Genomic DNA, 57671 nt, shown 5'->3' on the forward strand with positions numbered 1-57671 from the left:
GATGAAACACATGCCTATATCAACTTCTTGCAATTATCGCACGGATCAATCGTAAGGTCACATACCTTGGAAATAAGGAAAAAATTGGATGAAACCGACGAGGAGTTGTTGGCCTTGGCCATAACAGAGATACGACAGCGGTTTAAGTCCCAATCCAAAGAAATATACTTGCAATTTCCCGTGATGGTGGAAGATACCCTAAAGGTTACACTTCCCAAGTTAGGAGATAAGCGAAGGCTTTTGGAGCTCTCTGAGCGCAACGCCCGTTTTTATAGACAGGATCGTTTGAAGCAAATAAGAATTACTGATCCGGATCGGCATACTAAAAGGCTCATGGCCCAGATGAAGGCGGATTTGCGACTTTCTGAAGAACCCACGCATATTGAGTGCTTTGACAATTCCAACATTCAAGGAACCAACCCCGTGGCGGCCTGTGTGGTTTTTAAGAGCGGAAAACCCTCCAAAAAGGATTATAGACATTTCAATATTAAAACGGTGGAAGGTCCAGATGACTTTGCCAGTATGGAAGAAGTAGTTTACAGGAGATACAATCGGCTGTTGAAAGAGGGGGAGCCTTTGCCACAACTTGTTGTAATCGATGGGGGCAAGGGACAATTGTCTTCTGCCTTGAAAAGCCTAAATGCCCTGGACCTAAGAGGAAAGATTGCCATTATAGGCATCGCCAAACGGTTAGAGGAGATTTATTTCCCCGGAGATTCGATACCATTGTATCTGGACAAACGGTCTGAGACCTTAAAGGTTATACAACAGTTACGGAATGAAGCGCATCGATTTGGAATCAATCACCACAGGAAAAAAAGAAGCAAGGGGGCCATTAACTCGGAACTAGAAAATATTGAAGGCATTGGCGAGAAAACGGTGGAACAGCTACTAAAAAATTTTAAGTCCGTAAAACGTGTAAAAGAAGCAACCATTGAGCATCTTGCCGAATCTATTGGAATGGCAAAGGCCAAAAAAATTTATGAAAGATTTCATTGACACTATTGAAATGAGAAAAATACTGGCCTTGATAATAGTTTTGTGCTCCTATGCTTTTGGATGGGCACAAGCCAATGCTGAAGAAAAACCGAAGGTAGGCGTGGTTTTAAGCGGGGGTGGAGCCAAGGGCCTGGCTCATATTGGCGCACTTAAAGTAATCGAAGAGTCGGGAGTAAAAGTTGATTTTATTGGTGGAACCAGCATGGGAGCCATAGTAGGTGCTCTATATGCATCAGGCTATTCCGCCCAAGAATTGGATTCAATTTTTAAAGTGACGGATTTTGCCGGCATGATTCAGGACAATGTTCCAAGGGGCGCTAAAACGTTTTATGAAAAGGAAGATTCCGAGAGGTATGCACTTTCGTTGCCCTTCACTAATTTCAATGTATCGTTTCCACAAGCTATTTCAGGAGGACAGAACATTTACAATGAGTTGGTCCGATTGCTTTTTCATGTGAAGGACGTCCAAGACTTCAAGAAACTGCCAATTCCCTTTTTGTGTATTGCAACCAATGTTGAAACGGGCGAGGAGGTATTGTTGGATGGCGGATATTTACCGGAGGCCATTATGGCCAGTGGTACATTTCCGTCCTTGTTCGAGCCTTCTGAAATAGATGGCAAAATCTTAATCGATGGTGGTGTCGTCAATAATTATCCCATAGACGAAATACGAAACATGGGAGCTGATATTATGATCGGAGTAGACGTTCAGCACGACCTGTCCACTAGGGAATCCTTGTCTTCAGCCACTGAGATTCTGCTGCAGATCAATAATTATAGGACGGTCAACGACATGAAGAAAAAGGCTGAAGAAACGACTATTTACATACGGCCGGACATTGATGAATTTTCGGTAATTGATTTTGATCGTGGCCCGGAAATCATATCCAAAGGAGAGGAAGCAGCCCGTCTTATGAAAGAAAAATTGGAAACGGTGGCCCAAAGTCAAAATATCCAAACGCATCAGAAAACCAGGATTGTACCACAGGACAGTTTGACAATAAACAGATTGGTTGTAAGAGGTAATGATCAGTACACCAGGGGCTATATCAAGGGTAAATTGCGATTTAATCTAGCTGAAAAAATATCCTTTGAGAAATTGAAACAGGGTATGAACAATTTGGCCGCAACCGGGAACTTTAAAGCAATTAGATATGAATTGGTCTCCAATGGATTGGGAACAGACCTGATTCTTAAATTAAAAGAGAATCCGACCAAGATGTTCTTAAAGGTAGCCGCCCATTACGATGATCTCTATAAGAGTTCCGCACTCATCAACCTTACAAAAAAGAATTTTTTGCTAAAGGATGATGTGGCATCCTTTGATTTTATTTTGGGAGACCATATCAGGTATAATATGCAGTACTATTTGGATAAAGGATACTATTGGAGTTTTGGCGTTAATTCCAGTCTAACCAACTTTGATGAAGAAATAGACTATGGGCTTATACGCTCTAACTTTACAGTACCGGATGACCCCAATATAAGGGAAATCAATCTGGACGTAACTGATCTGACCAACCAGATTTACCTCCAAACCGTGCTACGTGAGGAATTTGCATTTACCTTGGGAGCGGAACATAAACTGCTGCGTTACAGTACACGGACCCTGAACCAGACCGGCGAGGATATTTTGGAAACTTCCCTGGCATCTGATGAAGGAAGAACCTTCTTTGAAAATTCCAATTACTTCAGCACCTTTGGAAAGATCACTTTGGATACCTATGACGACAAGTATTTTCCCACAAAAGGGGTTTTGTTTGATAGCGATCTGCATCTGTATCTGTTCTCTTCCGATTTCAACGACAACTTCAAGGAGTTCTCTGTGGGTAAGGCCCGCATGGGAACAGCGTTTCCCTTATTTAATAAAATTATACTGAACTTAGAGACTGAGGGAGGGGTTAAATTTGGCACTTCTGATGTAACTTCCTTTGATTTTATATTAGGAGGTTTTGGAAACGACTTTGTCAACAATTTTATGCCTTTTTTCGGGTATGATTTTTTGAGCCTTACTGGGAATAGCTACGTAAAGGCCTACGGGAGGTTGGACTATAACTTCGCACCCAAAAACCATGCGCTGTTCACCGCCAATTTTGCCAATGTGGATGATGATTTGTTCAGGACAGGGGAATGGTTCAGCGAACCAAATTTTTCGGGTTATGGCATTGGATATGGATTTGAGTCGTTTTTGGGACCTATACAGATATACTATTCTTGGTCACCCGAAACTGACAACAGCAATTTCTTCTTTAGTGTAGGGTATTGGTTCTAAATCTAAACCCCAACTATGTTAATTATTGTCTAAAAATTAAGAATACCATGAAAGTATAGTTAAAGTCCGTTAAAAACTTATTTTCCTACAAAACCATGGTTTATCTTTACATCACATAAGGGGTGGTTCCCTTATAACTTTAAGTATTGGTTTTTCATAATTTAAAGTTTGGTTGGTTATTTAGGAAAAGCCCAGTTTTTAGACTGGGCTTTTTTTGTGTATAATATTTTGGAACAAGTTTTGTTTAAGTAAGTGTAAACTATCAGCCTCAGTTTTTTGATTTAGTAACTTTATACCAATTTTACCACTTATGAAAAAGGCTATTGTCATTTTCAGTTTACTGTTGACCACTTCCATGAGCGCCCAAAAATTTCATCCGGCATTCAAATCGGGAGAGTGGCTGAAGTTTAGGATACACTACGGGTTTCTCAATGCCAGTTATGCAACCCTGCACCTTAGCTCAAAAACCTTGGACGACATACCAGTATACCATGTTGTTGGCAAAGGAAAAACCACCGGGTTTGCCAGCATTTTTTTCAAGGTAGACGACACGTACGAAAGCTATTTTGGAAAGCATGACGGAAAACCATACCGTTTTATCAGAAAAATAGACGAAGGTGGTTATACCAAGGACATTGAAATAGACTTTGATTACAACAACGGCAAGGCCATTTTAAAAGACAAGAAGAACAACAAGAAAATGGACTTTGAGGTACATGATCAGGTGCAAGACCTTTTATCGGCCTCTTATTATATGAGAAGCAACTACAATTTGGATAATTTTGAAAAGGGCCAATCCATAAATATTGATATGTTGTTTGATGATGATGGGGTTTTTCAGTTCAAATTGAAATTTTTGGGCAAAGAAATCATCAGGACCAAGTTTGGAAAAGTAGAATGTCTTAAATTTAGGCCCCTGGTTCAATCGGGTCGTGTATTCAAGGAACAAGAAAGTCTAACCCTCTGGGTTTCCAATGATCTCAACAAAATACCGGTACGCATTAAGGCAGATTTGGCTGTGGGCTCAATAAAAGCTGACTTGGACGCCTTTAATGGTCTTAGGAACCAATTTAAAATAATAATGAGATAAAACTCAATGAAGAACGATGAGCGCATTGCGTCCCAAATCAACAAGCTTGAGGAAAAATACAAAAACTCGGGTCAGGACCTCAGCTCTTATCTCGATGGGCTCCTTTATCAACGTTACCTTACCTACTGGCATTACATACATTTAGATACTCTGTTGAGCATTCAAGTGCCACGTACCTACTTTCCGGATGAAGAAATCTTCATTATGTACCACCAGATTACCGAGCTCTATTTCAAATTGATCCTGCACGAGCAGAAGCAAATTGTGGAGGACCGTTCCCAAGATGTAGAATTTTTTATTGAAAAGGCAAGTAGAATCAACAATTACTTTAAAGCGCTTATTTCCTCTTTCAGCATTATGATCAAGGGCATGCAGCGGGAGCAGTTTCTCCGTTATCGTATGGCGTTGTTGCCAGCTAGTGGATTTCAATCTGTCCAATATAGAATGATAGAGCTTTATGCCACGCCGTTGGAGAATTTGGCACACCATACAGAAAGGGATAGCTTGAGTGCAGAAAACGATATTGAAGAGCTCTACGAATACATATATTGGAAAAAAGGGGCCACTGATTTAAAAACCGGTGAAAAAACCCTGACGCTAAAACAATTTGAAATACGCTATACACCAAGGCTTTTGAGAATAGCCAATCAGGTAAAGAACAGTACAATCTATCACAAGTTCCTTCAATTGCCCGAAAAATCAAGAGAAAATAAAGAACTGATTCAAGCGTTAAAAGATTTGGATATCAATGCCAACGTAAACTGGCCCTTAATGCATTTGGGTTCTGCCTACCGCTATTTGGCCAGTGATAAAAAGGATGTAGAGGCAACTGGGGGCACAAATTGGAAAGAGTATTTGCCACCAAGTTTTCAGAAAATAATATTTTTCCCAACTTTGTACTCTGAAAACGAGCTTGATAGTTGGGGAAAACAATGGGTAGAGCATATTTTTAATCCCACAAAAAAGGAATAACTAGGAATGCGAAAATTTATTGGGGCAATTGTGGTACTGGCAACTCTGGTATCGTGCAAACAAGATAAAGAAGTGGAGGTACAAGAATTGGTTCAGGTTGAACCGATTGAAAGAGTGCCGGTTACGCGCTTCGGATTCAATGTGGAAGAATTCAAAGTGGTTCAAGATACTGTTCGCTGGGGAGACAGTTTCGGAGAATTGATGCTCAAGAACAACGTAGAGTATCCTAAGATTGCCACAATTTCTGAACAGTACAAGGATACTTTTGATGTACGGAAAATAAGAGTGGGTAAACCCTACACCATTTTAAAATCCAAGGACACTTCAGAGGTTGCGGAAATATTCATCTACGAAAACGACAAGGTCAATTTTACCGTGGTCGACCTTCGAGACAGCGTGGTGGCCTACAAGAGCAAACGTAAGGTAAAGTACGTGGAACGCGAGGTAGGAGGCATTATCAATAATAACCTTTCCGAAACCTTGGACAACTTGGGAGTGGACTTTAACATCACCATAGACCTTTCCGAAATTTATGCCTGGACCATTGACTTCTTCCGATTGGAAAAAGGTGATCGTTTCAAGATAATTTATGATGAGAGATTCATTAACGACACTATTTATGCGGGTCACGGGCCAATAAAAGCTGCAATTTTTGAGCATAAAGGAAGACCAATTTATGCGTTTCCTTACGTGACGGATTCCCTTAAAAACATTTTGGATTACTTTGATCAGGACGCCAACAACCTGCGGAGTACATTTCTAAGAGCCCCAATTAAATTTGGGTATAGACTATCATCCAGGTACAATCTTAAACGAAAGATAGCCTATTACGGATACAGAGTAAGGCCCCATAAGGGAACGGATTACGCAGCACCGGTCGGCACTCCGATTATTGCCACTGCTGATGGTACCGTAACCGAATCCACAAGAAGGGGTGGAAACGGAAGATATGTCAAGATCAGGCACAACGGCACCTATAGTACCCAATACCTACACATGAAAAAACAGAAGGTAAAGCGAGGTGAATTTGTACGCCAAGGCGATGTGATAGGATGGGTTGGTATGACGGGCAATACTGGAGGCCCCCATGTTTGCTATAGATTTTGGAAAAACGGAAGGCAAGTTGATCCGCTTCGTGAAAAATTACCTGCCGCCGAACCCATTGTAGATTCCTTACGGGCACAATATATGGACTACATTTCCCCATTAAAGGAACAATTGGATTGCATAGAGTATACTGAACCCGTTTTTGAACCCGAAGAGAACCTAGTAACCCTTAATCCCTAAAATGGCATTTCCCAAGATCAACCCAACATCGACGCCCGCCTGGAAAGAACTAACACAACACTACCAAGAAACCAAAGAAAATCATTTAAGAGAACAATTCAATGCAGATCTTGATAGGGGAACTTCATTTTCATTGTTATGGAATGATTTTTTGTTGGACTATTCAAAGAATAGAATCACAAAAAAAACATTGTCCTTGCTGGGAGAGCTGGCGGAGCAAGTAGGACTGGAAGAAGCAAGAGTAGGCTACTTTAAAGGTGAGTTGATCAACAAAACCGAGGGGAGAGCCGTACTCCATACAGCGCTCAGGGCTAAAAAAGACGATGAAATCTTTCTCGAAGGAAAAAATATTGTTGAAGAAGTATATGCGGTCCGGAAAAAAATAAAACATTTTTCAGAAGCTATAATTTCTGGAGATAGAAAAGGATATACGGGAAAAGCTTTCACCGATGTGGTCAATATTGGTATTGGAGGTTCAGATTTGGGCCCGGTCATGGTCACTGAAGCACTAAAGTTTTATAAGAACCATTTGCGAACACACTTCGTAAGCAATGTGGATGGCGACCATGTGAACGAGGTGCTGAAAGAACTTGACCCAGAAACTACGCTGTTTGTTATCGTCTCCAAATCTTTCACCACGCAAGAAACCCTTAGCAATGCAATGACCATTAAAAAATGGTTTTTGAAAAAAGCTTTGAAAAAAGATGTTGCCGACCATTTTGTGGCAGTTTCCACGAATGAAGAAAAAATTGAAAAATTCGGTATTGCCCAAGAAAATGTTTTCCCAATGTGGGATTGGGTAGGAGGTCGTTTTTCCCTTTGGAGCGCTGTTGGTCTTTCGATTGCGCTATCCGTGGGATATGAAAATTTTGAGGATTTATTGTTGGGGGCGAACGAAATGGATTCACATTTCAAAGAAACACCTTTTTTGGAGAACATGCCGGTTATCATGGCTTTGCTCAGTGTCTGGTACAATAATTTTTATGGTGCGGAGACAGAAGCCCTCATACCATATACCCAATATTTACACCGTTTTCCAGCATATCTACAACAGGGAATGATGGAGAGCAATGGAAAAAGTATGGATCGCGGTGGGAATCGAGTACAGCATCAAACGGGAACTATTGTTTGGGGAGAACCTGGGACGAATTCACAACATGCCTTCTTTCAATTGATTCATCAGGGAACCAAGCTCATCCCGACCGATTTTATTGGTTTTAAAAAGTCATTGTACGGTAATATGGATCACCATAATAAACTTATGGCCAACTTTTTTGCCCAAACCGAGGCTTTAATGAATGGAAAAACCGCGGAAGAAGTAAAAAAGGAACTTGAAAACCAACAACTTTCAGAGGAAGAACTACGATCCCTCTTGCCCTTTAAGATTTTTGAGGGCAACAAACCGACCAATACGCTTTTGATAGAAAAACTTACCCCTAAAAGCCTGGGAGCATTAATAGCGTTATATGAACACAAAATCTTTGTTCAGGGGGTAATTTGGAATATCTTCAGTTACGATCAATGGGGTGTAGAACTAGGCAAGCAGCTTGCCAAAAATATACTTTTGGATATAGAAGATTCCAATATTGGCGATCATGACAGTTCTACTCTAAGCCTTTTACAATTTTTTAAGAAACAGGCTAAGTTTTAGTAAAATTAGACTATTTCTAAATAACTGCTTATCAGCTATTTGAAAGTAAACAGTTGTTAAATTTTTCTTATTTTTTAACTTTAATTTAACATTTGAAAAGGTAAAAAGCAAGATTTTTGCCGAGCAATTCAAAACAATTAAACACTGTTAAAATGAGAAGAATCTACTTGGCTTTTGTAGCGATTTTTGTCTCTGCAATGGCATTTTCACAAGGAACTGTTTCTGGTACCGTAGTGGATGGCGAATTAGGAAGCCCGCTACCCGGGGCCAGCGTGGTGCTTCAGGGCACACAAATAGGTGCTTCCACAGATTTTGATGGGAATTTCTCCCTAGATGTCTCTGGAAGTTCGGGCACATTGGTCGTTTCATACATTGGATACGTGACCAAGACGGTTTCCTTCACTTCATTGGGAAGTGTGGGCAACATTTCACTTGACCCTGATGCCCAACAACTTGAGGGAGTTGTGGTAATTGGCTCAGGTCTTATTGACTTGGCTGAAAAAAGAAGGACACCTGTAGCGGTCTCCACAATTTCGAAGTCCATTATTCAGGAACAAGCTGTCGGAAACGTTGAAGTTCCAGAAATAATAAAAACAACCCCTTCAGCATTCGTTTCTGGTCAAACAGGATTTGGTGATTCACAACTGTTTTTGAGAGGTTTTGACCAAACGAACGTAGCTGTGTTGTTGAACGGTCAGCCCGTAAATGGTATGGAAGATGGAAGAATATTCTGGTCCAACTGGCAAGGTATAGCCGATGTTGCTAATGGAGTTCAGGTTCAGCGGGGATTGGGTTCGTCCCGTCTTGCCATCTCTTCCGTGGGGGGAACCATTAACTTGGTAATGAAATCTGCTGAGAGAGAACAAGGCGGTTTTGCCCGTTTCATGGGAGCCAACGACAGTTATTTCAAAGGAACTGTTTCCTACGATTCTGGAATCAATGAAAAAGGATGGTCTTACTCCGTATTATTGGATCACTGGCAAGCGCATAGAAAATGGGCTTCTGGAACTTTTGGTAGCGGCCAAACATATTTCTTTGCTGTAGGATACAAGCCAAATGATACTCACGCGTTCAACGTGTTGTTGACAGGAGCTCCCCAGCAACACGGTCAGCGTTGGTCACAAAGCAGAGAAACCATCGCGGCTGACCCAAGATTCAACCAACATTGGGGATTCAACGATGGAGAACTGGAGTCTGAAAGAACAAATTACTACCATAAGCCAGTTTTCAACTTCAACTGGGACTGGACCTTGTCAGACAAAACAGAGTTGGCCACCGTAGCATACGCTTCTTGGGGCCGTGGAGGAGGAACTGGTCCAAGAGGCCGTGGAAGAATCAGAACAGCAGACCCTGATGGTGATGGCCCTTTAATCGGACAAATAGATTACGCTGCGATTACAGCTCAAAATACAGCTGCGGGAACTGGTGGCTCTGGCGACGACGTATATATTCGGAGATCATCTGTAAACAATCACCAGTGGTATGGATTGGTTTCCAACTTGAATACAGAACTCAGTGAAACCTTGAACTTTAGTGTAGGTACCGATATTCGTCTTTACACTGGAGATCACTGGCGTCAAGTATCCGATTTGTACGGACTAACTGCTTGGACCGGTGATCGTCCTGATGGTGCCGACGTAACCGAAACTTTCGACCCGAATCCGTGGGCGGCCTTGTTCAACTTTGCCGATGAAGATCAACGTATCGATTACGATTACTCCGAGGATATAAACTATCAGGGGCTTTTCTCCCAAATTGAGTATGCAGATGACAGATTCAGCGCATTCTTCCAAGGAGCTATCTCCAATCAATCGTACCAAAGAAATGGAAGATTTGAAGGTAATAATGGGTTAGGAAAATCAGATAAGCTTTCCAAGTTTGGCTACAATGTAAAATCAGGTGTTGCGTTTGACATGGCACCAGAGCATAAAATATTTGCCAATGTAGGTTACTACTCCAGACAACCATTCTTGGACAATATTTTTGTGGATATCAGAAACTCCAATGAAATTTTTGACAATCCAGAAGTGGATAACGAGGATATCACAGGAATCGAATTTGGATATCAATATCGTAAGAATAATTTCAGGGCCAATTTCAACTTTTACTACACCAACTGGGACAACAGGGTGTTGACGGCAACTGACATTGATGATAACGGTACACCTGATGATGATTCTGATGACATCGAGTTGAACATTTTTGATCGGGGTGTGAATCAAATCCACAGAGGTGCCGAGTTCGATATGGAATATAATGTACCAGGGAAATTTAGAATTTACGGATACCTTTCAGCAGGTAGCTGGGAGTTCAATGGCAGTTCCAATGTAGCTGTATTTAATGATGAAACAGGAGAATTGGTTTCAAGCTCAGAAGGAACAGTCAGAGATGGCGTAAAAGTTCCATTTGCTCCCCAATTTACTGCAGGTTTGAGTGCCAAGTATTTTGTATTGGATGACCTTTCATTTGATGGAAACTTAAACTTCTTTGACAGACTGTGGTTTAGTGACGGTAATTCCGTTCAAACTGAAAACGTAGGATATATTGATTCATATTCTTTGACCGATTTGGGTATGACCTATGACTTTACCTTCGGTGATAGCCGATTGACCTTGAGAGGAAATGTATTCAACGTTTTTGATGAAATTAGAGTACAACAATCCGATCGTTTTGGTTTCTTCAATACAAACGGCATCACCTACAACGTTTCTTTGAAATATAATTTCTAAGCAAACAATACAATTATACAATTCTAAAAACCCGCCAATCGGCGGGTTTTTTTGTCTCTAAAATCACTACTTTTAGGCTTTAAACACGTTACCTATGGAAGTTATCAAAAATCTGCACTCCTATATGGCCTATGTAGTGCTCGCCGTATTGATTTTTGCCGTTTTTAATGCAATTTCAGGTTGGTTGGGTAAAAGGGACTTTACCATGCACAAAGACCTCCGCATCAGCCTATTTGCATTAATATTAAGCCACATTCAACTGCTGATAGGGATACTTTTGTTTTTTATTTCCTCCAATGGCCTTAAGGCTATACAAACCCTTGGCATGGGTGGGCTTAACGCTCCAGCCCGACTTTTGGCCGTGGAGCACCCCTTTACCAATATTGTTGCACTGGCATTGATAACCATCGGATGGTCTCGACACAAGAGATTCATGGAAAGCGATAAAAAATTCAAGACCATTTCCATTTTTTATGGTTTGGGCCTACTCCTGATTTTGAGCCGCATTCCCTGGGGACAGTGGCTTAATTAAAAAAGGGCTTATTTTATTACTTGAACTTGAAAGCGATTCTCATCCAAGTTCTGCACGGGTAAGATTTCGTTGTTGTATTCAATTTCATTGATTTGGTAGAACGTGCCACTACACCCTTGGCTGAGTATACTGAGGTCCATTCGAAGTGTATCAGTTTCGTCATCGCTCAGATCAACGGTCCAAATGTTATTGCTACTGGCGTCTCCAACAACCCCAATTTCAATTTTGTACTGCAAGCTGGGGTCGATAAATGAAGCTTCTCCGGTATAAATAACCGCTGGAAATCGATTACCATTGCGTTCGGTAAAAACTTCATCCAACGAATACGTTCCGTTTTGAATCAAGTTGTTACCATTGACATCCAGAATTTCTACGTAAAGGAATTGAGTTAGTACATCTACCGTAACACCGTCGCAGGGATTATCATCGTCACAAGAGACAAGAACCAAAAGAAAGACCATATAGCAGCTAAATTTATTCATAATCTTTTGTTGTAAGATATCAGAAGTAGTTTTTGGTTGCGCAGTGGGTCGGCTCCAGCATTAGCAGCATTCCTTGAGTTTAATTGTTATTTTTTGTATTTTTTGAAGGACAATCAGCTAAAATAATCACTTTTATGAAAACACTTATTTCACTTTTGTGCATTGGCCTGGCATTTAGCTTCCAATGCGAAGCCCAGCGTATATCCAAGAATGCATTGGGAGTTCGGATTGGGGATGATGATGGTTTCGATTCCCTTGGAGCGGAAATCAGCTACCAAAGGGCCATTTTGGACAATAACCGATTGGAGTTTGATTTAGGATTTCGAGGGGAAAAGGATGTATACGACGCCTTTAAGCTTGTCGGCCTATTTCAGTGGGTCATGCCCTTGGATCGCTCGTTCCATTGGTATGTGGGTGCCGGTGCTGGTATTGGCAGTGTGGATTTTGATAATGGAGGCTCCAATTCGTTTGCACTTCTTGCAGGAAACCTTGGTATCGAATACAACTTCAAGATACCCTTGCTGTTATCGTTGGATGTGCGGCCCGAATTTGGACTGGGCGATGACGGTTATGGCGATGGGTTCGATTTTGACCTTGGGCTCGGGATACGCTATCAGTTCTAGGACAACCGCTTCTGTAGAAATGAAAGAAGCCAGGACCGAATTCAGTCCTTGGCTTCTTTTATTAAATGCATATACACAGGAAAGTGATCGCTATACCCACCAGCATAGCTGCCCCCGGCGTACGTTCTAAGAGGATATCCTTTAAACCTTCCTTTTGGTGTGCGCAGAAAATCTGGGGCATAAATGCCTGCCTTCCAAAAAGAGAGTTGGGACTTCTCTTGGGTAATTAAGTTAGCGGACATGAAAATTTGGTCGAACAGGTTCCATTTATCCCTATAGGCTAACGAACCCATACCCTTTTTATACATTTTTTCCATGGGATTGAATAGGCTGATGCTATCCAAGCCACTTATTTTGCCTTTGGTCTTCAATATTTTTTTTAAACTATCATCCCTGGGGTCATCATTAAGGTCCCCCATGGCTATGATTTTGGCGTTCCAGTTCAGTTTTTGTATCGAATCAATAATACGTTTGTTCAACAAAGCAGCCCGAATTCTATTGGGTTGGCTTTTTGAAGCTCCTCCTCTTCGGGAAGGCCAATGATTCACTATAAAATAAACTTCCTCATGATCCATGGTACCTCCGACGACCAATTGATCTCGGGTGTACTCCCTATTACCCAATTCATCGAACAACAGCAAACGATGACTTTTGAATGATGTAGGGATGTAAGAAGCCCTTTTGTAGAGTAGGGCAACATCAATGCCCCGTTCATCGGGAGAATCAAAATGGATAAAACCGTAATCCTTGTTGATCAAGTTGGGATGTTGAATCAGGTCTTGCACTACAATCCTGTTTTCAACTTCACATAATCCGATAATATCAGGAGAAGTTCCCAAGATTTGTTTTCCAATTTGGGAAAGAACATGTGAGATGTTCTCCACCTTTTGTCGATATCGGTCTTGGTTCCAATGATAACTACCATCAGGAGTTCGATCATCATCAAAAGTCAAGGAATCGTTCTCAGTATCGAAGAGATTTTCAACATTGTAAAAAGCGATGGTTCTTAATGTGTAGGTTTTGGACTTTTGTCCGCTTAGTGAGGTCGATATTAATACGAGTAGGCATATTAATAATCGCATATTATTTTGATTTTGTGCCTAAAATAAGTAATATTGTTTGCTTTTCGCACGTTTCTGAAAAGATATAACCCCGGATTTAGTTTAATTAACCTACTGATTAGCTATGAGAACAGTTATGTTCGTGGCTGTTTTTTGTTGCACTGTGAGCTATGGTCAACAAACAACGGTCATTTCTGGGCAAGTACAGGAGAATGGGACCAACTTGCCCCTTCAAAACGCCATCATTTCCATTGAAGGCTTTCAGCAAGATTTTTTAACCGATGCCAAAGGAATTTTTCAGGTGTATACAACTGAAACGGGCGAACACATATTAAAATTTGAAGCTCTTGAATTTCTTCCGAAACGTTTCACCCTTCATTTAAATGGGGAATCCATAGATCTGGGGCAAGTCTTTCTAGAAAGGGATATCACTAGGGAAAAGACAGACAATTTAATTACGTTGACAGATGGTGACCTGTTGGAAAATGAAGATGCGCTGGCCGGGGCCATGGGTCTGTTGCAATCCACTCGCGATGTATTCCTGAATCGGGCGGCTTTTGATTTCGGACAAGCTTTTTTTAAGGTACGGGGGTACGATTCCCGAAATGGGATGGTACTAATGAATGGAATTCCAATGAACAAGTTCTTTGATGGCAGGCCCCAATGGAACAACTGGGGAGGCCTGAATGATGTAGTTCGTAATCAAGAGTATACCCATGGTTTATCCCCAAACCCATATACTTTTGGGGGTATTCTCGGCAATACAAACATCAACACAAGACCATCAAGCATGCGACCGGGAACAAGACTTTCCGGTTCCATTTCCAATCGAACATATCGGGGAAGATTAATGGGGACATATAGTTCTGGACTTTCAAAAAATGGTTTGGCCTACACGATTTCCGCCTCTAGGCGATGGGCCGAAGAAGGCTATGTGGAAGGGACTTTGTACGATGCCTATTCCGCTTTTGGCTCACTGGAATTTAGACCTAATCCAAGAAACAGTATAGCCTTTACGGCAATTATGGCACGCAACCGGAGAGGACGTTCCGCAGCTATGACCCAAGAAGTTTTTGAACTTAAAGGGAATCGTTATAATCCATATTGGGGAGAGCAAGATGGGAAGATTAGAAACACAAGGGAACGCGTTATTTTTGAGCCCTTGTTTCTGTTGAACTATACCTTTGAAAACGAAAAGTTGAATTGGTCCACGGGATTGGCCTACCAATTTGGAACAAACCAAAGAAGTCGCCTGGAATATTATAAAGCCCCAAACCCAGACCCCACCTATTACCGGTATTTACCGAGTTATTCCATTAATAGCTCTATTGGGGCCAGTTTCATCAATGCGGCTTTTGCCCGAGAAGCCTTTTTGGAAAATCCGCAAATCAAGTGGAATCAATTGTATCTAGCGAATGACAATAAGGCTGGACCAGCTGCATACGTTCTTTATGATGACGTTGTTGATAACAATACGGTTATGGCAGCGACCAATTTGGAGTATAGCTTTACGGATGGGTTGAATGTGGGCTTGGGAGGAAACTTCAGGAAACTGTCCTCAGCAAACTATGCAATAATTTACGACTTATTGGGGGCAAGTTTTCATCAAGATATAGATGCTTTTTCCAACACACGGAACGATGTTGATGGAAGTTTGGAGAAAATAGAAGGGGAAAAGTTCAACTACAATTACGATTTAGGTGCCCAACAAATAGAATTCTTTGGAAAGATAAGTTATGACAACAAAAAATGGAGTGGCTTTCTTTCTGCAGCGCTTTCTAATTTTAGATCGCAGCGAAAGGGATTGTTCTTAAACGAAAGGTTTTTAAAAAATTCATCAGGTAAAAGCGAGGAAGTCTCATTTTCCAATTTGGCATTTAAAGGAGGAGCAACCTATTTTCTTAATGGACGGCATTGGCTTACCGTAAACACCGCCAAAATTGACCGTTCTCCGACGCTTCAAAACACATTTATCAATCCAAGAGAAAACAATGAAATTGTTCCAGACATTCAAAGTGAGACTATTTCTACCATAGATTTGAGCTATCATTTTAGGTGGCCCGATGTCACAGGCCGCATAAGTGCTTTTTATACAAGGTTCCAAAATACCACAGACATCAACTTCTTTTTTGTGGACTCGGGTTTTGGTTCAGACTTTGTTCAAGAAGTAATTACCGGATTGGACCGACTGCATAAAGGTGTTGAGCTTGGTTTGGTATATGAAATTTCCTCCAATGTGAAATTATCTACTGTAGGGAACCTTGGACATTACGTCTTCGCCAGTGACCCATCCGTACAGATAAATTTTGATACCGCAGGTGCCGAAGAAGAGCTTATTGACCCAGGCGGCAGTATTGATTTGGGCATTGCCAAAATAAAAGACCTAAAATTGGCACAAGGACCGCAAACCGCCTTCGCTCTTGGTGTGGAATATCGAGATCCCAAGTATTGGTGGATCGGGGCAACCGCCAACCACCTTACCAACAATTATCTAAGCATTTCAACAATCAGTAGAACCTCAAGTTTTCTTCTTAATCCTGATACTGGAGAACGTTTTCCCGATGCAACAGATGAAAATATAGCGAAGCTATTACAGCAAAGAAAGCTGGACGACATCTACTTGTTGAATGTAATAGGAGGCAAGTCTTGGTTAATGGGTAAAAAGTATATCAGTGTTTTTGCCAGCATCAATAACCTGTTTGATTCAGTTTTTAGGACAGGAGGATACGAACAAAGTCGAAACGGGAATTTTGGACAACTTAAGGAGGATAATTTAAGCGGATCACCATCCTTTGGACCAAAATATTGGTATGGCTATGGAAGAACCTATTTTCTCAATTTGGCAATAAGCTTCTAAAAGTAAAAAATGAAAAAAACAGTCACTAAATTAACAACTCTTTTACTGTGGATAGGGATACTATCCTGTGTTGAAACTCGGGATTTTGACAAACCCGAACTGGAGTGTACAAATTTGGAATCCAATATCACCTTTGCTGAGCTGGACTCCTTGGTAGGCGATGATGTGATCCAAATATATGAGGATTTGGTTTTGGAGGGTTATGTAATTTCTTCGGATAAGGCCGGTAATTTTTTTAATGTGCTCTACCTTCAGAATGCTTCCGTGAATCCAACAGGAGGAATTCAGGTTGATATGGATTATAGGGAATCGCATCTCATGTACCCTACAGGGAATAAAGTTTTTGTAAAACTGAAAAACCTCTATGCGAGTAAAAGTGGGGAGATTTTAAAATTGGGAGGTTCCTTGAATTCCTTTGGTAATATCTCAGTTGGGCGATTGCCCACTTTAAAGGTTCCGGAACATATCATCTTAGCCTGTGATGAGGCCATTACACTTCAACCTACCCGAGTTAACATTGTTGAGATAGATAGTATTCCTACCCTTACATTGGTCCAGATTGACAGTCTTGAATTTGTGGAGGTAGAACTTGGAAATACATTTGCCGTAGCTGAAGAGGAAACGCTACGCCGCTTAAAAGACTGTGCCGAAAACGAAGTTGCTATGCTCAATAGTGGCTATTCCGATTTTCAGCCAGAGGTGTTACCTGGAAAAAACGGCTCAGTCACCGGGATTGTTTTGAAAGAAGGAAAGGAAAGGGTCTTGGCTATTCGAGATTTGGGCGATATGGATTTTATCAATGAACGTTGCCCAGAAATTATCACCGAGTTTACAACAACAAAAATCTTTATATCTGAACTGGCAGACCCAGATAATAACTCAGGGGCACGATTTGTGGAATTGTACAATTCGTCACAAGAACCCTTGGATTTGAACCTATGGACTTTGCGGCGCTATACCAATGACAATACTGAGGTTAGCTCTACCATTGACCTATCTGGTTTTATTATCGCATCTGAAAGCACCTTGGTCATATCACCCAACGCCCAAGAATTTGAACTGATCTATGGTTTTCCCCCTAATTTTGGAGTGTCCACGAATAGCCCGGCCGATTCCAATGGCGATGACAATTTGGAGCTGGTAGATCCTTTTGGGACCATAATCGATGTATTTGGGATTATTGGACAGGATGGCTCGGGAACCAATCATGAGTTTGAGGATGGCAGAGCCGTCCGAAAATCAGAAATTATGGAGGGGAACCCCAATTACACTTTTGAAGAATGGTCGATTTTTAATGATACCGGAGATGCAGGTACCATCAAGATGCCCCAAAATGCCCCTGAGGATTTCACTCCGGGACAACGTGAGTAACAACTATTTTTTTGATCATTCCAAGCAAGTGATGGGTTTTTAAATCACGATATATTGAAAAAAATGAAAAAAGCAATTTACATTACTTGTGCGGTCCTGGCCTTTTCTAGTATTTCGGCTCAAGACTTTACTCTCAAACAAATGGGAACAATGGAAAAACTTGGGCTTAATTACAGTCAATTAATGAAAAACGGCCAATCCAATGAGATACGGTTGAGAGAAATCTTGGAGATAGAGAGGAGACGCAAAAGCAATCTCGTAATGGGCGTAGGATTTGGAGGAATTGGACTTTTAATGATTACTGGAGGAGTGGAATTGGCCAGCCAAAAGTACTACGACGAGCGGTATCGAAAGTACGTGACAAACCCGTTTGGTCAAATAATGGGTGGACTGATTGCAGCTTTAGGGGCCATTGATATGGGCATATCAGCACCTCTTTTTGTTTCTTCGATTAAAAATAAAAGGAAGAGAGACAACAAGATTCTTGAACTATCAGATCCTCAGTTGTAAAATCAATGAAGCCTACATCATAAAAGGCCGATAGCTGAATTTTTGACCACCTACCGAGGCATCGGCCATAAGACCTGCTTTGGGGAGTGCGAAAACTGCAACACCGTCTTTATATTTGGCCTCAAAGGCAATTCCCGATTTAAGGGCCACAGCAGAAGTTTCAGCCGCAAACTCGAACTTTCCTTCTTTAAAACGGGCCAAATCCACATCGGTTTCAAAAAAGATAACCTCGATTATGGCCTGTCCACCAGCTTGTAGACCTACATTCAATTTTTTTAGACCGGCCATGCCAACTGCCTCGCCATTTTCGTAGACTACCCCATTCCCGGAGGCACCACCCACTATAAATCCTCCTTTGCCCACATTGGGAAAAATAACATATCCGGCGGATTGGGCAAAGAATGTTTTTAATCCACTTTGGGCCTCCAACAGGGCTTCTTTAGCCTTGACCGCATCAGCCATTATTTTTTGATCTTTCTCATTTTGTGCTGAAACGTGGACGGCAAACAGCAAGGTTATGGCAAATATTATTGATTTCATGGTATTCATTTGTTGAGATTTTAGATACCCAAAGTTAAAAAACAAACCCTTTCCGTGTTGGAAAGGGTTTGCCAATAAATGTTAATAGAAGAAATGTTTTAGTCTTCTTCCTCGCTGTTGGGAAATTCCTCATGGGCCATCACCTCCTCCATTTGTAGTATATGCCGCTCTGAGTGGCCTGCCACAAAAATGATTACTTGAAAACCATCAACAGTGCCAAAAGGAAGATCTTGGTTAAACCTATTCCTCAAATCATCCTCTGTGGTTTTTACATACTCTATATGCTCGTTTCGTTTTTTCAAAAAGGCTTGCACCGTTTCTTCGTGCGAACCAAATTTGCCACGAGGCTCAAAAGGCTCTGTGGTTTTAAACCTCTGGCTACGATCGGTCAAAACACCCATCAATTGCTCATCTTTAAAAACTAAAGAATCCTTTAGGGCTGGATTTGCCCCTTCTGCCACAGTCTTTTTTAAGAATCCTTCAAAGACATTTTCACTAATGGCAATATGTTCCACGCATTCTGCGATGGACCATTCATTTTCGGAGGGTTTAAAATGCAGCTGTTCCTCAGTGAGTCCATCCAGCACCTGAAGCATATGATTACGGGTTTCGGATAGATACTTTATGGCCATGGCACGCTCCGCTTCCGTAAGTTGCGTGGGCTTTGCGCTAAAACCAAAGACCAATAGGGCAACAAGGGGTAAAATCAATTTTCTCATTTTTGATAGGATTTAAAATTGGATTGCATGTATGATATTTATTATCTGTTGACGTAAAACTCAAGGACTATTGGACTCTAGTACAACTCATATGATAAAATTATATGATTTTTTTACCCTTGACAGGGTCGAATCTGCCAAAAAGCATACTTCTTTTGGACAGAAAACAATGGTACTGGCATTCTGGTTCGGCAAATAGATAATGTTTATGTTTTTATAGCATATTAATATGAGTTGCCTATCGTTTCATCTGTGGTTTTCTTAACTTTAGAGTGGAAAAAAATAACTTAAAAACAACATACTGATGAGTAAAGATTTAGCGAACGGGGCGGATGCCGGCATGTGTCCTTTTCTGAGTGGAGAATTAAATCAGGCCGCAGGGGGTGGAACAACCAATAGAGACTGGTGGCCCAATCAACTGAATTTAAACATCCTAAGGCAGCACTCTTCTTTGGTTGATCCTATGGATGATGATTTCAATTATGCTGAAGAATTTAAGAAACTGGATTTAGATGCCATAAAAAAGGACCTTACAGACCTAATGACAGATAGCCAAGACTGGTGGCCCGCCGATTATGGACATTATGGGCCTTTTTTCATACGTATGGCATGGCATGCAGCAGGGACCTATCGCATTGCGGACGGTCGCGGTGGTGGTGGAACCGGTAACCAACGTTTTGCACCGTTGAACAGCTGGCCTGATAATGCCAATCTAGACAAGGCGCGACTGTTGCTCTGGCCCATAAAGCAGAAGTATGGAAAGAAAATTTCTTGGGCCGACCTTTTGATCTTGGCTGGAAATGTGGCCCATGAATCCATGGGATTGAAAATGTTTGGTTTCGCAGGCGGACGCGAAGATATTTGGCAACCTGAGGAGGATATTTATTGGGGCTCTGAAACGGAATGGCTGGGGAACAAGTCCCGATACAGCGAAGAAGGGGAACTTGAAAAACAGATGGGAGCTGCCCATATGGGATTGATTTACGTAAATCCTGAGGGTCCAAATGGTAATCCCGATCCGTTGGCTGCGGCGAAAGATATTCGCGAGACTTTTGGGCGCATGGCCATGAACGATTATGAGACCGTAGCACTTATTGCTGGAGGACATACCTTCGGAAAAACACACGGAGCAGCCTCCGATGCTGAGTATTTGGAAGTGGAGCCTGCTGGGGCCTCCATTGAAATGCAAAGTATGGGTTGGAAAAGCAACTTTGGAACAGGAATGGGCTCGGATACCATAACCAGCGGTTTAGAGGGGGCTTGGACAGATACGCCTACCCAATGGAGCCACAAATACTTTGAAAATCTATTCAAATATGATTGGGAATTGACAAAAAGTCCAGCTGGAGCATGGCAGTATCAGCCCAAAGATGGTGCTGGGGCAGGAACTGTACCTGATGCACACGATCCAACAAAGAAACATGCACCTTTCATGTTGGTGACTGACCTCTCGTTGCGTATGGACCCTGCTTACGAGAAAATATCAAGACACTTTTTGGAAAACCCAGAGGAGTTTGCAGACGCCTACAGAAGAGCATGGTTTAAATTGACACACCGTGATATGGGTCCAGTATCAAGATATTTGGGACCTGAAGTACCCCAAGAAGAATTAATTTGGCAAGACCCAATCCCGGCAATAGATCATGAATTGATTGATGATAAGGACATAGCCAATTTGAAGGCCAATATTCTCGCTTCTGGATTGACCGTTTCAGAATTGGTTTCTGCAGCATGGGCTTCTGCGTCTACGTATAGAGGCTCTGATAAGCGGGGTGGTGCCAATGGAGCCCGCGTCCGTTTAGCCCCACAGAACAAATGGGAGGTGAACAATCCACCGCAACTGAGTAAGGTGTTGGATACATTGGAACGAATCAAGAAAGAATTCAACAATGCCCAATCCGGAAATAAAAAAGTTTCCTTGGCCGATTTGATTGTCTTGGGCGGATGTGCGGGAGTGGAAAAAGCAGCAAAGAATGCAGGAAAAGATATCAGCGTGCCTTTCTCTCCAGGTAGAATGGATGCCTCTGAAGAACAAACAGATGCTGAGGCATTTGAAGTTTTGGAACCAGTTGCAGATGGTTTCAGAAACTACACCAAGATGAAGTTTAGCGTTCCTACCGAACAACTGTTGGTAGATAAAGCGCAATTGATGACCTTGACCGCTCCTGAGATGACAGTGCTTATAGGGGGGATGCGTATGCTAAATGCTAACTACGATGGTTCTAACCACGGAGTATTTACCGACAAACCTGAAACCTTAACAAATGATTTCTTTGTGAATCTTTTGGATATGGGCACCGAATGGAAGGCTGTTACAGAAGATGAGGAAGTTTTTGAAGGACGTGACCGTAAAACAGGCGAACTAAAATGGACGGGTACTCGAGTGGACCTTATTTTTGGTTCCAACACCGAGTTGCGTGCCTTGGCCGAAGTTTATGGATGCAGTGATTCCCAAGATAAGTTCTTGAAAGACTTTGTCGCTACCTGGAACAAGGTGATGAACTTGGACCGCTTCGATTTGGACTGAACCATTTGTTTCAGTGAAACAAGCGGCAAAAGAAAATGAATAACTAAAACTGCCACAACCTACTAGGCTGCGGCAGTTTTTTTATATCGTAATTTAGTAGTATGGATTACAAAGCAGATTTTTTCGTCCATATCCGAACTGGAAATCTGAAAGGGGTTGAAGACCATTTGAAAGTGCACCTTGAACTTTTGGAGTCCAAGGACCAAAGGGGGTCAACCCCCTTATTACTGGCATCATATTATGGGCATAGGGAAATTGTAGAGCATTTGTTGGATAAAGGAGCACAGGTTGACACTAAGGATGGTTCAGGGAACACGGCGCTCATGGGGGTATGTTTCAAGGGATATTCCGAAATTGCCAAAAAGTTGATTGCGGCGGGGGCCAATGTCGACCAAAAAAATACCATGGGCAGTACATGTCTTATTTATGCGGTAACCTTCAATCATCCAGATCTTGTAAAACTCCTGTTGAACAACGGCGCCGATACATCACTGAGGGATGCCAAGGGCAATACCGCCTTGGACCATGCCAAAATGCAAGGCGTACAAACTTTAGTGGAACTGTTGGAGGAAAATTGAATGGAACGTAAACTGAATATTGCGCTTATTCAAACCAAACTGCATTGGGAAGACCCAGATGCGAACAAAGCCATGTTTGAGGAAAAGATGGTCGACATATCATCGGATGTTGATCTTATTGTTCTTCCTGAAATGTTCTCCACAGGGTTTACCATGTTTCCAAATGGCCTTGGGCCATCAGAAGGTAAAAGAACGTTGGAATGGATGCAACAAATGGCTCTAAAAAAAGATACTGCAATACTGGGCAGCACAGTTTTCATGGAAGGCAACAAGAACTACAATCGCCTGTTTTTTGTTTATCCAAATGGAGAGTTCAAAAGCTATGATAAACGACACACCTTTACCTTGGCTGGAGAAAATAAGGTGTATGAGTCAGGCAGCGAAAAAGTGATTGTTGATTACGAAGGGTTTAAAATTTGTCCTTTAATATGTTACGATCTTCGTTTCCCAGTATGGGCAAGAAATGTGGAGGACTACGATGTGCTTATCTATGTAGCAAATTGGCCAAAACCCAGAATTGCTGCATGGGATGTGCTCTTAAAGGCAAGGGCGATTGAAAACATGTGCTATTGTGTTGGTGTGAACCGAACAGGATTGGATGAATCTGGATATCAATATCCTGGCCATTCAGCAGTTTACGATGCACTTGGAGGTCAATTGGTGTATTCGGAAAAAGAAGAAGTTCTGTATGCGCTGTTGGATAAGGAGAGCTTAGAAAAAACCCGAAATAAGCTCAGATTTCTTGACGACAGGGACGTATTTATTCTGAAATAATAAAATTCTGCTCCAATTCCCAATTGGCCCGAACATCAATAACATCTGGATAATAACTCACCTTCTCAGGTTGCATCTTTTTAAGATAGTTACCCGTATCCCATTTACCATTGCCATTGCCGTCAAAAATAACCCGAACTATATACTTGCCTGGATCTAGGTTATTAAACTCAAAAATTTGTGGTTCGGAGGTCACCTGTTCTCTTTTTACCTCACCCCGTTCATTGGTCAGTTGTATGATAAGGGGATATTTAACTGCTCCACCCAGGGTCAATCTCAAGTTTCCATAATCGGCATAACTGCCAATGGAAAGATTGTAATTCAACGAATCGTTTTGAATACCAAAGAAGTCAGTAATGGCCCCGGGCAACAAATACATCGAATAACTTAGGTTGGGCTGCACATCAAACTCAAAATCTATCTTGTTGCCCAAGCTATCTAAGCTATACATATAGGGTGCCACCAATGAATCAAGGAAAAATCCAATTTTTGTGGTATCCACATCGGCAATGGGAGTATTGGCCAACAAGCTAAACTCATCTTCAAAATTGAATTTCCCATTTTTGGAAGGGCTTATTTGCAGCGAATCCAAGGGAAGTTTTCGCGTCTTAACGGTAAATGTATCCACTACATCTAAAACCGTGTTGGTCACTGTAAATATAATACTGTCCAAATCCGTCGGAGTTAACCAATAATTCAAAGTGTCTGTTTCCCTATCTTTCAGGATTACGGTCTTTACCGAATCTGGCAATTCTGTCAAAGTTTTAATTTGAATATCCTTGTCATTGCCCTGATACCCAAAAATGATATGGTTTTTGGCCACGTAACTGGGAACAGAAACACTATAATCTGGAAGTTCTTGAAAAAGGGTCAACAGATAAACCGAATCTGTGGGCAAGGATATGGTATCCTTCAAAAACCCGATTTTATCCTGCCTTTGGTCAAATAAGTTGTTTTTATTTACGTCTTTTATAGCGACAAGCGCATAGTTACCCGCTTTTAGATTCTTCAGGTTGAAAAAAGGTACACTGTCCAGGGTATTGGCAATATACAAAGGAGGAGTTTTATATATCGTGGAATCCGCATAAGCAGTATCCATTTCGTACAACATTACACTGATAAACTGATCAGCGGTTCGGTTAAAGGCATCTTTCACTGCTCCTGAAAGGGAGAGAGAATCAATATAGGACCCAGTAGAAAAAACGTAGGTTAAAAAACTAGTTGGGTTTCCTTCATTATTATCGGTAATGCTCTGTCCAAAATTTAGGGTGTAGGTCGTATTTTCCTTTAAAGTATCCTTAATAATGATTTCCACATACTTGCTTGCACCGCCCTGTGGCTTAACTTCTGGAGGATATTTAAGTGGAGGAGATACAATAAGCTGGTTCTGAACATCTTGAAGTTTTATGAGCTCATCAAAGTACAAGCGAATCTTTTCAGCCTTAAAGTCTGTGGTAAAATTTTCGGGCTCAGCACGAACCAATTCGGGTGGGGTAACATCTTTCGGCCCCCCTGTCGGATTGCCTCTTTTGGCACACTGCCAAAGTGCCAATCCCAAAAAGGCAACAAAAACCAAACTGAACAATTTCTTTAGGTAGGCCATGTATTACCAATGTGCAACAAAGAAACAATTAATTTGAAAAATTGAGCTCCCGATTCACAAATTTTAACCTTGCGGAACCATGGCAATGCTGAGCACCGATAAGGTAACGTTGTTCATCTCGAAAAGTGTTGATGAACAGGATTCTATGGTCGCCCCCGTTGTGATTACGTCATCTACCAAAAGCACATGCTTGAACGATTTATCTGCATCAGGGTTTAACTGAAAGGCATTCGCCGTGTTTTCCCAGCGAAGATGTCGGTCCTTCTTCGTCTGTGTCTTGGTGTTGACAACCCTTAAAAGCACGTCATCCCTAAACTCAGCACCTATGGATTCAGCAACTTTTTGGGCAAACAGGGCCACTTGGTTATAGCCGCGCTTCTGTTCCTTTTTTCGATGTAAAGGAACAGGGATGACGACATCCACTGTTTTTAGGTTTTCATCTTGTTCAAGGACTGCGCCACACCATTCACCAAAAAAAGCACCAATTTGCTCCTGATTTTTGTACTTTAACCAATGCAAAAGGTTTTTCACCGTCCCATTTTTTGAAAAAAAAACGAAGGAAGCAGCCTTTTTTATTGGAATTCTACCATAAAATATGCGGTCAACCGCATTTTCATCGGAATAATTATGATCGGTGAGTGGCATTTCATGTCGACAAACGGTACAAAGTATGCGTTCTCCTCTGAATAATTGGGTATTACATCCAAAACACACCCTTGGCAATAGGATGTTGTTAATCACGTTTAGTATCTTAGCCAACCTTTTTGGTTTCAAATCAAAAACGCGTAAGTAGTCTATCAACCCCATGAACCCCCAAGATAACAATTTCAACTATAAGATTATTTTTGCGGCCCTTGTTGCCGTGATAGTTGGGATATTGATAGCCTTCTACTATAGCTATGCCCAATCCAATAACCAGATGCTCTTTTTAGAACAGGAAAAATCGTTGTTGGTCAAGGATCTTACTTTGATGAAAGCTGAGGTAGATCGCCTTTCGGGCTTAAACGAAGTCAATGAAATAGAGCTGCAGACCTCTAGATTTCGTGTGGAACAATTGTTGGATTCTGTGGGGAGATTGAATTTTAGTATCACCAAACTCAAAGAAACGCGAAAGGAATTGCGCAAATTGGAGCTCAGGTTTGACAGTCTTAAGCTTAAAAACAACTTTTTGCGCTACAACAACAGCTTGCTGGCAAGCCGATATGAAGAAACTCAAAAGCAGTTGGACGAACTTCGGGGCAAGGCCAGTAGTTTGGAGAAAACCGAATCCCTTTTGAGGGAAACCAACAAGGAACTTGCGAGAGAACTTCGTATCAAGAGTTATCTCAAACTTCAGGATGCCGAAGGCAGTGGATTCCGCCTACGAGCGGGCAGGCCCATAAAAACGAATAAAGCGTCAACCATTGAAAAATTGAGGGGCTGTGTCACCATTTTAAGTGACCCAAATGAAGATGGTGAAGTAAAGGTGTTGTATTTACAGTTCTTGGACCCCAATATGACGGTAATTGAGGACAATGCTTCAACCATTTCTGTAAGTGGGAACACCTACAGCAAAAAAATGGAGATCATTTACACCGGAAAGGAAATCAGTGTATGCGATGCCATTACCGTACCCGAAGGCTCTTTGGGCGAGGGAATCTATACCCTCAATGTTTTTGAGGATGAAAGATTACTGGCCTCCACTGAATTTCAGTTGAAATAGCGTATTTCTTTTAGGGTAAAATTCTATTTTTGCCCAATGGCAAATCAGGAAGACATTTTCAAGAAGGTTATCTCCCATGCAAAGGAATACGGGTATGTGTTCCAATCCAGCGAGATTTATGACGGACTCAGCGCAGTTTACGATTACGGGCAAAATGGAGCCGAGTTAAAGAAAAATATTCGCGAATATTGGTGGAAGGCCATGGTGCAACTCAATGAGAACATCGTGGGCATTGATGCGGCCATTTTTATGCATCCCACCACATGGAAGGCTTCCGGCCACGTTGATGCGTTTAATGACCCTCTGATTGACAATAAAGACTCCAAGAAAAGATACCGTGCCGATGTTTTGGTCGAAGACCATGTGGCCAAGATTGAAGCTAAGATTGAAAAAGAAATTAAAAAGGCTGCAAAACGTTTTGGTGACAGCTTTGATAAAGAACAGTTTTTATCTACGAACCAACGTGTGTTGGATTACCAGGCCAAAGCTGATGCAATTCTAAAACGTATGGGAAAATCCTTGGAAAATGAGGACTTGACCGATGTAAAGGCCCTGATTGAGGAATTGGAAATCGCTTGCCCCTTATCGGGGTCCAAAAATTGGACGGATGTCAAGCAGTTCAACTTAATGTTTGGGACCAAATTAGGAGCTTCGGCGGATACGGCCACGGACCTTTATCTTCGACCTGAAACCGCGCAAGGTATTTTTGTCAACTTCTTGAATGTGCAAAAAACCGGTAGGATGAAGATTCCCTTCGGAATCGCCCAAACGGGAAAAGCCTTTCGGAATGAAATCGTGGCAAGGCAGTTCATCTTTCGTATGCGCGAATTTGAACAGATGGAAATGCAATATTTCATCAAACCGGGCACCCAAAAAGAGTGGTACGAAACATGGAAAGAGAAGCGGATGCAGTGGCATCTTTCCTTGGGTATGGGAGCTGACAACTATCGCTTCCACGACCATGAAAAATTAGCCCACTATGCCGATGCCGCTGCCGATATCGAGTTTAGATTTCCTTTTGGATTCAAGGAATTGGAAGGCATCCATTCCCGCACGGATTTCGATTTGGCCAATCATGAAAAATACTCGGGCAAGAAGTTGCAATACTTCGACCCAGAAGAAAACAAAAGCTATGTGCCCTATGTGTTGGAGACCTCTATAGGGTTGGACCGCATGTTTTTGGCGGTTTTCTCCAATTCATTGCAGGATGAAGAACTGGAAAATGGCAGCACCCGTACCGTGCTGAAGCTTCCTGCCGTATTGGCACCCAACAAAGTGGCTGTTTTGCCATTACTAAAGCGTGATGGACTCCCAGAAATTGCAGAAAAATTGGTGGACGAGTTGAAGTGGGACTTCAACGTGGATTATGATGAAAAAGATGCCGTGGGACGTCGTTATCGCCGTCAAGATGCTGCCGGGACTCCATTTTGTGTCACCATCGACCATCAAACCTTGGAAGATGATACCGTGACCATCCGTCATCGCGATACCATGGAACAGAAGCGGGTGAAACTAGCTGAGGTGAAAGAAATCATCCACAAAGAAGTGGATATGCGCTACTGGTTACAGAAACTTTAGAACAATCCTATAATCTCCCCATCATCATTAATGTCGATGCCCTCGGATGCCGGATGCGCAGGTAAGCCGGGCATGCGCATAATATCCCCCGTTATGGGAATCAAGAAACCAGCACCGACTGCGATTTCAATTTCTCGCACAGTAATAATGAAATCTTTAGGTCTGCCCAATAGTTTTGGATTGTCTGACAGCGACTTTTGGGTTTTTGCGATACAAACCGGTAGATGTTCCAAGCCCAAATTGGCAATCTTGCGCAAATGGGCCTTGGCCTTGGCCGTGTAATCTACGTGTTCCGCCCCATAGATTTCCTTAGCAATGGTCTCAATTTTGTCCGTAACGTTGGATTCCCAATCGTAAAGCGGCTTAAAATCTGAGGCTTTGGAATCTATGATTTCAATTACTTTTTTTGCTAAATCGACAGCCCCTTCACCACCTTTGGCCCAAACTTCGGCCAAGGCTACACGCACTCCTTTGGAATTTGCCAATTCTTTGATGACTTCAACTTCTTCATCGGTATCCGTGTTAAACTTGTTGATGGCAATCACTGGAACCACATGGAACTTGGCAATGTTCTCCAGATGTTTTTCCAAATTGGGTAGGCCTTTTTTCAAGGCTTCCACGTTGGGTTCGGTCAAGGATTTTAAATCAGCACCACCGTGATATTTCAGTGCACGTATTGTAGTGGTGAGGACAACAGCCTTGGGTTTTAATCCCGCACTCTGGCATTTGATGTCAAAGAACTTTTCCGCCCCCAAATCAAAGCCAAAACCGGCTTCGGTCACCGTATATTCCGAATGGGTCATGCCCATCAAAGTAGCCAGTACGGTATTAGTGCCTTGGGCAATGTTGGCAAAAGGCCCTCCATGGATAATCGCCGGATTGCCTTCAATGGTCTGCACCAAATTGGGTTTTATGGCATCCTTCAACAAAGCGGCCATGGCGCCTTCTACTTTTAAGTCTTTGGCATAAATGGGGTTTTTATCAAAGGTATATCCCACAAAAATGTCCCCTAAACGCTTTTTAAGGTCCGTCAAGCTTTCTGCTAGACAAAGAATCGCCATGATTTCCGACGCTGCTGTAATGTCAAAACCCGTTTCCCGGGGCACCCCGGATGTGGTCCCGCCCAAACCCACGATGACATGGCGCAGCGAACGGTCGTTCATGTCCATCACCCGTTTCCAACCGATGGTCCGGGGGTCGAGCATCAAAGAATTGGTTTTGCTTTGGATATTGTTATCAATAACTGCGGACAACAGGTTGTGCGCTTTTTCAATGGCCGCAAAATCCCCGGTAAAATGCAGGTTGATGTCCTCCATGGGCAACACTTGGGAATATCCTCCCCCCGTAGCGCCTCCTTTAATGCCAAAAACAGGACCCAAAGAAGGTTCCCGAAGCACCACCGTAGTTTTTTTGCTCAAACGGTTCAGTCCTTCAGAAAGGCCGATGGACATGGTGGTTTTTCCTTCCCCAGCTGGAGTAGGGGAAATTGCCGAGACCAAAATCAGATTACTTTCAGCAGCTTTCTTTCGGTCTATGGCCGATAAAGGCAGTTTGGCTTTGTACTTGCCATACAGTTCAATGTCATCTGGGGAAATCCCAAACTTTTCGGAAATGTTTGAAATATGTTTTAACGTAATGCCTTTGGCGATCTGTTGGTCGGTCATAAAATAAAAATTTTCGAATCCAAATTGGAAATGCTAGAGAGTAGTTTTGCATTCACAAGATAAGACAATTGAATCATTTTTTTAGGTAGAAGAAGGTGCTTGGACAGCCATATCAATTCACTCTTGAGCACGCACTCCTTTTTCAACATACCTCCAAATACCAGGATCATCGGGATCACCATATTTATTTTCTCCTTTCCATTCATACGAACTGAAATCGTCACTAAAAATCATTTCACCAAATCGCTCATGGTATTCTTCGGAACTGGGGTCCGGTGCATGCCTGATGGTCAATTTTCGCGTTTCTGGATTCCAGTCCAACAAATCGAACTGGACCTTGTGCCAGTTGCTGAACATCGAAACCATTTCAAACTGCTGGGTTTTGTCATTTAGATGGATAAACCAGCGGTAGGTCCGTTCCTTACCTGTGGACGAACGTGATGAGGCATCAATTTCAATAAAGGTGCTGTCCAGCGTATAGTTGGCGATACGGGTGCTTTCTTCCCACCAATTTCGATCCTTGATGTCCTCTCGCACCTGCCAAGTGCCGATAAGAAATTCTAAATCTTGAACACTTTTTTCTTGGGCGACCAATCGAGCTGAGCAAAGCAAGATTAACAAGGTCAGCGATGTGGATTTAAAAAAACTGTTTATCATGATGGTTGTAGTTTTTGAATTGATGAAAGTGATTGTTCTGACTAAGATACTACAAACCTTTGGAGTATATGGACGTGCTCCTATTCCGCCTTTTCATTAAAATAATCCCTTAAAACAACATTGGCACACCGCATGATACCGTCCTTCGAAATGATGAGCGCTATAGCAAGACCTTCTTTGGTATGAAAGGTCTCCCATATTTTTGGAAGCCCTATAGCTTCGGCACGCTTACCATTGATAAAAGCGATTAGGTCTCCCTTTTGTATTTGTGCATGATCGGCTGGGGAGTTTTTGTAAACATGCAACACCTCAATTCCTTTGTCGGTTTGTGCCAAAAGCATCCCGATTAAATCCCAACGAATGGGATTATCCTTTTTTGCATTGGGTTTTAAATGGATTTCTTTAGTAGCGTAATTGAACGCTATCGTAAATCTAGAGATCAATTCCCCGCCGATTACCCCATCGAACGATGCATCATTGATGCCATCTTCTGCATGTCCTGCTATAATGTGATTGAATTCATTGCCAAGTAAATCAAATCCGTCCAGTTTATACATTTTCCCTGAAGTACTTCCACCAAACCCGACTGCCAGTGACTCATAGGTATTGACATTGTTCTTTAGATAGCTACCAAAAAAAGATTCGTTCACGCCCAGACTCATCATACTGCCGGTGTCTATGAGCCAACTTCCTTCAATCGTTTGATCTTTATGGTGAAGACTACTTTTCACAATGGGCATACCATCCACTAGGGAAAGTTTCTTTTTGTTTCCATCAATCTTGTAGGTATCGGGGGAGTAGAGGGACAGTAGTTTTTCAAAATAGTTTATTTCCATAGCGTATTTGGAGATAAAATCGGCACCCAAAATACCGGCGCACGGTCTACCGATATAATCGTTGAACCCACCTTCGGCAAGATTGGCGGAAGCTATGGTCATTTCCGCGGAATGATTTCCCACCGAATAATTGAGGTTTTTGATGGTTCCAAGACGTACTTCTCCACCTGGTCGCTCCATAATCCTGACATTCTCAATGTTCAAGTTCAGGGCTTTTGCCACCTCTTCATCCAAAACACTGAACCCAGCACCGGTATCCAAAATCATAGTGTAGGAATGCCCATGAATCATAATGGGCATGAAAATAAGATTGAAGTCCGTTTCAATTTCGACCTTGGTCAAAAACGAAGGGTCATTTTGCGATTTTCCGGATGTGACCAGCCCTAAATAGGTGACGAGAAAGCATACTAGTATTTTTTTCATTTGAGATTATTTTTCTGCAAATAAAAAGGGGTTTGGGCAGGAAGAAAAGAGTTTTTCCTTGCTGCCGATAGGATGGGAGTTTGTTTTAGGAGTTTCTTTCTTGTTGGAATTGCTTTGGGGTTAGGCCAACGTGTTGTTTGAAAATACGATAGAACGACGAGGAAGAGGCAAAACCACTGGCGATGGCCACCTCTTCCATAGCGTTTGGCCCTCCTTCTTCGCTCAATAGGCGTTTGGATTCCTCCACTCTATGTTGGTTAATCAAATCGTTGTATGTAAGGTTATGGGTTTTATTGATGTGCTGACTTAAATAGTGCGTGTTGGTCCCTATTTCTTTGGCAAGCTTTTGTAAGGTGAGCAATGGATTCCTAAATAGTTTCTCTTCATTGAGCAGACAATCCAATTTTTTCTCGATGTAATCTGCTTCTTGAAGTGTCAATCCAGAGCGCTGATACTTATCGGCTTGAACCAGTTTCTTCGGAGGTTTGAAATACAGGTATGCCAACCCAAAAACATGGGAGGAAAAAATCACTAAAAACAATGCAAATTGCCAAGCACGAAAACTGGGTAGAAATTCCAATATGATGGTGGATACGGCAATTGCCATCATGCCAAGCAATAGAAACTTGATGAAGCCCTCACTCACTTTGGAACGAATCCTGTTTTTGTTTCTGTCAAGGTAAAACCAACTTAGAACCAAATAGGCAAACATGTATGAACGAAACGCCTGGTTAACAAAAACTTCGGCAGTTGGTCGTGCACTTGCTTCGTCGATTAGGTACTGCTGAAAGTAGGCCACATACCCTAACTTTTCTTCGTAAGGCAAAATGTGGTAGGTTTTTATGGCAAAACCCAAAGCAAGGAGGGCCGGGAACAAGTGTAAATAATGATGCCATTTTATACGCTTGTTGGTATGGGGTGAAAAGTGTATGAAACCTAAAATCAATGGTCCTATGGCCGCCATTAGGGGAGTGCCAATGTAATATAGCACTACGGGCAAATTACTGTTCTTAAAAAAAAGTACCACCTCGTCATATAGGGTAAGCATTTCTATGAAAACGATGACGGCCAATAGGATAGTGGCGATGGATTTTCTTTTTTCTGAAGCAACTAAATATATGAACAAGAAAAAAGCCTCCCCCAAGGTTAGGATGCAATATAAATAGACCAACTTCATCACCTAAAATTCATTTTTTATACGGAACTAAAAAGAAAAAGATAGGGGGCTTTGCCCAGGGGTCAAAGATGGATTATTTAGCCTTTCCGACCACAATTTGTGCTAAACCACTACTCTCAAGCACGTTGTTCACTTTCCGCAAATCCTTTTCCAAAATCCCGTTCAGATGGCCCAAGTGCTGCTCCAATTCTGCTGAAAGTTCTTGATAAACCTTATGATGACCATTCGTTGGTTTTGCATCGCCGGTCTCTACGCTTCTTCTCAAAGAGGCCAAACGGTTGTTCAATTTGATTGGGAAGTTCAAGGGATCCTGGCCGGACTGATTTTTAACCTGATACAACTCCTCTTCAATAGCCGAGAGTTTCTCCAAAAATGGTGTAACGGTCCTTTTTATGGCTTTGGCAGGAATCTTTGTTTTACTCGAATCTATACTTTTCTTGATGCCCCGAATCTGGATGACCGCCTCGTTCGCGGCACTGGTCTTTTCCATAATGTCATTGGCCAAACGAAACTGCTCATCCAAATCCGCCTTCGTGATGCCTTTTAAGTTGGGATTCATGAGTACTTCAAAAGGATACGTTTTTTCATAATCCCCACTTTTCATTTTTACCTTATACGTGCCCAAAGGCGCTTTGGGGCCTCTTGTGGGACGAGCACTCCAAATGATCATTCCCTCAAAATCTGTGGCACCTGCATAACGGAGATCCCAAGTAAACGTATTGATGCCCTGGGCGGTGGTAGGTTTGGAAGAACCACCTTGCAACCACCAAGGTATGTTCGGGTCTTCCTCGTATTTGGGCTTGCTCCCTGTAAAGGTGTCAATTAGATTGTTGTTGGCATCCAAAATCTCGAAGGTAATGGTATCGGTTTGTTCTTTTAGATAATATTGAATCGTAGCATCACTGATTCCGCGTATGGCATCCGAAGGCTCAAATAGCACAGCGGATTGATTTTTAATCGCATCCTTGTATTGTCGCAAGGGTTGAATGTCATCCAAAATCCAAAAACCTCGTCCGTGAGAGCCCAAGACCACATCATTGTCCTTGACAACCAAATCACGAATAGGGGTATCTGGCAGATTTAATTGCAGACTTTGCCATTGCGCACCGTCATCCATGGAAAAGTAAACCCCATGTTCCGTAGCTAAAAATAACAGCCCTTGTCGTACATGATCCTCGCGAATCGCTCTGGCAAAATGTCCGTCCGCTATGCCGTTGGTGATTTTTGTCCAGGTTTTGCCGTAATCGTGGGTTTTGAAAACATAGGGCTGCCTGTCGTCCACTTGATAGCGGTTGGCCGCTACAAACAAGGTCCCGGGACGATGTTTGGATTCGTCAATAATGCTGACTCGAGAGAATTTAGGCAAACCTTCGGGAGTAATATCTTCCCAATTTTTGCCGCCATCGCGAGTGATATGAATTTTCCCATCATCTGAACCGGCCCAAATGGTATTGATGTCATGAAAAGAGGGTGCCAGCGCAAAAACGGTCGCATAGATTTCAGGCCCATTCATGTCCATGGTGATTACGCCACCGGTTTTTCCCAAGGTGGTGGGGTCGGCATAGGTGAGGTCTGGACTTATTTTCTCCCAGGATTGTCCATCATCCGTAGTTTTCCACACATGCTGCGAACAGGTATACATTACGTTGGAATCCTGTGGTGCGAACATGATGGGGAAGGTCCATTGCCAGCGCTCAGGCAGTGCTTCGGCGGGTTCCCCAGAAAAAAATCTAGGGTATACCTGTATGTCCCGTATTTGCCCGTTGCTTCTGTCGTATCGCGTTAACAATGCACCTTGGCTTCCTGCATAGAAAATATCCAGGTTTTCCGGATGCTGGGTTATCCAACCGCTTTCACCACCCCCTACGGCGTAAAACCAACCGTGATTGGGCCCTCGGGCCTGCATGTGGTCCCATCCGTCGCTGGGCATGGCCAACGTGCTATTATCTTGTTGTGCTCCCGCTACATGATAGGGCACATCGTTGGTGGCCATCACATGATAAAATTGTGTGGTGACAAAATCCTGCTCGGTCCAGCTTTTACCGCCGTTGATGGTGACGTTTCCACCACCATCGTTGGCATTGATCATACGGTCCGGGTTGTTGGGGTCAATCCATAAATCGTGATTGTCACCATGAGGCGTTTGGATGATGGTATCAAAAGTCTTTCCACCATCGGTGGACTTATACATTCTGGTATTAAGGCCATAAACAGTTTCCTTATCCAAAGGGTCCGCATAGATTCGGGAGTAGTAGAAAGCACGTTGACGTAGTTTGCGTTCATCATTGGTGCGTTCCCAGGTTTTGCCTGCATCGTCCGAACGGAAAACACCACCTTCATTGGCCTCTACAATGGCCCAAACCCTGTTGGAATCTACAGGAGATACGGTGACACCAATCTTTCCGATAGGTCCTTCGGGCATTCCTTCATTATTGGTAAGATTTGTCCAGGTATCACCACCATCGACGGATTTCCAGAGTTTGCTTTCGCCACCCCCACCCCACATTTTCCAGGCTTTGCGATATACCTGCCAAGTGCTGGCATACAATACATCTGGATTGTTGCGGTCGATGATGAGGTCCACCGCCCCAGCTTTTGGACCCACGTACAATACTTTTTCCCAAGTATCGCCACCATTGGTGCTTCGGAATACGCCCCGTTCCTCATTATCACCATATGGATGCCCCAACGCAGCTACATACACAATATCCTCATTGGTGGGATGGATTCTGATGCGTGCCACGGCTTGGGTTTCCTCTAACCCTAAATGCTTCCAAGTTTTGCCTGCATCTTCTGATTTATATACGCCATCACCTTGGGTGATGCTGCCCCGAAGCTGCACCTCGCCCATTCCGATGTAGACAATATCCGGATTGGTCTCTGCGACCGCTACGGCACCTACGGATGAACTGGTGACCTGGCCATCGGTTACAGGTTTCCATTCGTTGCCGCCGTCCACGGTTTTCCACAAGCCCCCGCCAGTGGCTCCAAAGTAATATTCGTTGGGTCGGCTGGGGCTTCCTGCGCAGCCCAAGGAACGGCCGCCACGCTGTGGCCCGATGTTCCGCCACTCTAAACCTTGATAAAAGTCTTCTGGAATAGATGCCTCTTTATTTTGAGCAAAGAGATTAGAACTGATTGATAATAAGGAAAACAGCAGTAAAAAAGTGTAGTTTTTTTTCATTTCGAAGTAATGATTGGTTTCGTCTTCAAGTAAGCATCTATGAAATAGATGGCGTTTTAAAGATACCGAAATGTGAGCAGTATTCCGAAACTAAATATAGCACCTCCTAGTATAAGCTTACTGGAAATTATAGGTTTGGTTACGGATGGTTTTGACCCATTTTTTGGAAAATCGGTTTAATCAAGATAAAGTTTCTTCCCTTTTCCTAATTCAATTCCGTTGGCAACAAACTTCACTTCTTTTTTTGATTTCGGAATCTGAGCAATCAAAAAGGGTGCTAATGCCTCGCCATCATTTTCTTGGTTGGCATTGATAAGATTATATGCAATCACCAGCGTTTTGCTGTTTTCCTTTACGCCCACAAGCTCAATGGTGTCCCAACCCTGATTACCGATATCGGATTGAAAAATTTCTACAAGCATATTCTTTTTGAACAAGTTTTTGTCGGTAAGATTATATTTTTCTACGAAAGCGCTGGGTAAATAGTCCTTGTTGAAAAACTTGTTGTAGCAGACGATTTGCAAGTCCGTAATGGGAGAATCTGTTCCTTTTGCGATTAGGGTGAATCCAACATCTTGATATGTATCTTCTTGGGCATGGCTATAGTTGCATACCATAAGTCCAAAGACCAACGCTATTGGCGTAATTTTCATTTTATGTGCTATTTAGTTGTGACAAAAATTACCATAAAGATAGCCAATGTGGCAGCATGTTTTTTTTATCTTTTATTAACCAAAATGGAAAAGGAATACATCCAATTACCAAAGCCATGATAGATTGAATAACACCGTCCTTCCACGAATAATTATTTGTTTCGTAGTTGTCCGACCATGAAAAGTAGTACTCGTTCCATTCACCCCGCCAAACGGAAATTGCATACTTCCTTGTCCAATCTATATTTTCAAACTTTTCCTTGTCTACATTATTATCTGCTGGTGGTTTCCTTAAATAATGAATTCTTCCCGAACTTTTTATTAAAGAGTCTACTTTTTGTGTCAGGTCAATGGAATCTTGATCATAATAGATTTGCTGCCAAGTATAATATTCTCGGTTATTAGGAAGCCTTTTATTATCTGATTTAAAGGATTTTACGAACTCAACGGAAGGCTTTATATCATTTTCGACAAATTCCTTATCACGTTTTATCTGATTTGGTGTCTCGAATAACATGAGTATCGCCACGAAAAGCCAAAGTCCAAACCACAGGGAAGTCAATATTTTGAGAAATATTTTCAAAGGAGAATAGAAATATTTTTAATTGCACATAACGGTCTCGGCTATGATTTCGTTGCGGACATTTCCGAAGGAAATTGTCCGTATGAAATCCGGCCGAATTGAAAGTAAGAAAAGTTCTTTTGGTGAACCAACTGAGCAATGAATTATAGCCTTTGTTAGCATACATATTTTAGAGTCGTTCGAATATTTGACCATTCTCAAATTCTAAAATCCTCTCATTTAATTTTTTTATTCCGATAAAGTTTTCAAGAGTATCATTTCTAAGAATTAGACCATACCCTTGATTATAATATTTAACGGAGGCTTGAAATTCAAGAATATGCATGGAAAGTTTCGTATCATTATTTGACCATTCGGACGCAGCGCCAGAAATTTCGAGCTGATTTAATAATCCGCCTGTGTGAATACTTCTCCAGTTACGAATCTCCAATTTATCTACCCCTGGGAAATGAAATTCTTGTCCAGAGTTTGAACTTTGCTTTGCGTTTTTCCAATCTCCTTCGATTTTTGTGGCTATGGAAATTATGGAATCAACTTCTTCTTTGGAATCAACCTCGTGATATTTACCGGCCTTTTTTTGAATTGAACAGCTAGCGAATGCTATGATAATAGAAAAAAGAATATAAATTAAACTTTTCATATGTATGCTAACTAGATTATATAAGCATAAAAGTTCCCCATATACCCCAAATATAGGAGAATAACCCCAAGTTTATATGATTTGTGCTAACCGTTTACAAACGATACTGTAGTCGAATACCCCCATAGTAGTTGCGAGCATTACCTGGATAAAAGTAGCGGGGCTCACTGCCGCCAAAGCCCACCGCATTGATCAACACGAATTGCGCAAAACGGGTGTTAAAGATATTGTTGACGCCCACATTTAAACCCAAAGAAAAGCGCTTCGCCATGGGGTTCGGTAGCTCAACCGGGCATTGAACACGTTAAAGGCTTCGCTGTGCAGGGTATTGGCATCGGTAAAGGGGATATTAGATCATCCAAAGGGGGATATAGAAACCCATTGACCTTGCCTTGTCTCTTTAAGCTGTTTCAAACAGTTCTTCGGCTGATTTTCGAACTTTTTTTCTTTTTTGGGTTACATCTTTAGTCGATCTAAATCCCACTGGTGCAATTACTGAGACATTGAGTCCTAGTTCATCCAGGCCCAGAATACGATTGTATACCTGTTTATCAAATCCCTCCATGGGACAGGCATCAATCTCCCTATCTGCACATGCAATAATGAGATTGTTCAGTGCTAAATAGGTCTGTTTTTCTGACCAGCTTTTTCGCTCTTCCAGAGTCTTGTTCGCAATATTGGATTTAATGAACTCTCCATACTGTTTTAAGCCTTTAATATCTGTGGTCTTTTGGGTATTGATAATCAATTGGATATAGTTGTCCACATGTTGATTGAAGTTATCTGTATAGTTGCAGAAAATAAAAAGATGTGAAGCATCCGTAATCTGGGATTGATTCCACGAAGCTTTACGAAGCTCTTCTCGGATTTCGGGATTTTCGATGATCAGCACCTTGTACATCTGCAGTCCATAAGAGGAAACCGACAAACGAATGGCCTCTTTTAGAAAATTGAGATCTTCATCTGACACCTTTCTTGTGTTGTCAAAGATTTTTGTGGCATACCGCCAATTGAGTTTGTCCAATAGATTCATATTTTTTAGTTTTCGTGTTTAATAAAAGTTTTGATAGTAAAATCTTCCTGAAAGCCAGCTTTAAGGTATAGTCTTTTACCCATTTTGGAAGCTTGCAGGATGGCATGTTTAGCGCCTTTAGCGCTGGCGATATTTAACATGTGAACCAACAATTCCTGTGCATAGCCTTTTCTACGCTGTGATGGAATTATCCCCATAGAGTGGATGCCGGCGATCTGATACTTATCTATAAAGAGCATCGCAGTGCCCACTGGGACCTTATTATCCCTGCCTATGAAGTATTCTATATTCCTCATGGTTTTCTTCACTGTATCTGCACTTATTCTATAGCCAAAAGCTTCCTGAAATAGTTGTGACCAGATTTTAGCCATTTGCTCGTCAGTTACCTTCTGAATCACTATGCGTTCCATGTGTGCAGTCGTATCTTGTAGCTTAATTGACATGGCCACTTGTGTTAATTCCTCATCAAAGCCATAAGTCTTAAGTACCAATTCTTGCTTTGAAAGGTCATTGCCCCAAACGGGAAGCGCTAGTTTATTTATGTAACTATTTGGTATGTCAGCTAGAACCTGCCTATCCAGGGGGTTGTTAACCCAGAGTTTGTTTGGCCAATCGCCACTTTCTGCAATACTCAAGCAGTAACCCTTTTCTTCAATGTATTGTCCGGCCAATCGACCTCCGATTTTCCAGAGGTTGGTCAGATTGTTTATGTTTGCTCCGATTAAATCCATTTTATGATTTGATTAGAATTGCCCCGGAAATCATCACGATTAACCCTACTATTTTCTTCATGGTGATTGGCTCAAGAGGCATGTCGAACCATCCGAAATGTCCAACTATTGTAGCGAAAATGAGTTGCCCCGCCAGACCGAAGGTCACTGCTTTGGAAATGCCCAATCTTGGAATGATGTAGTAGAAAAGCGTTACTGCAATAAAGCTCAATAGGCCTCCAGTCACCCACATATATAAAGGAATCTCCTTGAGTTGGCGCATGCTTGGAAACTGTCGTACAGTGATTGATACAGCAATCAGTGTGAAGCTAGCTCCCAAGGTTAATGCTGTGGAAGTGGCCAGTAGCGAATTGTTTAGCAGGATGCCCAGACGGGCGTTTATTACACCCTGAATTACCACCATAATTCCAACCGAAAAGGAAAGAAGAAGCAATGTTGGATTGTTCATCTTCAATTTATTTAGAGTTAATCGGGATTGCCAAAGGCCGCATGGGTGAGCCACTTGCACCTTTAAGTTTCAGGGAAGCTGCAATGAAGGCGAATTCATATACATTGTCATCAGACAGTTCTTCTAAGTTCATTTGTTCGATGAACATCACACCCTTTTCGGCCAGCAAGTATGTGTGCACAGGAACCCAATTATCTTTTCGTTCGGGAGGGAATGCTTCAAAACTGAGATTGTCCGCACCTAAAAGCATAATGCCATGGTCTTCAACCAACCACTTTACCGCATCAAGGCTGATACCGGGATAGTTGTCGAGATAGTGATCGGCATGCTGATAAAACTCGGCTTGACCTGTACGGATAACGACAATATCACCCGGCTCCAGCCTTGTTCGCTGTTTTTTAAGTGCATCCTTAAGATCATTGGAGGTAATCCGATAGTTATTTGGGAGCCTCCCTTTGGAAGCTTTAACATCAATCATTACTCCACGCGCAATGATAGGAGGGATGGTCTCTGCGCCTGTCTTTTTCCAGCCTTTGTCTCCCAGGTGTTCTTCGGGAGTGAAGCCGTTCCAGATTTTTCCATCCAACCCAAAGTGATTTAGGGCATCAATGTGGGTGCCCATATGTGTGTACATGGAAATGGCATCTCCAGTGTAGCTCACCTTACTATTCATGGTTTTACCCAGTCCATTTGGGTTGTCCACAATAGTTCCGTGAGGGGTATGTGTAAGCCAGTATTGGTACCCTGGATCGCCCAATGCACTAAAGCTTGGCATACCTACAAAATATGTCATACTTAAGTCATAGATCTTCCCAGATTTTATTTGGGATAATACGTTGAGGCGAGATACATCGGACATTAGGTTAAGCGTACCGATTTCATCATTAAATCCCCATGGGCTCTTACCCGCTGTTTCTTTTCGTTGAGCAAAGGTAACCAACTGGGAAGCAAGCACTATTGCTAATAAAAAATGTGTTCTTTTCATGATTTGAATAATTTGTTTTTGCAAATTTTCTAACCAAGAAGACCAAATCAATTAAGGTATCTTAAGAAAGCTTTCGGGCAAGATTTTTTCGAAGGACGCTTAGGTGTTCTGGTGTTATTCCCAAATAAGAGGCAATCATATATTGTGGAATCTGTTGTTCCATTACACGATACCTTTGTATAAATTCAGTATAACGCTCTTCAGCGGTTTGACTCATAGTGTTGATGGTTCTTTCTTGAAGTGCCACATATCCATTCTGAGTTTTAATTCTGAAAAATCGATCCATCATATGGACTTGGTCAAACAGGGTGTTAAGTTGGTCCCTGTAGATTTGCAAAATAATACTATCAGTAATTGCCTGAATGAAGAATTTGGCTGGCTTTTGTGTAAGATAGGCGTATAGGTCATTCACCCACCAAACTTTGATTCCAAATTGAAGAATATGTTCCTTCCCGGTTTCATCGATATTGTATAGCTTGATGCATCCTTTTGCTATAAATCGCATATGGTTTGATGGTTCTCCTGCTCGAAGCAAAAACTCTTTTTTCTTTAGCTTAACGGATCTAAAAGCAGCTTTAATAAGTATAACATCCTCTTTGGTTAGGGGGACGAGATTGCTAATATTATGGATTAAGGGGTCATACATCAATAATCAGCTAATCATTTTTATAAGTCGAAATATAATTTTGTTTGCACGCGTGTACGACTAAGTTACATTGATGTAAAATACATTTATATACCTCAAATATAGCGGATAAACGTTAAATTTTGTACGATTTAACCGTTTACAGACGATACTGCAATCGTATTCCCCCATAGTAGTTTCGGGCATTGCCTGGGTAAAAATAGCGTGGTTCACTGCCCCCAAACCCTACTGCATTGATCAACACGGATTGGGCAAAACGGGTGTTAAAAAGGTTGTTGACCCCCACGTTTACACCGAGGGAAAAACGGTTGGCTGCAGGGATACCGTAGCTTAGTCGGGCGTTGAACACATTAAAGGCTTCACTGCGCAGTGTGTTGGCATCGGTCAAGGGGATGTCGTCCACAAACAAATGGGTGAGGTTGGCCCGAAACCCCTGCTTGTGCACCACATCAATCCCCGAACTGATGCGGTGTTTGGGCACCCCGGTCAACGGATTTCCCGAAAAGTCGTTGTCGCCGTCCACAAAATCCACAAATTTATGGTCATTTAGTGTATAGCTGACATACGGTGCAATAACCAATGTTTTATCCACCAACAGTCGATATTTTGCATCCAGTTCCAAACCTTGGTGGCGGGTTTCTCCGGCATTTCGCCCAACAAACTGGTCTTCGCCCACTCGTTGGGCCACCAACAAATTTTGGATGTCCATACGGTAGAGCGTGGCCGCCACCCGCAACTTTCGGTTTAAGAAATTGAAGATACTACCTAGTTCGTAACTGGTTCCGGTCTCTTGGGCAATATCTGGATTGATGATGCCGTCCGGAGTCAAGGTCTCCTCCAGACTGGGGCTGGAAAACCCACGGCTTATATTGGCGTGGAGTTGTCCTTGGTCAAACATGTAGCGCAGTCCAAAGCTGGGTAGCACAATGGGATCAAAATCACGTTCTGCTGAGGTATTTTCGGGTCCTGTGTTGAACAAATCCCGAAAATCATAGTCCGTTTTGTTGACATTGAGTCCCAACTGGGCTGAAAATTTGGAAGACAAGGGATAGGTAATCGTACCGAACAGGTTCAGCTGGGTCCGGAACTCCTTGTTATCACTGATTTGGTCCCCTTTAAAACTGCCATCCCCATCCCGGTCCCGAAATAAGTTCCTAAAGGTGCTCCATTCGTATTCGTCCTTGTAGAGTTCCCCACCTAGGGTATAATTGGCCTGTCCCCAGTCACCGTTGAACACACTTCGCATCCCAAAGCCATTGGTGAATTCTTCCAGAATATTGAACGGCCGGGGTTCGTCATGGTCCAGATAGGTATAAAAAACGCTGGTGGTGTTTTTCAGTTTGTTGGATAGCTCATAATGATGGTACACCCCCGCCAAGGTGTATCTATTGGCCTCAAAGCCCCTTGCGGCCAACCAGTTGGCGGCAGCCCTCCGCGGGTCTTCACGAAAATCCGTAGCGCTGATGGAACTGGGTATTTGTGCGGTATAATCGATATAGTTCAGCAAAAACCCCAAGGTGCTTTTGGAGCTTAGGGCGACATGGGAATTCACCAGAAGTCCATCACGGACAAAGCGGTTGTTCTGTCGGAAGCCATCAGTTTCCAAATGATTGTAACTTACCTTGATGCCAAACTTCTTTTCTTGATGGCTAAACGAAAGGTTGTTTTTGAACATATTGAAAGAACCCACCGTAAAATTGTTCACAAATCGTGTGCTGCCCTCTGGGGCCAGTTTGGTGTTCAGCAGAATCGCGCCGCCCAAATTGGCACCGTAAGCAGTGCCTTTGGGCCCTTTGATGACCTCAAGGGAACCCAAATTTTCCAAATCGAACGCTTCAATGGTGGAAAAACCCGTGCCATTGGTCACGGGAATGCCATTGAAATAGAGACGGAGCTTGTCCGTTCCGAAAGGAGTCCGCGCTCCCACCCCTCGAATGGTGATTCGGTTGGTATTCAGTGCGCCGGAAAGCACATAAATCCCAGAAATCTGATTGATGGCGGAAGGAATGTCCGTTGGGTTGAACCGCTCAAAAGTCTGGGTGTTTATGGTCGAAGAGGCTGTGATGCCCGTTGCTTTTTTGGGAGTGATTTCTTCCAAAAGGATGATTTCATCCAATTGGGTGATGGAATCTTGTTGGGTTTGTTGTGCCAAAGCGACATTGCCCGAGAGCAGAAGAAGTAAAAATCCTAAAAGCGAACGGAGGTTGGATTCAGGCATGGGGAACAATTATTTTTTAAGGCTGATGGTCTTCCCTTTCTGGGCACTTTTTCGGGCTGCATCCAAAATCTCCATGACGGTCATGTTGTTTTCCAAAGCCGATAAGTCAGTCGGGGCTAAGGTTTTTTTGCCTCGAACCACCGCAGCAAGCAGCGAAAAAGGGTCATTGTAGGGTGCGGGTCGCTCCTCCAGAGTAAGTTGCTCCTCATGGAAGCCATCGTAACCTTCAGCTATGCGCACACGAAGTGTGTTTCGATTGTCCGCATAGATGGCCCCGGTTAGACCATAGAGTTCCATATCCTTTCTGCCAATGGGCCAGTTCCAAGAGGCCTGGACAATCGCTTGGCAATCATCATAAGCCAAAATCAGGGTTGCTTCATCATCCACTTTGGGATTGTTTTCCGACTGAAATTGTTGCGTAATGGCTGTTACAGCATTAGGTTTTTTGCCCTTTTTCAACCAAGTCATCAAGTTGGCGCCATAGCAGCCAAAGTCGGTGATGGCACCACCACCGTTTTGCACCGGGTCCTGTAGCCAGTCCAGAAACTCTTGGTTGACACCTATTTTGACCGGTCCCCGGTGTCCATCACGAACGATAACTTTTCGCAAATCGCCTATTTTGTCCGCTTCCAACAATTTTTTCGCTTCGTGATTGGAAGGGTACCAGGTAGTTTCATAATTGGTAAGTAGATGAATGTTGTGTTTTTCGGCTAGGGCCTTCATTTGTTTGGCATGGCCCATGTTCACAGTTAAAGGTTTTTCCACCATCACATGGATGCCCTTGGGAGCGCAGGTCACCACCACTTCCAAATGTTCATAAATAGTTCCGAAGGCGGTTACGGCTTCGGGTTTTGTGACTGTAATCATTTCTTCCAGGGAATCGTAGACCAAGTCCATAGAAAAACCGTGTTGGTCCGCATAGCGTTGGGCCAGTTCTCGGTTGGATTCGGCAATGCCCACAATTTCGATATCTCCAATATCCTCCCGACCCAAAATCCAGTGTACGTGGGTATGGGTGAGTCCCGCAACACCAATTTTAAGGGGTTTTTCTTGGGCGTTTGTTGTTGGGATTGTCATAAGGGTACAGAAAAGCAAGGAAAATGTGATACGGAGCATGATTGATGAATTGCCTATAAAAGTAATAACTAATTGGTTATTGCACCTAAGAATGCCTCCGTGGTTTTTATAGTGGCGAATTCATCTTTCAGATTGGCCAAAGCCGCCTTGATGGAAACGCCAACTTTCAAAAATATTGACCAACGCAGATGCGATTTACTTTGAACTGGATTTGTCAATATTCAGAAACCAATAATAATTGAAAAGTTTTTTACAAATTCCTACCATCAGTATTTGTTTTAGTAGCATCAAATGCGTACGGGGTTATGCTACGTAAAAGACAAAGCTTAAGAATGAACATGGCAGGTTTTCTATTCAAACACCACTTACCTTGACTTCAATAATGGGCTCTGAATATTAGCTTAACTACTTTTCTTCCCCTAGTGACCTATTCTTATTTCCAGAAATTCAATCTTTGCAGCTTTTCCAAGGGCTTATTAAATTCAACAATGAGATGGCCAAAGTATAAGTTGCCCCATAATGCAATTGCATATCCTGTACTTGCAAATGGACTATGCCCTCAATTTAATCTAGAATTCAAATCAAAATTCATAGTTTACGCTAAACCTTGTGAAATTTTAAAAGTTCATTAGTGGCCTGAATACATAATACCATCTATTTTGTAAGTTAACGTTTACAGGGACAATCATTTTCTGTGCATTTCGATTCAAGAATATCTTAAAATCGGTTACAAATTGTATTTTTAATAACAGTGATTTTACAAGAAAAAAAATTGTAGAGTCTGAAAAAGAGAGAATAATGGTTAATTAAGAAGACTTTTTAGTCATTACTTTCTCCATTGTCTTCAAAAAATCTTTGTTTCTTAAAATAGGAAAGCATTCTTTGGCCATTCAAACTGACCCGACTTTGATACTGAACACGTTACAGAAGCAAATTGCCGGTTTTTGGGCAAGCCCGAACACAACGTTTTTTATAAGACGTTTTGTCTTCTTCTTATGTGGTCTTTGGGTTCTTTTTGGAACTAGTATAGAAGCTCTTGCCCAAAGCATTCCCGAACGCAAAACCAAAAAGGTTCCTTTTACCATTTTTGAAACAGACAATGAAGAAATCAATATACATGATTTACTTAAATCTGATGAGCTTTTTGTCTCTGTGGATCAAATGCCAAAACGCAGTGATCCCGATAAGATATATTGGGTAAAACTTGATTTTTTAAATGAATCGGACACTCTGAGAACCCAAGATACCTGGTACCTCAGATCAGGCATATCCTTTTCTTTCGCAAAATTATTGTATTCTGATGAAGACAAGCTTAAAGAAAAGGACTTTGGCATATTTGATACCTCCAAAAACAAGACGAGTAGTTTGAATTTTCTTGGTATCGACTTTCAACCTAGCAATCTGATTGAAGGAAAATATTTGTATTTGAAGATACGGCCATTACGTAGATTTTCTGAAATCGACACCTGGAGTTTTGGATATCTATCGGAAGGCAGTCATAAATTCTATACTGATTACTATGACTTTAACGATCTGCAAAGATGGTTTCCTCCCTATCTTTTCAGTGGTGCGTGCACTATCTTATTTTTGATATTCTTGGTCATTTACTTCAACACTGGAAAATTAGAATTTCTCTACTATGCTCTTTATATAATGTTTTCCTCTATCTACCTTACCTGGTCTATGATTCCAATTCCTGGACTTCGCAATATTCTCTATTCGTATGATGGACACTGGTTGGGAATGATTTCGCAAGTTTTTATCAATCTTTTTTACGTGTTGTTTATAGCCTATTATTTGGAAACCAAGAGAAATTACCCAAAGTTGCATAAGTTCATTCTAATAACCTTTACAACTCTTGTAGTTGTAATAGCTTCCCATGCCATCGCCTATTTTTTTTTAAGGAAACACTCTTTACACCTTCACATTCTGAATCTTCAGCGCTATTTTATGACGGCGTTTGCGTTATTTGGAATGGTCTATTTATTACGTAAAACAAAGGATAGGTTGACTTTGTTCATTGTTTTTGGTTCATTTGCGTATTTATGTGGTGCGCTCTTGTTAATGGTCTCCAAAAACCGTTTTTATATGATAGGCGGTGTGAGTCTTGAAATCATAATTTTTTCTTTGGGTCTTGCTTACAAAATCAAAAAAGAATACGAAGCTCGACTTAAGCTTCAAGAAGAGGTGTCGTTAAAGGAAATCAGTGCTCTTAGAGCCCAGATGAATCCGCATTTTATTTTCAACTCCCTCAACTCCATTCAGCATTTGATTTTGACCGACAATAAAAAGGCAGCTTTACAGTATCTGACCAAGTTCGGAAAACTCACCCGACAGGTGCTGGATAACTCCATTGAGGCCCAAGTATCCCTCTCTGATGAAATACGCCTGCTCAATTCTTATCTTGAACTTGAATCACTACGTTTTGAAAATGGGTTTAAGTATAAGGTGGAAGTTGATGAAAATTTAGATACCGATGACATTGAAATTCCTCTGCTTTTGGTTCAACCTTTTGTTGAAAATGCCATACTGCATGGACTTCTCCCAAAAAAAGATGGAGAAAAAATACTTCGTGTTATTTTTAAAAAAAATGAAGAAAATGTAATCTGTGAGGTTGACGATTCGGGTATAGGAAGAACGGCTTCCCAGAATTTGAACAAGATAGCAAACAAAGAGAGAAAGTCGCATGGCCTAAAAATATCCGAGAAACGACTTCAGCTAATTTCATCAGAAACATCTGGCGAAAATCGCATAGAGATTGTTGACAAGTATGATTCGGAGGGGAATGCAGCCGGGACCAAAGTCATCATAAAAATTCAAGCAGCATAAGAATATACTATGCTATGGTTTTAAAAGCCGTAGTTTTTAGAAAACGAGAAAGACAGCAGAGCGGCCCCTATAACTCTTCTGTGAGCGCTTAATGCTGATTTCCTTACGCCCCAAAGTCCAATGCACATTAGTGTGGGTGAGTCCCGCAACGCCTATTTTTAAGAGGTGCTTCTTGGGAATTGCAAGCGACAATTCCTAAAAGGCAAAACAAAACCATGGAAGGGGCAGAGCCAGGCATTTGAATGAATTGCCCATAAAAACAACTAATTGCTTATTTCGCTTAAGAATGCCTCCGTGGTTTTTATAGTGGCGAATTCATCTTTCAGGTTGGCCAAAGCTATATCGTGGATTACTGCTGCAGGAATTCTATTCCCATCGATACCGACTTTGTCGAAAGCAGCCGTTGCATCGGAAATCAAGGTCACCTTAAAACCCAAATTGGCCGCCATCCTGGTTGAAGTTGAAACACAATGCTCCGTGGTGAGTCCCACGATCACCAATTTGGATATATCTTGCATGTTTAGGTGATTTTCTAAATCGGTACCGATGAAAGCACTGTTCACGTTTTTAGTAATCACTGGTTCACCCTCCAACGGTTGGACCAAAGGATGAAATGCATTGCTTTTTTTGGTAGGATGCAGCGGTGATTCCGGATTGGTGGAGCAGTGTTGAATGTGAAAAAGTGGCCAAGAGTTCTCTCGAAAAACCTTCAATATCTTTTGGCAATTTTCCTCAGCCAAAGGGTTGGTTCTTTCCGTTCCGTAAAATTCGGTTTCTTGTAAACCTTGCTGGATGTCGATAAGTAGTAAGGCTGTCATGAAGCAAAGTTAAAATCGAAATCCAATGGATAACCCTCCGCGGTACATAAAATCGTCCTGAAAATCCTCGGGATTGATATTTCTTCCGAATCCTGCAAAAACCTCCAAACTGAATTTTTGACTTCGGGTGACCCATTTGTTTCCCAATCCCAGACCCAAGGCGAATGTACTGTACTCTTCGTTTCTTAAGGTAACCGGTTCTTCGGTATCGTCATCCTCACCAGTATAATACAATCCAAATGCTTCCGCAAAAAAGCCGCTTCGGGGTTGATACCCAAAATACGCCCTAAAGTTGGGACCAATCCCAAAGTTTCCATTGTAGTCGGTCGCATCATCATCAAAATAGATGGTCCCCCCGATACTGGTGTCCTCGCTTAGGAAGTATTCGTAAGAACCTTCAACCGCAGTGGTTGCCAAAAAAAGGCCAATGTTAAATTTGATTTCATTGTTGTTATACAAAGCCGGATAGGCTTGGGCCATGAGTAGCGGACCTGCGCAAAGCATTCCCAAAAGCAATAGTTTTTTCATCATCGAGAGGTTAAAATACTGAATGAAATATCAATTAGCATTCCAAAAATCAAAGGTAAGGCATGTGGGGCAAAAGGCCATTTTAAGAACCCGAGTACAATGGCTATTTTTGGACAAAGATTTTTATGAAAATAGTATCGTACAATGTCAACGGTATTCGGGCAGCCATGAGAAAGGGTTTTGTGGATTGGTTGCAAACGGTAGATGCCGATGTAGTTTGCATTCAAGAGACAAAAGCCCTCCAAGAACAGGTAGAAGTCGGGCTCTTGGAAGAAATTGGATACCAACACCACTTTTGGTTCAGTGCCCAAAAAAAAGGATATAGTGGTGTTGCCTTATTATGCAAAAGGCAACCGGACCATATAGAGTACGGCACCGGAATCGATTATATGGACTTTGAAGGACGAAACCTAAGAGTCGATTTTGGAGACATTTCCGTTATGAGCATGTACCTGCCCTCAGGAACGAATATTGCTCGTCTGGAACACAAGCTCACCTACATGGCCGATTTTCAAAATTATGTCGACAAACTTAGGAAGGAACGCCCCAACCTGATTGTCTGTGGGGATTACAACATTTGCCACGAACCCATTGACATTCATGACCCGGTTCGAAATAAAAATGTATCTGGATTTTTGCCTGTGGAACGGGAATGGATCGGTAATTTCATCAAAAGTGGCTTTATCGACAGTTTTAGACATTTTAATCAGGAACCCCATAATTATACTTGGTGGAGCTATCGTGCCAACGCACGGGCCAACAATAAAGGTTGGCGTTTGGATTACGGGATGGTGAACGAGTCCATGGAAGACCGATTGAAACGCTCCGTGATTTTATCCGATGCCAAGCATAGTGACCATTGCCCCATACTTTTAGAGGTGGAATAACGTTTTCATCACAAAGAAAAAATACTTTTGCCAACACTAACAAGCCGAAAAATCATTGCATGAAATATACCCGACTGCCGCACACGGACATCAGAGTAAGTAAAATTTGTTTGGGAACCATGACTTGGGGGAGACAGAACTCGGAAGAAGAGGGCCATGAACAGATGGATTATGCTTTAGATCAGGGAATCAATTTTTTTGATACTGCAGAGCTCTATCCCATTCCTGCCAAAAAAGAGTTGTATGCGGTTACCGAGGAAATCATAGGAAGATGGTTCAAAAAGACCGGAAACAGGGATAAGGTAGTCTTGGCGTCGAAGATTGCAGGTAGGGCGGATTTCACCAAATTCATTCGGACCACAGGTTTTAACAGGGAATCCATCATTACTGCGGTGGAAGGTAGTTTGAAAAGACTTCAGACGGATTACATCGACCTGTACCAGCTGCATTGGCCTGAACGCAACACCAATTATTTTGGACAGCGTGGCTTCAATGCCCATCATATTGATGCTTGGGAGGATAATATCCACCAAGTTTTGGAAACACTACGCGATTTAATTGCCCAAGGAAAAATTCGACACGTAGGTCTTTCCAACGAAACCCCTTGGGGAGCCATGCGCTTTTTAGAAGAAAGCAAAGTGCACGAAAGTCTGCCCCGAATGTTGACCATCCAGAACCCGTATAGTTTGCTCAATCGACTTTTTGAAGTGGGACTTTCTGAGGTTTCCATGCGGGAGGGCCTAAGGTTGTTGGCCTATTCTCCCCTTGGATTTGGGGTGTTGAGTGGTAAATATTTGACCGAGATACCGCCTAGAAAAGCTAGGGTAACACTTTTTCCAAACTATAATCGCTATAGTGGCGAAAATTCTGTGGAGGCCACCAAAAAGTATGCTGACCTGGCCGAGGAGCATGGGTTAAGTATGGCCCAAATGGCTTTGGCATTTGTGAATACACGACCGTTTGTGACCAGTAATATTATTGGTGCTACGTCCATGGAACAACTCAAGGAAAATATTGAAAGTATTGATGTGGAACTTTCTGATGAGGTATTAAAAGGGATTGAGGAAATACATAGGATTATTCCGAATCCTGCACCGTAACGAACTAGCCAAATAAATCCGAAACCACGTCTTCAATTTTGGAGACTTTATGAACCTTAATAGCCGTGTTTTTTAGTCCGCTCTTGTTGTTTTTGGATACATAGATTTTAGTAAAACCCAATTTTTCCGCTTCCAAAATACGTTGGTCCACACGTTGCACGGGACGAATCTCCCCTGCCAGTCCCACTTCGGCGGCAAAACAAGTGCCTTCTTCAATGGGAATATCGGCATTACTGGATAGAATTGCTGCCATTACAGCTAGATCAATAGCGGGATCATCTACGGAAATACCTCCGGTGATGTTCAGAAAAACATCTTTTGCGGCCAATTTAAAGCCTGCTCTTTTTTCCAAAACAGCCAATAGCATGTTTAGCCGTTTGGCATTGAAACCAGTAGCTGAACGTTGGGGTGTTCCATAAACCGCAGTGCTGACCAAGGCTTGAATTTCAATAAGTAAGGGACGCATGCCTTCCACTGTGGCGGCTATGGCAGTCCCGCTTAAATTTTCATCGTTTTTAGAAATAAGTACCTCGGACGGGTTGTTGACTTCGCGTAACCCGCTCCCCTGCATTTCATAGATGCCCAATTCTGCTGTGGAACCAAATCTGTTTTTTAGGGAACGCAGAATGCGGTAGACGTAATTTCGATCACCTTCAAATTGCAGCACAGTATCTACCATATGTTCCAAGATTTTGGGGCCGGCAATAGTGCCGTCCTTGGTGATATGTCCCACTAAAATGACAGGTGTATGGCTTTCCTTGGCAAATTTGATCAGTTCCGCAGTACATTCCCGAATTTGGGAAATGCTGCCTGCGGCGGATTCTGTATAATCGGTGTGCAGCGTTTGGATGGAATCGATAATGACCAAATCGGGCTCCAACATCCCAATTTGTTGAAAAACACTTTGTGTTTTTGTTTCCGTAAGAATGTAACAGTTCTCGCTGTTGGGGTGAATACGGTCGGCTCGCATTTTTATCTGTCGCTGGCTTTCCTCACCTGACACATAAAGGGTTTTGTAGGGTAGCTTCAACGCAATTTGAAGCAGTAAGGTGCTTTTTCCAATGCCTGGTTCTCCCCCAAGCAGGGTCAACGAGCCTGGAACCAGTCCCCCACCCAGCACCCGGTTGAACTCTTGGTCCAGGGTGTCCATACGCAGTTCTTTCTCATGGGTAATTTCTGAAATGCGAAGGGGTTTGTTGGCCTGTTTACTTGAAACCTCATTGGTCTTCCAGCTTCTTTTTTCCTCTTTTTGCACCACTTCTTCCACAATGGTGTTCCATTGTTTGCAGGAGGTACATTGTCCAATCCATTTGGGATATTGAGTACCACAATTTTGACAAAAAAAAGCTGTTTTGGTCTTGGCCATTCATTTATGATGAAGAGCCTAAAGATATGGATTTTGAGTTTTGAATGATTGGACTGTTGGATTTTCAAGACTGATTCTGGCCAACAATCCAGTAATCTAAACTGCTGTAACCCTAATACCCAAAGTCTGCCTTGAGGGCATCTATTTTTTCAAGGGCCATATCCTTGGTCAAAAAATCGATCTCTTCCATTTGAAAAGCCTTTTCAAAGGTCTTGAACGCTTTTTTGGGCTCACCGAGCTCTTCATAATACTCCCCTTCAAAATAGAAGCCCAACATGGTCTCGGGAAACTCTTTTTTACAGAGTTCCGCCAGGGGTTTTAGGGATTCAAAATCATCCTTTTTTAAACAGGCGGCATAAATGGCCATAATATCGTTGAGCTCCACTGGCTTTTCAAAACCGAACAGTTGTTCAATCATACCATACCTATTTTCGAGGTATGTAAATACGGGCTCATCAGAAGTCAATATTTCGGTTTTGTATTCTTTTGGACTGATAGGCTGGAACATTCTGAATACGTTGTCGAACGCCTTTGCTATTCCGTAGGCGGCAATGGAGGTATGGTCGGCATCTTCATATTCATCAAAGAAATAATGTAAGGATTCTTTGTTTATGGATTTAATGCTGTGATTCATTTGCAGGATACGCTGTCTATCATCTGTAGGCTCTTTTTCCAGAATCAGATTGTAGAAAATTACCTGATCCAGTGCGGATAGGCGTGCTGGCACTCTAGTTTCCATTTCGGTTGCCAAAACCGGAGAAATACTTACATAGGAGTTGAAAAAGGAGTTATCCTTGAATAAGAAGAAATTCCCAAAATTGGCGGTGATGTCGTGCCCGATGAACATTTTAAAGGGAGCAACATTATAGCTGGTTGCTAGGTACGGAATCAGTTCTGTGCCCAAAAACTCGTAGAACATTTTTCCTTTTTCAGTTGGTAAGCCGGAAGCCTCCTCGTAATCGCAATCTTCCCAACGAATGTCGTTCTCACCTTGGTGAACGCCAACAACAATGGCTTCGGGCATGCGGCCCAAGCCACTTTGAAACTTTGCATTGGCCACTACAAGATCAAATAGATATTGTGCATCCAAGACTACAATCAATGGATATTTTTGTTCTTCGGAGTAATCTTCGGGAAAGTAATAGGAAACGTCCCTACGCTCCTGTAGTTTGAACGATTCAAAAATTTCGTGTTTAACCTGAGCCCCTAGGTTGATACAGATAAGGCCCACAAACAGGAAGAGCCAGTTTTTCATAGATTTGGATTTTAAGTTGGCAGGGGTTTACCGATTTCTATTCAATAACGGTAATACAATAAAGGATATTGTACCGAAGGCAACCACCATAAGGGTCTGTGCAATCCACATAATCCATCCAAAAGCATCTCCTGAAACGGAGCTGATGCCAAAAATGCCCAAAGCTGCACTTACAGCAATCGGATATAGCCCTATACCGCCGTTTGTAGTGGACATTGCAAAGGCACCGGCGACAAAGGCCACCAACAACTCACTTAATGAAAGTGTGGTGGTTTCGGCAACGGTATATTTTATGACCCAAAACATACCAATATAAGCAGCCCAAATGAAGAAAGTGTGGAATAGAAAAGCCCATTTTTTTTTCATTTTGAAGACGCTCATTACACCATCAAGAAGGCCGTTAAGAAAGGCTTTTAATTTGTTGGCCAACGGGGATTTTGATTTTCGAATGAGTGCCGTGGCAATAAATAGACCGATGATGCCTATGAAAAGGATGCCAAATGCCCCCAGCAAGTTGATGCCTTTTTCTTCCAAAAAGCCCAAGATGATATCGGTTTGCAGCATGAGGGTAATCAAGATGACAAGCAGTAACATCAAAAGGTCGATGACCCTTTCGGTGACTATGGTGCCAAACCCTTTTTCGAACGGTACGTTTTCGTAGGTGGTCAATGCTGTGGCCCTAAGGATTTCTCCTGATCGTGGAATACCCAAATTGGCAAAGTAAGAAATCAACACAATAAAGATATTGTTGATGATTCGGGGGCGGTATCCCATGGGTTCCAAAAGATAGTTCCATCGAATCGCCCGGGATATATGGCTCAGTATCCCAATTACGACAGAAACAGAGACCCAAAATGGACTTGCATTGGAAATGTAGTGGATGATTTGTTTTCGCTCTTCAGGGGTAGTAGAATTGTAAGAATACCACACCAAAAAAAGCCCAAAGGCGATGGGAACAAAAATCTTCAGGAATTTTTTTAGGGATTTGCCCAAAACTAGTTCAATAGATTGGTGGCTTCGTTGGGGAAGACCAAGGCAGGATTGAAGGATTTGGCCTCTTCAATGCTCATCCAGGCATAGGTAATCAAGATCAAAACGTCACCAACGGCCACTTTTCTAGCGGCGGCTCCGTTCAGGGTAAGCTCTCCAGACCCTCTAGGCCCTGGTATCGCATAGGTCTCCAATCGCTCTCCGTTGTTATTGTTCACAATTTGGACTTTTTCTCCCCTAATGATGTTGGCGGCATCCATCAGATCTTCATCAATGGTGATGCTCCCTATATAATTAAGGTCTGCCCCGGTAACTTTTACCCTGTGAATTTTAGATTTTACAACTTCTATCTGCATGTCGCAAAGTTATCAATTCAATCTTAGATTGTCTATTAGGCGGACGCCATCTGCATAAACGGCAATGAACGCCCTGTATTTTGTATTTTTTTTTCTTTTGGTAAGGGGTGTCAGTGTGTCCTCATCTGCAATTTGAAAGTACTCCAAGTCCAACACTTGGTTTTTTTCAAACTCTGACCGTACCCAAGCCGCTATATCCTTAGCATTTTCCGTGCCAAATTTTGACTTGGCAGCCATAAGGATTTTATGGATAAAACCAGCTTCTTTTCTAGTCGTTTTTGAGAGCCTTTCATTACGGGAGCTCATCGCTAGTCCGTGTGGCTCTCGTTCAATGGGGCAACCTATAATCTGATAGGGCAGATTTTTGGAAGCTACCATCTTCTTGATAATCTGTAACTGTTGAAAATCCTTTTCTCCAAAATAGGCGTTGTTGGGAGTAACCGTTTTTAACAATAGCTCCACGATGGTGCCCACTCCATCAAAATGTCCTTTTCTAAATTCACCTTCCATTATCTTGTCCAGTCCATCAAATTCATAGGATTGTGATTGCACATTGTTACCGTACATGGCATCTATGGTTGGAGCAAAGACCACAATATCGGGGGATACCAGGTTTAATGTATCAAGGTCGTCTTTCAAGCTCCTTGGATATTTTTGAAGGTCATCCTTATTATCAAATTGGGTTGGATTAACAAAGATGCTTACGACCACAAGATCATTTTCCTGAAGTGCTTTTTTGACCAATGAAACATGTCCTTTGTGCAAAGCGCCCATTGTGGGCACCAAACCGATGGAGCGGACGCTTACTCTTTCTTTTTGAAGGTAGTCCTTGAGTTCTCTTTTCTGGTCAAATAACAGCATATCGCAATTAAAAAGCGAGCAAAAATACTATAAATACTGGTAATCGGCATAATTTTTGTACTTTTGCAGCTACGTTTTTTGGACAAGCAAAAGAAAGTGTTTATGAATGGTAAAAAGATATTGTTTGTATCTTCTGAATTAGTGCCTTACCTGCCTGAGAATCCCGTTTCCTTAATGTCGTATGAAGCTCCGAGAATGGTCAACAGCAATGGGGGTCAAATCCGTATTTTTATGCCTCGTTATGGCAATATAAACGAGCGGCGACACCAACTTCATGAGGTCATTCGGCTCTCTGGGATGAACTTGGTAATAAATGACATGGACATGCCCTTGATCATTAAGGTAGCCTCCATACCGAGAGAGCGTATACAGGTCTATTTTATTGATAATGATGAATACTTTAAAAGAAAAGCTACTTTCTATGACAAAGAGGGCAATCTTTTCGCGGACAATGATGAGCGCGCCATTTTCTTTGCCAAGGGTGTGGTTGAAACCGTTAAAAAGTTAAATTGGTCCCCAGACATAATTCATGTGCACGGCTGGATGGCCTCCTTGCTTCCCCTTTATTTAAGAAAATATTACGCGGATGAACCCTTGTTTGCCGACAGCAAAATAGTCACCTCGGTATATGGAAGGGATTTTGATGGAGAGCTCAATTCGGAAATGATTGACAAGATTGCTTTTGACGGTATTGAGAAGGATGGTATAGAGCCATTGTCCCGCCCCGACTATAATAATTTGTTAAAAGTGGCAGTGAATCATTCCGATGCCATTATTTTAGCCTCTGAGGATATTTCAGATGATTTGAAAAAATATATTGAAAATCTTCAAAAACCAATTTTGCCCTACGTTTCACTTCAAGAAGCTGAGGAAGCATACACAAATTTCTATAAAACAGAAGTTCTAAAATAAATTGCATGAAATTTTACGGGTCCCTTAAAGCTTCAGCCCTGGTTGGAGCTTTGTTTCTTCTAAGTATTTCCTGTGAAGAGGAATTGGATACCATCGGTGAAGGTGTTATCGGTGGTGAGCCATTTACTACGGGAAAGGAAGTGTACGACGTTTTTTCGTTCAACAAAAGTGTGTCCGCTGTACAGACCAATAGGTTGCCCCTTTATCAACTGGGCACTTTTAATGACCCCATTTATGGACAAAGAAAGGCAAGCATTGTAACACAGGTTTTATTGTCCACCTCAAACCCCACATTTGGGAATTTAACGCAGGCCAATGAAGACGCTGCTGATACTGATGGGGTGGATGCCACTATTC

General features: G+C 42.2%; 51 protein-coding genes (2 of these 51 only partly in view). 22 read left to right on the forward strand and 29 right to left on the reverse strand.

From position 1 onward, the window contains the following. The 8 genes from uvrC to GTQ34_RS08260 form a co-directional block, all read left to right on the forward strand. Window positions 1–999 carry the 3' portion of an excinuclease ABC subunit UvrC gene (gene uvrC, locus GTQ34_RS08225; RefSeq protein ID WP_166523290.1) on the forward strand. It extends 792 nt beyond the left edge of the window, so the window shows 999 of its 1791 coding nt (coding positions 793–1791); its start codon lies beyond the left edge, outside the window; its stop codon occupies window positions 997–999. A 10-nt stretch (window positions 1000–1009) separates the two neighbouring features. Further along, window positions 1010–3271 (forward strand): patatin-like phospholipase family protein, encoded by a 2262-nt coding sequence (locus GTQ34_RS08230; protein ID WP_166523664.1) that lies wholly within the window; start codon window positions 1010–1012, stop codon window positions 3269–3271. Window positions 3272–3581: 310 nt separating this feature from the next. Further along, window positions 3582–4361, forward strand: coding sequence for a DUF3108 domain-containing protein (locus GTQ34_RS08235; protein ID WP_166523291.1), 780 nt, complete (start codon window positions 3582–3584; stop codon window positions 4359–4361). Between the two features lie 6 nt (window positions 4362–4367). Next, entirely contained in the window at window positions 4368–5333 is a 966-nt protein-coding gene (locus GTQ34_RS08240; protein ID WP_166523292.1) for a tryptophan 2,3-dioxygenase family protein, read from the forward strand. Window positions 5334–5339: 6 nt separating this feature from the next. Beyond that, complete coding sequence (locus GTQ34_RS08245) at window positions 5340–6620, forward strand: peptidoglycan DD-metalloendopeptidase family protein (RefSeq protein ID WP_166523293.1); 1281 nt, start codon at window positions 5340–5342, stop codon at window positions 6618–6620. A gap of 1 nt (window position 6621) precedes the next feature. Continuing rightward, a complete protein-coding gene (pgi, locus tag GTQ34_RS08250; protein WP_166523294.1) occupies window positions 6622–8271 on the forward strand; it encodes a glucose-6-phosphate isomerase in 1650 nt (549 codons plus the stop codon). 152 nt (window positions 8272–8423) lie between these two features. After that, entirely contained in the window at window positions 8424–11000 is a 2577-nt protein-coding gene (locus tag GTQ34_RS08255) for a TonB-dependent receptor (protein ID WP_166523295.1), read from the forward strand. A 94-nt stretch (window positions 11001–11094) separates the two neighbouring features. After that, window positions 11095–11532: a hypothetical protein gene (locus GTQ34_RS08260; RefSeq protein ID WP_166523296.1), complete on the forward strand. Its 438-nt coding sequence runs from the start codon at window positions 11095–11097 to the stop codon at window positions 11530–11532. A gap of 8 nt (window positions 11533–11540) precedes the next feature. Here the strand turns inward: GTQ34_RS08260 and GTQ34_RS08265 are convergent, their stop codons facing one another. Beyond that, window positions 11541–12014, reverse strand: coding sequence for a hypothetical protein (locus GTQ34_RS08265; RefSeq protein WP_166523297.1), 474 nt, complete (start codon window positions 12012–12014; stop codon window positions 11541–11543). A 134-nt stretch (window positions 12015–12148) separates the two neighbouring features. Here GTQ34_RS08265 and GTQ34_RS08270 point away from each other — a divergent pair, with 134 nt between their 5' ends. Then, on the forward strand, window positions 12149–12637 hold the full coding sequence (locus GTQ34_RS08270; protein WP_166523298.1) for a hypothetical protein: 489 nt from the start codon (window positions 12149–12151) through the stop codon (window positions 12635–12637). A gap of 41 nt (window positions 12638–12678) precedes the next feature. On the opposite strand, the gene GTQ34_RS08275 is transcribed toward GTQ34_RS08270, so the two are convergent. After that, on the reverse strand, window positions 12679–13719 hold the full coding sequence (locus GTQ34_RS08275; protein ID WP_166523299.1) for an endonuclease/exonuclease/phosphatase family protein: 1041 nt from the start codon (window positions 13717–13719) through the stop codon (window positions 12679–12681). Window positions 13720–13822: 103 nt separating this feature from the next. Between GTQ34_RS08275 and GTQ34_RS08280 the strand changes: the two genes are divergently transcribed. From GTQ34_RS08280 to GTQ34_RS08290, 3 genes are all read left to right on the forward strand, one after another. Next, complete coding sequence (locus tag GTQ34_RS08280) at window positions 13823–16555, forward strand: TonB-dependent receptor (RefSeq protein ID WP_166523300.1); 2733 nt, start codon at window positions 13823–13825, stop codon at window positions 16553–16555. Between the two features lie 9 nt (window positions 16556–16564). Beyond that, complete coding sequence (locus GTQ34_RS08285) at window positions 16565–17926, forward strand: DUF5689 domain-containing protein (RefSeq protein ID WP_166523301.1); 1362 nt, start codon at window positions 16565–16567, stop codon at window positions 17924–17926. A gap of 183 nt (window positions 17927–18109) precedes the next feature. Beyond that, complete coding sequence (locus GTQ34_RS08290; RefSeq protein ID WP_166523302.1) at window positions 18110–18436, forward strand: hypothetical protein; 327 nt, start codon at window positions 18110–18112, stop codon at window positions 18434–18436. Window positions 18437–18448: 12 nt separating this feature from the next. Here GTQ34_RS08290 and GTQ34_RS08295 read toward each other — a convergent pair whose 3' ends face one another. Next, a complete protein-coding gene (locus tag GTQ34_RS08295; protein ID WP_313790413.1) occupies window positions 18449–18976 on the reverse strand; it encodes a lipid-binding SYLF domain-containing protein in 528 nt (175 codons plus the stop codon). A 98-nt stretch (window positions 18977–19074) separates the two neighbouring features. Beyond that, window positions 19075–19695, reverse strand: a complete 621-nt coding sequence (locus tag GTQ34_RS08300) for a DinB family protein (protein WP_166523304.1) — start codon at window positions 19693–19695, stop codon at window positions 19075–19077. Window positions 19696–19999: 304 nt separating this feature from the next. Here GTQ34_RS08300 and katG point away from each other — a divergent pair, with 304 nt between their 5' ends. The 3 genes from katG to GTQ34_RS08315 all read left to right on the forward strand — a co-directional run bounded on the left by katG (window position 20000) and on the right by GTQ34_RS08315 (window position 23574). Then, window positions 20000–22222: a catalase/peroxidase HPI gene (gene katG, locus GTQ34_RS08305; protein WP_166523305.1), complete on the forward strand. Its 2223-nt coding sequence runs from the start codon at window positions 20000–20002 to the stop codon at window positions 22220–22222. Window positions 22223–22323: 101 nt separating this feature from the next. After that, a complete protein-coding gene (locus tag GTQ34_RS08310; RefSeq protein WP_166523306.1) occupies window positions 22324–22800 on the forward strand; it encodes an ankyrin repeat domain-containing protein in 477 nt (158 codons plus the stop codon). After that, window positions 22801–23574, forward strand: coding sequence for a nitrilase family protein (locus GTQ34_RS08315; RefSeq protein ID WP_166523307.1), 774 nt, complete (start codon window positions 22801–22803; stop codon window positions 23572–23574). On the opposite strand, the gene GTQ34_RS08320 is transcribed toward GTQ34_RS08315, so the two are convergent. Beyond that, the gene (locus tag GTQ34_RS08320) at window positions 23561–25177 is read right to left on the reverse strand and encodes an Ig-like domain-containing protein (protein ID WP_166523308.1); all 1617 of its coding nucleotides are present in this window, start codon (window positions 25175–25177) and stop codon (window positions 23561–23563) included. The genes GTQ34_RS08315 and GTQ34_RS08320 overlap by 14 nt on opposite strands. A gap of 63 nt (window positions 25178–25240) precedes the next feature. Beyond that, window positions 25241–25708, reverse strand: coding sequence for a ComF family protein (locus GTQ34_RS08325; protein ID WP_313790414.1), 468 nt, complete (start codon window positions 25706–25708; stop codon window positions 25241–25243). A 274-nt stretch (window positions 25709–25982) separates the two neighbouring features. On the opposite strand from GTQ34_RS08325, the gene GTQ34_RS08330 reads away from it, so the two are divergent. Continuing rightward, window positions 25983–26879, forward strand: coding sequence for a hypothetical protein (locus GTQ34_RS08330; RefSeq protein WP_166523309.1), 897 nt, complete (start codon window positions 25983–25985; stop codon window positions 26877–26879). A 36-nt stretch (window positions 26880–26915) separates the two neighbouring features. After that, window positions 26916–28457 carry a glycine--tRNA ligase gene (locus GTQ34_RS08335; RefSeq protein ID WP_166523310.1) on the forward strand — a complete coding sequence of 514 codons (1542 nt, stop codon included), beginning with the start codon at window positions 26916–26918 and terminating at the stop codon, window positions 28455–28457. Here GTQ34_RS08335 and GTQ34_RS08340 read toward each other — a convergent pair. The 16 genes from GTQ34_RS08340 to GTQ34_RS08415 all read right to left on the reverse strand — a co-directional run bounded on the left by GTQ34_RS08340 (window position 28454) and on the right by GTQ34_RS08415 (window position 45451). Further along, the gene (locus GTQ34_RS08340; RefSeq protein WP_166523311.1) at window positions 28454–30121 is read right to left on the reverse strand and encodes a formate--tetrahydrofolate ligase; all 1668 of its coding nucleotides are present in this window, start codon (window positions 30119–30121) and stop codon (window positions 28454–28456) included. The genes GTQ34_RS08335 and GTQ34_RS08340 overlap by 4 nt on opposite strands. 117 nt (window positions 30122–30238) lie before the next feature. Further along, a complete protein-coding gene (locus GTQ34_RS08345; protein ID WP_166523312.1) occupies window positions 30239–30778 on the reverse strand; it encodes a hypothetical protein in 540 nt (179 codons plus the stop codon). An 80-nt stretch (window positions 30779–30858) separates the two neighbouring features. Beyond that, window positions 30859–32037 (reverse strand): aspartyl protease family protein, encoded by a 1179-nt coding sequence (locus tag GTQ34_RS08350; RefSeq protein ID WP_166523313.1) that lies wholly within the window; start codon window positions 32035–32037, stop codon window positions 30859–30861. Between the two features lie 85 nt (window positions 32038–32122). Next, window positions 32123–33214, reverse strand: a complete 1092-nt coding sequence (locus GTQ34_RS08355; protein ID WP_166523314.1) for a helix-turn-helix domain-containing protein — start codon at window positions 33212–33214, stop codon at window positions 32123–32125. 73 nt (window positions 33215–33287) lie between these two features. Next, window positions 33288–36398 carry a VPS10 domain-containing protein gene (locus GTQ34_RS08360; RefSeq protein WP_166523315.1) on the reverse strand — a complete coding sequence of 1037 codons (3111 nt, stop codon included), beginning with the start codon at window positions 36396–36398 and terminating at the stop codon, window positions 33288–33290. 176 nt (window positions 36399–36574) lie between these two features. Continuing rightward, complete coding sequence (locus tag GTQ34_RS08365; protein WP_166523316.1) at window positions 36575–37051, reverse strand: hypothetical protein; 477 nt, start codon at window positions 37049–37051, stop codon at window positions 36575–36577. A 28-nt stretch (window positions 37052–37079) separates the two neighbouring features. Then, window positions 37080–37634, reverse strand: a complete 555-nt coding sequence (locus GTQ34_RS08370) for a hypothetical protein (RefSeq protein ID WP_166523317.1) — start codon at window positions 37632–37634, stop codon at window positions 37080–37082. Between the two features lie 169 nt (window positions 37635–37803). Continuing rightward, complete coding sequence (locus tag GTQ34_RS08375; protein WP_166523318.1) at window positions 37804–38274, reverse strand: hypothetical protein; 471 nt, start codon at window positions 38272–38274, stop codon at window positions 37804–37806. 94 nt (window positions 38275–38368) lie between these two features. Then, complete coding sequence (locus GTQ34_RS08380) at window positions 38369–38545, reverse strand: hypothetical protein (RefSeq protein ID WP_166523319.1); 177 nt, start codon at window positions 38543–38545, stop codon at window positions 38369–38371. 129 nt (window positions 38546–38674) lie between these two features. Beyond that, window positions 38675–39307, reverse strand: coding sequence for an NAD(P)H-dependent oxidoreductase (locus tag GTQ34_RS08385; RefSeq protein WP_166523320.1), 633 nt, complete (start codon window positions 39305–39307; stop codon window positions 38675–38677). A 5-nt stretch (window positions 39308–39312) separates the two neighbouring features. Next, on the reverse strand, window positions 39313–40038 hold the full coding sequence (locus GTQ34_RS08390; protein ID WP_166523321.1) for a GNAT family N-acetyltransferase: 726 nt from the start codon (window positions 40036–40038) through the stop codon (window positions 39313–39315). A gap of 1 nt (window position 40039) precedes the next feature. After that, window positions 40040–40486, reverse strand: a complete 447-nt coding sequence (locus GTQ34_RS08395; protein WP_166523322.1) for a DMT family transporter — start codon at window positions 40484–40486, stop codon at window positions 40040–40042. A gap of 7 nt (window positions 40487–40493) precedes the next feature. After that, entirely contained in the window at window positions 40494–41471 is a 978-nt protein-coding gene (locus tag GTQ34_RS08400; protein WP_166523323.1) for a cyclase family protein, read from the reverse strand. A 61-nt stretch (window positions 41472–41532) separates the two neighbouring features. After that, window positions 41533–42117 (reverse strand): Crp/Fnr family transcriptional regulator, encoded by a 585-nt coding sequence (locus tag GTQ34_RS08405; RefSeq protein WP_166523324.1) that lies wholly within the window; start codon window positions 42115–42117, stop codon window positions 41533–41535. Window positions 42118–42256: 139 nt separating this feature from the next. After that, window positions 42257–44335: a TonB-dependent receptor family protein gene (locus tag GTQ34_RS08410; protein WP_166523325.1), complete on the reverse strand. Its 2079-nt coding sequence runs from the start codon at window positions 44333–44335 to the stop codon at window positions 42257–42259. A gap of 9 nt (window positions 44336–44344) precedes the next feature. Beyond that, window positions 44345–45451 (reverse strand): Gfo/Idh/MocA family protein, encoded by a 1107-nt coding sequence (locus GTQ34_RS08415; protein ID WP_166523326.1) that lies wholly within the window; start codon window positions 45449–45451, stop codon window positions 44345–44347. Between the two features lie 816 nt (window positions 45452–46267). On the opposite strand from GTQ34_RS08415, the gene GTQ34_RS08420 reads away from it, so the two are divergent. Continuing rightward, window positions 46268–48241 carry a sensor histidine kinase gene (locus tag GTQ34_RS08420; RefSeq protein ID WP_166523327.1) on the forward strand — a complete coding sequence of 658 codons (1974 nt, stop codon included), beginning with the start codon at window positions 46268–46270 and terminating at the stop codon, window positions 48239–48241. Window positions 48242–48504: 263 nt separating this feature from the next. Here GTQ34_RS08420 and GTQ34_RS08425 read toward each other — a convergent pair whose 3' ends face one another. Continuing rightward, window positions 48505–49059 (reverse strand): cysteine hydrolase family protein, encoded by a 555-nt coding sequence (locus GTQ34_RS08425; RefSeq protein ID WP_166523328.1) that lies wholly within the window; start codon window positions 49057–49059, stop codon window positions 48505–48507. A gap of 9 nt (window positions 49060–49068) precedes the next feature. Next, on the reverse strand, window positions 49069–49587 hold the full coding sequence (locus GTQ34_RS08430) for a transporter (RefSeq protein ID WP_166523329.1): 519 nt from the start codon (window positions 49585–49587) through the stop codon (window positions 49069–49071). Between the two features lie 125 nt (window positions 49588–49712). Here GTQ34_RS08430 and GTQ34_RS08435 point away from each other — a divergent pair, with 125 nt between their 5' ends. Both GTQ34_RS08435 and GTQ34_RS08440 read left to right on the forward strand, forming a co-directional pair. Beyond that, entirely contained in the window at window positions 49713–50474 is a 762-nt protein-coding gene (locus GTQ34_RS08435; RefSeq protein WP_166523330.1) for an exodeoxyribonuclease III, read from the forward strand. A gap of 59 nt (window positions 50475–50533) precedes the next feature. Beyond that, window positions 50534–51574 (forward strand): NADP(H)-dependent aldo-keto reductase, encoded by a 1041-nt coding sequence (locus GTQ34_RS08440; RefSeq protein WP_166523331.1) that lies wholly within the window; start codon window positions 50534–50536, stop codon window positions 51572–51574. Between the two features lie 4 nt (window positions 51575–51578). Here the strand turns inward: GTQ34_RS08440 and radA are convergent, their stop codons facing one another. From radA to panC, 5 genes are all read right to left on the reverse strand, one after another. Beyond that, window positions 51579–52940 (reverse strand): DNA repair protein RadA, encoded by a 1362-nt coding sequence (gene radA, locus GTQ34_RS08445; protein WP_166523332.1) that lies wholly within the window; start codon window positions 52938–52940, stop codon window positions 51579–51581. A gap of 112 nt (window positions 52941–53052) precedes the next feature. After that, the gene (locus tag GTQ34_RS08450) at window positions 53053–54195 is read right to left on the reverse strand and encodes an alpha/beta hydrolase (RefSeq protein WP_166523333.1); all 1143 of its coding nucleotides are present in this window, start codon (window positions 54193–54195) and stop codon (window positions 53053–53055) included. Window positions 54196–54222: 27 nt separating this feature from the next. Then, a complete protein-coding gene (locus tag GTQ34_RS08455) occupies window positions 54223–55188 on the reverse strand; it encodes a lysylphosphatidylglycerol synthase transmembrane domain-containing protein (protein WP_166523334.1) in 966 nt (321 codons plus the stop codon). 2 nt (window positions 55189–55190) lie between these two features. Next, window positions 55191–55541 (reverse strand): aspartate 1-decarboxylase, encoded by a 351-nt coding sequence (gene panD / locus GTQ34_RS08460; protein WP_166523335.1) that lies wholly within the window; start codon window positions 55539–55541, stop codon window positions 55191–55193. 12 nt (window positions 55542–55553) lie between these two features. Continuing rightward, window positions 55554–56402, reverse strand: coding sequence for a pantoate--beta-alanine ligase (gene panC, locus GTQ34_RS08465; RefSeq protein ID WP_166523336.1), 849 nt, complete (start codon window positions 56400–56402; stop codon window positions 55554–55556). Window positions 56403–56504: 102 nt separating this feature from the next. Here panC and GTQ34_RS08470 point away from each other — a divergent pair, with 102 nt between their 5' ends. Further along, window positions 56505–57314, forward strand: a complete 810-nt coding sequence (locus tag GTQ34_RS08470) for a glycogen/starch synthase (RefSeq protein WP_166523337.1) — start codon at window positions 56505–56507, stop codon at window positions 57312–57314. 5 nt (window positions 57315–57319) lie between these two features. Beyond that, a protein-coding gene (locus tag GTQ34_RS08475) for a DUF4270 family protein (RefSeq protein WP_166523338.1) crosses the window boundary here: on the forward strand, window positions 57320–57671 show its start. 1463 nt of this gene lie beyond the right edge of the window; only the first 352 of its 1815 coding nucleotides appear in the window; its start codon is at window positions 57320–57322; the stop codon falls past the right edge of the window.

The organism is Flagellimonas ochracea, from assembly GCF_009903685.1.
In the GTDB taxonomy this organism is placed as follows: Bacteria; Bacteroidota; Bacteroidia; order Flavobacteriales; family Flavobacteriaceae; genus Flagellimonas; species Flagellimonas ochracea.

Bases quoted from the DNA above. Each gene is read 5' to 3' on its own strand.
- radA (WP_166523332.1), bottom strand. From the start codon at position 52,940: ATGGCCAAGACCAAAACAGCTTTTTTTTGTCAAAATTGTGGTACTCAA.
- GTQ34_RS08355 (WP_166523314.1), bottom strand. From the start codon at position 33,214: ATGAAGTTGGTCTATTTATATTGCATCCTAACCTTGGGGGAGGCTTTT.
- GTQ34_RS08380 (WP_166523319.1), bottom strand. From the start codon at position 38,545: ATGGCGAAGCGCTTTTCTTTGGGTTTAAATGTGGGCGTCAACAATATC.
- panC (WP_166523336.1), bottom strand. From the start codon at position 56,402: ATGCTGTTATTTGACCAGAAAAGAGAACTCAAGGACTACCTTCAAAAA.
- GTQ34_RS08450 (WP_166523333.1), bottom strand. From the start codon at position 54,195: ATGAAAAACTGGCTCTTCCTGTTTGTGGGCCTTATCTGTATCAACCTA.
- GTQ34_RS08435 (WP_166523330.1), top strand. From the start codon at position 49,713: ATGAAAATAGTATCGTACAATGTCAACGGTATTCGGGCAGCCATGAGA.
- GTQ34_RS08425 (WP_166523328.1), bottom strand. From the start codon at position 49,059: ATGACAGCCTTACTACTTATCGACATCCAGCAAGGTTTACAAGAAACC.
- GTQ34_RS08415 (WP_166523326.1), bottom strand. From the start codon at position 45,451: ATGCTCCGTATCACATTTTCCTTGCTTTTCTGTACCCTTATGACAATC.
- GTQ34_RS08290 (WP_166523302.1), top strand. From the start codon at position 18,110: ATGAAAAACGGCCAATCCAATGAGATACGGTTGAGAGAAATCTTGGAG.
- GTQ34_RS08270 (WP_166523298.1), top strand. From the start codon at position 12,149: ATGAAAACACTTATTTCACTTTTGTGCATTGGCCTGGCATTTAGCTTC.
- GTQ34_RS08340 (WP_166523311.1), bottom strand. From the start codon at position 30,121: ATGACCGACCAACAGATCGCCAAAGGCATTACGTTAAAACATATTTCA.
- GTQ34_RS08400 (WP_166523323.1), bottom strand. From the start codon at position 41,471: ATGAAAAGAACACATTTTTTATTAGCAATAGTGCTTGCTTCCCAGTTG.
- GTQ34_RS08240 (WP_166523292.1), top strand. From the start codon at position 4,368: ATGAAGAACGATGAGCGCATTGCGTCCCAAATCAACAAGCTTGAGGAA.
- GTQ34_RS08410 (WP_166523325.1), bottom strand. From the start codon at position 44,335: ATGCCTGAATCCAACCTCCGTTCGCTTTTAGGATTTTTACTTCTTCTG.
- GTQ34_RS08235 (WP_166523291.1), top strand. From the start codon at position 3,582: ATGAAAAAGGCTATTGTCATTTTCAGTTTACTGTTGACCACTTCCATG.
- GTQ34_RS08255 (WP_166523295.1), top strand. From the start codon at position 8,424: ATGAGAAGAATCTACTTGGCTTTTGTAGCGATTTTTGTCTCTGCAATG.
- GTQ34_RS08320 (WP_166523308.1), bottom strand. From the start codon at position 25,177: ATGGCCTACCTAAAGAAATTGTTCAGTTTGGTTTTTGTTGCCTTTTTG.
- GTQ34_RS08295 (WP_313790413.1), bottom strand. From the start codon at position 18,976: ATGAAATCAATAATATTTGCCATAACCTTGCTGTTTGCCGTCCACGTT.
- GTQ34_RS08350 (WP_166523313.1), bottom strand. From the start codon at position 32,037: ATGAAAAAAATACTAGTATGCTTTCTCGTCACCTATTTAGGGCTGGTC.
- GTQ34_RS08315 (WP_166523307.1), top strand. From the start codon at position 22,801: ATGGAACGTAAACTGAATATTGCGCTTATTCAAACCAAACTGCATTGG.
- GTQ34_RS08265 (WP_166523297.1), bottom strand. From the start codon at position 12,014: ATGAATAAATTTAGCTGCTATATGGTCTTTCTTTTGGTTCTTGTCTCT.
- GTQ34_RS08470 (WP_166523337.1), top strand. From the start codon at position 56,505: ATGAATGGTAAAAAGATATTGTTTGTATCTTCTGAATTAGTGCCTTAC.
- GTQ34_RS08395 (WP_166523322.1), bottom strand. From the start codon at position 40,486: ATGAACAATCCAACATTGCTTCTTCTTTCCTTTTCGGTTGGAATTATG.
- panD (WP_166523335.1), bottom strand. From the start codon at position 55,541: ATGCAGATAGAAGTTGTAAAATCTAAAATTCACAGGGTAAAAGTTACC.
- GTQ34_RS08430 (WP_166523329.1), bottom strand. From the start codon at position 49,587: ATGAAAAAACTATTGCTTTTGGGAATGCTTTGCGCAGGTCCGCTACTC.
- GTQ34_RS08275 (WP_166523299.1), bottom strand. From the start codon at position 13,719: ATGCGATTATTAATATGCCTACTCGTATTAATATCGACCTCACTAAGC.
- GTQ34_RS08360 (WP_166523315.1), bottom strand. From the start codon at position 36,398: ATGAAAAAAAACTACACTTTTTTACTGCTGTTTTCCTTATTATCAATC.
- GTQ34_RS08390 (WP_166523321.1), bottom strand. From the start codon at position 40,038: ATGGATTTAATCGGAGCAAACATAAACAATCTGACCAACCTCTGGAAA.
- GTQ34_RS08345 (WP_166523312.1), bottom strand. From the start codon at position 30,778: ATGATAAACAGTTTTTTTAAATCCACATCGCTGACCTTGTTAATCTTG.
- GTQ34_RS08280 (WP_166523300.1), top strand. From the start codon at position 13,823: ATGAGAACAGTTATGTTCGTGGCTGTTTTTTGTTGCACTGTGAGCTAT.
- GTQ34_RS08285 (WP_166523301.1), top strand. From the start codon at position 16,565: ATGAAAAAAACAGTCACTAAATTAACAACTCTTTTACTGTGGATAGGG.
- GTQ34_RS08405 (WP_166523324.1), bottom strand. From the start codon at position 42,117: ATGTATGACCCCTTAATCCATAATATTAGCAATCTCGTCCCCCTAACC.
- GTQ34_RS08440 (WP_166523331.1), top strand. From the start codon at position 50,534: ATGAAATATACCCGACTGCCGCACACGGACATCAGAGTAAGTAAAATT.
- GTQ34_RS08310 (WP_166523306.1), top strand. From the start codon at position 22,324: ATGGATTACAAAGCAGATTTTTTCGTCCATATCCGAACTGGAAATCTG.
- GTQ34_RS08260 (WP_166523296.1), top strand. From the start codon at position 11,095: ATGGAAGTTATCAAAAATCTGCACTCCTATATGGCCTATGTAGTGCTC.
- GTQ34_RS08245 (WP_166523293.1), top strand. From the start codon at position 5,340: ATGCGAAAATTTATTGGGGCAATTGTGGTACTGGCAACTCTGGTATCG.
- katG (WP_166523305.1), top strand. From the start codon at position 20,000: ATGAGTAAAGATTTAGCGAACGGGGCGGATGCCGGCATGTGTCCTTTT.
- GTQ34_RS08230 (WP_166523664.1), top strand. From the start codon at position 1,010: ATGAGAAAAATACTGGCCTTGATAATAGTTTTGTGCTCCTATGCTTTT.
- GTQ34_RS08375 (WP_166523318.1), bottom strand. From the start codon at position 38,274: ATGAAAAGTTTAATTTATATTCTTTTTTCTATTATCATAGCATTCGCT.
- GTQ34_RS08365 (WP_166523316.1), bottom strand. From the start codon at position 37,051: ATGAAAATTACGCCAATAGCGTTGGTCTTTGGACTTATGGTATGCAAC.
- GTQ34_RS08330 (WP_166523309.1), top strand. From the start codon at position 25,983: ATGAACCCCCAAGATAACAATTTCAACTATAAGATTATTTTTGCGGCC.
- pgi (WP_166523294.1), top strand. From the start codon at position 6,622: ATGGCATTTCCCAAGATCAACCCAACATCGACGCCCGCCTGGAAAGAA.
- GTQ34_RS08335 (WP_166523310.1), top strand. From the start codon at position 26,916: ATGGCAAATCAGGAAGACATTTTCAAGAAGGTTATCTCCCATGCAAAG.
- GTQ34_RS08300 (WP_166523304.1), bottom strand. From the start codon at position 19,695: ATGAGAAAATTGATTTTACCCCTTGTTGCCCTATTGGTCTTTGGTTTT.
- GTQ34_RS08385 (WP_166523320.1), bottom strand. From the start codon at position 39,307: ATGAATCTATTGGACAAACTCAATTGGCGGTATGCCACAAAAATCTTT.